The following is a 54,095-nucleotide window of genomic DNA, read 5'->3' as shown; positions in this document are numbered from 1 at the left end:
CGGGGCGATGCTGTTCCCCAACCTCGTCGGCAACGCCCCCGATTGGGATGCCCTGCGGGGCGTCGCCGATGCCCACGGCCTCCCCCTCGTCGAGGACTCCTGCGACACCCTCGGGCCCCTCCTGCGGGGTCGCCCCACGGGTGAGCGATCGGACATCACCGTCACCAGCTTCGCCAACTCCCACATCCTCACCGCCGGGGGCAACGGGGGCATGCTCCTCGTCGACGACGAGGGCTTGCGCGACCGGGCGTTGATGCTGCGCCGGTGGGGTCGGCGCAGCGAGGTGCAGTTCTACGGCTCGAAGCGGGGGGAGCGCGACTTCTGGGAGGACCTCGACGGGGTCCGCTACGACAACCAGTTCATCTTCGACGAGCTGGCCTGGAACTTCGAGCCGTCCGAGATGGGGGCCGCGTTCGGCCTGGTCCAGCTGGCGAAGCTCGAGGAGAACCTGGCCCGGCGCCGGCGGCTCTTCGCGGCCTACACGGCGTTCTTCGGCGACCACGCCGATCGGGTGGTGCTGCCCCGCCAGCTCCCCGAGCTCGAGACGGCCTGGCTGGGGTACCCGCTGGTCATACGCGAAAGCGCCGGCTTCGACCGCCCCGACCTGCAGGCCTTCCTCGACGGGAGGGGCATCGACACCCGCACCATCTGGACCGGCAACGTCGCCCGCCAGCCCATGCTGCGCGATCGCGCCCTGGTACTGCCCGACGACGGTCTTCCCCACGCCGACGAGATCATGGCCCGGGGGGTGCTGCTGCCGTTGAGCCACGCCATCGACGAGCCCACGCTCCAGTTCGTCGTCGACACCCTGGCGGAGTTCCTCGACGCGCACCCGGGCTGAATCTTGATATTTCCGATCAGCTTTGTAGGCTTTCGGTTCCGACCCGACCACGGAGGCCCCCATGCCCACCACGACCGATGAGCTGCTCGCCAACAACGACGGCTACGCCACTGGCTTCACCAAGGGCGATCTCCCCCTGCCCCCGGCCAAGAAGGTCGCCGTGCTGGCGTGCATGGACGCCCGCCTCGACCCCGCCCGGGCCCTCGGACTCGAAGAGGGCGATGCCCACGTGATCCGCAACGCCGGGGGTGTGGTGAGCGAGGACGCCATCCGCTCGCTCACGATCAGCCAGCGCCTGCTCGGCACCGAGGAGATCATCCTCGTCCACCACACCGACTGCGGCATGTTGACCTTCACCGACGCCGACGTGAAGGCCCAGATCCAGGCCGACACCGGTGTGCGGCCGAGCTTCGCCCTCGAGGCCTTCTCGGACCTCGACGACGACGTCCGCCAGTCCATCGCCCGCATCCAGGCCAGCCCGTTCGTCCCGAAGACCGATGCCGTGCGCGGCTTCGTCTACGAGGTCGAGACCGGGCGCCTCCGCGAGGTGGTCTGAGGCCGGCGGACGCTCACTCGTCGAGGGTCCAGGGGCCGTTGCCCCCGATGCGGCGCACGTCGACGGCCACGGTGACCGACCCCGGCGACCGGCCGAGGTTGAGCGGGTGGTCGGCGGTGCCCACGTAGACCCGGCACAGCTCGTCGCACAGCGCCCGGTCGGCGGGCTCGGCCACCACCCGGGCGTCGCCGTACACCAACAGGTGCTGCTGGGTGCCGGCCACGTTGCGGGCCTCGTCCTCGATGGACAGCACGACCGCCGGATGGCGCCGGATGTTGCGCACCTTGGCGGTGGACCCCTCGGCGCAGAAGAAGACCTGGTCGTCGCGCACGCCGCACCACACCACCGAGACCTGCGGTGATCCGTCGGGGTTCTGGGTGACCAGGTGGGCCAGGGCGTTGGAGCCGAGCAGGGTCTGGGCCGGAGCCGGGATGGAACGCAGGACGGTCATGTCCACCTCCTCGCAGTCCCTGCACTCTCCCCCGGATCGGGTGCGAAGGGAAGGGGTCGAGGCGCCGACGACGCCTCGACCCCCGACGGGCCGGGACCCGGCCCGCTACTCCAGGCCGTACTTGGGCATCACCCCGGAGAAGGCGTGCTCGTAGAGCCCGTGGCCGGTGTGGCCCTCGTAGGTGAAGCGGGCGGCGTGGTCGACCACGGCGTACGACCCGAGCATGGCGATGTCGTCGACCTGGTGCACGAGGCCGTGCACCACCAGCTCGGGACCCTGGTACATGCCGTGGCGCCAGTCCTCCTCGAAGCCGTAGCCGGTGCCGATGGCGAGGAAGTTGGGCAGCAACGAGGTGCACTCGATCTCGAAGCCGGCGTCGGGGAACGAGATGGTGGAGTCCGACAGCAGGCGCATGCCGGGCACGAAGCGGTGGTCGTGCTCGGTGCGGCCCAACTGCTCGATGCGACCGTCGAGCCACACCCGTTCGGCCTGCTCGAGGCTGCGGCTTCCGTCGGCCCCTTCCGAGCAGATGTAGTAGATGCAGTGGTCCTCGAAGCGCATGGGGAAGTAGCTCCACATGCCGCCCCGGCGCACGGTGTCGGCGTAGATGCCCTCGGGCTCCTTCTCACCCACGGGGCGCACGCCCCACGACCGGTCGCGTGAACCCCACGTCGTGGACGGGTCGACCGCCAAGGCATGGCCGTCGACCTCGATCGAGCCGCTCCACGAGCCCATCTGGGCCAGGCGCTGGGTGTCGAACGTGATCCGATTGCCGTTGCGGATGAACTGGTTGGGTTCGGGGATGGCCGGCCCGAACCCCTCCCACGTGATGTCCATGGCCACGGTGTGCTCGGTGGGCTCGACGACGAAGCGCAGCCGCTTCAGCGGTTCGAGCACCTCGACGCGGATGGGTCCGACAGAGAGGTCGGAGCGGTCCTCGAGCGGCTTGGAGGAGCGCACGATGTGCTGCTCGCCGCCGCGGCGCACGGTGACGAAGGCGTCGGTGGTCTGCAGGTTCGGGTACTGCCCGAAGCCCATCACGACCATGAAGTCGCCGCCGGTGTCGAAGGCGTTGAAGTAGTAGCGGTCGTAGAAGTTGCGGTCGCTGGTCGCCACGTGGGCGATCCAGTTCGACGACTGGTGGACGGGATAGTCGTCCCACGACGAAACGGTCATGTGTGAAGGTTCCTCCCCCTAGAGACGCGTGCCATCGTTCCAGGTTCTGCGGCGGCCCGCAGCCCCAGGGCCGCCTCCCAGGTCGCCCGGTTGCCGGGGCCGGTGGGTCGGGGTGGGTCGCCGAGCGGAGGGCGTCGGGGTCAGGCGATGGTGGCCGGGAGGTCGGACGACCGGATCTCCTCCGCCCACGGGTAGCGCAGGGGGTCGATGAGCAGGAACGGGGCGTCGAGCACCACCTCGGCCGTGTGGGGGACCGCCTCGCGGATGGCTCGCGCCCGCCCTCCGGGGTCGTCCTCCACGAAGATCACGTCGAGGGCGAGGCCGGGACGGTTGCGGGACTCGAGCGTCCACACGCCGCTCACCCCGTCGAGCTCGGCGATGGCGGCGGCGCGGTCGTCGGGTCCGTGGCGTTGCACCACGATGACGCCGGTGTGGCCCACGAAGGGGATCTCGCGTCGCTTCAGCTGCAGGGCGGCCGGGGCGGCGGTGGCCCCGCCGGCGAAGACGTCGCCCTCACGCACCACCTTCTTGTCGGCCGGGAAGGTCATGCGGCCGGTGTCGTAGAGCTTCGGGAGCTCGACGCTCATGGCGTCGAAGGCGACCTGCGGGTCGCCGCCGAGCACGTAGGTGGTGAGGAAGGTGGCGCGGCCGTCGGCGAAGGGCGACCCGGGCGCCGTGACGCGAGCGGCGTGCAGGTGGGGCGGCGCGACGTAGCGACGGCTCAGGAGCACGCCGTCGAGGCACAGGTTCATGGGCGTGTGCTCGAGGTCGTACCAACGGTTCCACCACTCGATGGCGTCGGCGTCGCAGTCGAGGGCGGCGAAGATCAAACCGGAGGGTTCCATGGCCGTGGGTCTACCAGCGCTCGTCGGCAGGCGTCTCCGAGTCGGCGGTAACGTCGACGGCCACGAGCCCGGGCACCACGAGCCCGGGTCCTGGGGGACAGGGGAGAGACATGGCGACCACGGTCGGGCAGTACTGCATCTACGTGAACGACATCGAGGCCTCGGAGCGCTTCTACACCGAGGTCGTCGGGCTGAAGGTGCAGAGCCGCACCGAGATCGACGATGTGCACGAGATCGTGTTGGCGGCCGACCAGGGCGGAGGGCGGCTGCAGCTCGCCGAGCGCTACAACGGACGCCAAGCCATCGATCACGGCTTCGCCCTCTGGAAGATCTACTTCAACGTCGACGACGCCATGGCGGTGCACGACAAGGCCGTCGAGTGGGGCTGCGAGTCCGACATGGTGCCCGAGAAGCTGGAGCGCTGGCCGGTCATCGTGGGCTTCGTGAAGGACCCCGACGGCTACCTCGTCGAGCTGGTGCAGTACGTCGGCGACGCCAAGCCGCCCGGGAGCTGACCGGCCGGGGCTCACGGGCGCAGCCCGCGCTGCGCCCGTCGATCGTCCTAGGGTTCCGAGCGCCGCTGCGCCATCCGGGCGCACCCCGCGACGAGGAGCTCGAGCCGTTGAGTGACACCGAGACCAACAAGGCGATCGTCCAGCGCTACTGGGACGCGCTCGCCGCCCGCGACTGGGACGGGATGAAGGCGCTGCTCACCGACGACGCCCACTACACCGACGTGGGCACCCCCGGCGAGGGTGGCAACGGGCCCGACGGCGTGGTCGACCGGGTCAAGATCGGTCTCGAGCCGCTGTCGGGCTACGAGCACCTCGACGGCACCAACATGATCGCCGAGGGCGACCTGGTGATGACCGAGCACACCGAGCGGTGGCACTTCCACACCGGAGAGGTCATCGACCACTCCTTCGTGTCGGTCACCGAGCTGCGCGACGGCAAGATCTTCCGCTGGCACGACTACTCGAACATCTCCAACATCACCGACAACGCCCCGCAGTGGTGGCTCGAGCACATCATCACCGTCTCCACCCAGGGCGCCGGCTCCTGAGCCGACCCGATCCGGTCCGGTCCGGCGAGGGGATCGCCGGGACCGGATCAGCCGGGCAGCGGCCTCAGCCGACCTGGTAGTCGGGATCGGCCCGCCGCAGGATGATGTCGGTGCGAGCCTGCACCGCCTCCTCGAAGCGGCCCTCCTCGACCATCCAGAAGCGGTTGGCGTAGAGGCCGTCGACCACGGTCTCGGCCACCTCCGACAAGGGGGTGAAGACCACCGGGGTGCCGGCTGCCTCCTGCATCTGGATCCACATCTGCATCTTGTTGGAGGTGTCGACGGGCTCGTCGGGGGCGAACTCCGGCGGGCGCTCGGCCGCAGCCCAGATGCCGGTGTCGAGGATCCCCTTGGTCTTGCCCGTCGGGAACAGCACCGAGACGCCGATGTCGGACCCCACCTCGTGGAGCTGGCCCCACAGGCACTCGGAGAGGGTCACGACGGCCGACTTCACCGTGGCGTAGGTGGCGGCGCTGGCGATGGGGGAGAACCCACCGTTGTTCGACGACGTGTTGACGATGTGGGCCTCGCCGCCCTGCTCGAGGAGGTGGGGCACGAAGGCGTTGATGCCGTTGATGACGCCGTAGACGTGCACGCTGAAGGCGAAGCGCCAGTCGTTGATCTCGTGCTCCCAGACCTTGCCGTGGGCACCGGACGCCACGCCGGCGTTGTTGCACAGCACGTGGACGGCACCGAAGCGGTCGAGGGTGGCGTCGCGCAGGGCCTCGACCGACTCGAGCTTGGAGACGTCGGTGCGCACCCCGGCGATCTCGGCTCCGTCGGCGGCCATCTCACCGACGGCCTGATCGAGGGCGTCCTGGTTGATGTCGGCGATGACGACCTTCATGCCCTCGGCGAGGAACCGCTCGGCCATGGCCCGGCCGATGCCCCCGGCCCCACCGGTGATGACCGCGACCTTGCCCCGTAGTTCCTTCATGCGTCCCCCTGATCGAACCGGCCCGGTGCCTCGTCGCCCCGGGTCGCCCGCTCATGCTGGCACGTCGCCGCGGCGGCCACGTCGACGACGGGAGGCGCCCAGCGGACGCCACGGCCGGTGGTCGCAGCAGCGTGATCGGGGATGAAGGGGTGGAGGTGGGTCAGTTCCCCAGGGCGGGCATGACCTTCTCGCCGACCACCTTCAGGTACTTCCAGGCCAGCTCCGGCGGAAGGCCACCGACGAGGGGGTGTAGGGCCAGAGGCCGACCACCCTGGATGGACGCCACCGCCTCGTCCACCGTGAGGATGCGGTGGCTGCGGTTCTCGGCCCGCAGCTCCTCGGCCGTGGTGGCCGCCGAGGTGGAGGTCACGTCGGTGTCGCCCCCGTTCCACTCGGCGTAGCTGAGCACGTCGTACATGAGGTAGGAGCCGAGCTCGTCCCAGCCCTCGTCGACGTCGTCGGCCACGAACACCGTGGTGGCCGAGTCGCGCGGCGGGAGGTAGCAGAAACCGGGCTCGTGCCCGTGGGCGCGGGCCTCGGCCTCGTAGGCTTCGGCCAGTGCCGGGTCCTCCTTCTGACCGAAGAACCCGATGCCGTGGCGGCCGGCCCGGCGAGCGGCGGGCAGGCTGCCCCCGCCCCACGAGATCGTGGGGCCGCCGGGGGTGACCGGCGCCGGGGTCACGTGGATGTGGCGGCCTTCGTGCTCGAAGGGCTCGCCGGTCTTGGCCGCCAGCAGCACGCCCAGCTTCTCCTCGGCGATCTTGCCGCGGCGGTGGAAGTCGACGCCGTACATCTCGTACTCGTCGGGGCGGTAGCCGATGGCCGTGGTGTACGACACCCGCCCACCGCTGATGATGTCGAGGACGCACATCTCCTCGGCCAGGCGCACCGGGTCGTAGAGGGGCAGCTGCAGCACCGAGATGTTGATGGGCAGCGCAGAGGTGCGAGCTGCCATGGCGGTGGCCAGGGTCATGGGGGCCGGCAGGTAGCCGTCGGCGAGGCCGTGGTGCTCGCACAGGACGGTGGTGAACGCGCCGTGGCTCTCGCCGTACTCGGCCATCTCGAGGGCGGTGCGGTACAGCTCGGTCGTGCTCGCCCCGCCCTCGGGTGTCCGCATGTCGAAGCGCATCAGGTACACGAGTGCCATCCCCCTGGATCGATGTCGTCGCCTCGGCATCGGGCGTCGGCGAGACGAGAGATGGTAGGTGCCGTCGATGGCGTCGTCGCTCGTCGACGGCTCGCGCGACCGGCACGGTGCCGGTCAGGACCGCCGACCGGCTCTCTAGTGTCAGGGGCATGTGGCGCGACGCGGAGGTCCGACCCGGGTGCCCTGGGGGGTGGGGCCGGCCCGAGGCCGGCGCGTGACCCTCGGGGGCCGGCCCGCAGTGCGCGCCGAGCGGGTGGTGCTCACGGGCGCCATCGACCTGGCCGGCACGCTGCGACCGTTGGCCATGTTGCGGGGTGATCCGAGCGTGCACCTCGGTGTCGGTCGGTTCGACCGCGCATCGCTCACCCCCGAGGGTCCGGGCGCGATCACCGTGACGTGGCGGCCGGGGGCCGGCGAGGCGCAGGTCACCGGCTTCGGCGACGGCGGGGCGTGGCTGGTGGACCGGGCACCCGGGCTGTTGGGTTGCGACGACGACCCCAGCGGGTTCGACCCCCTCGTTCCGGCCGTGCGTCAGCTCTGGCGCCGTCACCCTGGGCTGCGGCTCACGCGGACCGGCACGCTGTGGCACGACCTGGCGTTCTTCGTCGTGCAACAGCGGGTGCAGACCGTCGACGCCGCCGCGCAGTGGCGACGCACGGTGGAGGCCCTCGGGACGCCCGTCCCGGGGTCGGACCGGCTGGTTCCGCCCGCGCCCGACGTCGTGGCGACGATGGGCTACCACGAGCTCCACCGCTTCGGGATCGAACGACGGCGGGCCGATGCCCTGCGGCGGGCCGCCCAGGCCATGTCGCGGTGGGGGCACCGGTTCGATGCCGACGACCCGTCGGCGGCGCTCTCCGCCCTGGCCACGGTGCCCGGCATCGGTCCCTGGACCCGTACCTGCCTGGCCGCCACGACCTGGGCCGACGCCGACACGGTGATCCTCGGCGACGCCGGCATCCCCGGCGCCATGTCGTGGCTGTTGGCCGGAGAGCGCGACGGCGACGACGCCCGGATGCTCGAGCTCCTCGAGCCGTTCCGACCCCATCGCCAGCGGGTGATCCGCCTGGCGGTCACCGCCGGGGCGTGGCCGACGCGGCGGGCGCCGAGAGCCGCCCGCCGGGACATCCGCCGGAGCTGACGGCCCCGTTCGGTCAGGTCACCGCGTCGGCGGCGCCCCCGTCGATGCGCAGGTGGGCCCCGTTGAGGTGCCACGAGGGTTCGCTCACCACCATGGCGACGAAGCGGCCGATGTCTTCGGGGAAGGCCACCCGTCCCGTGTGGTTGGGCATCACCGACTCCAGGACGTGGCGTTCGACGCTGGCCCAGTCGGTGTCCAGCCCTCGGCGCCGGGCCTGGGCCGTGAAGCGCTCGATCACCTCGGGGGTGGCGATCAGCCCGGGGCTCACGCAGTTCACCGTGATCCCGGTGCCGGCGAGGTGGCGGGCCAGGCTCACGGTGACGGCCGGCAAGGCTCCCTTGGCGCCGTAGTACTCCGGGTTGCGTTCGCCGGGTCGGGTGGCGCCGACGGTGGCGACGAACACGATGCGACCCCAGCCCCGCTGGCGCATGCCGTCGACGAACGCGTCGACCACCCGGACGGCCGAGACCACGTTGGTGTCGTAGCTGGCGTGCCACGACGGGCCGGTGGCGTCCTCCCACGTGGTCCCGTCGGCGGCTCCGTAGTTGTTGACCACGATGTCGACCCGGTCGACGACCGCCTCGACCGAGGCGCGCAGCTCGGCGGCCCCGTCGTCGGTGCGGATGTCGCCGTGCACGGCGACGGCCCGGCCGCCGGCGCGCTCGATGGCGGCGACGGTGGCGTCGGCGGGGCCGGGCTCCAGGCCGTGCACCAGGACGGTGGCGCCTTCGGCGGCCAGCACCTCGGCGATGCCCGCCCCGGTCCCCCGCCACGACCCGGTGACGAGCGCGACCTTGTCGTCGAGTCCGAGCTGCACGTCTGCCTCCCCGCCCGGGCTCCAGAGCGCCCGGCGCCCGGCGATCCTGCCACGGGGTGTGGGCGGCGGGGTGAACGAGGTCGGGGCCGCGACCCTGGCACCCTTGGGTGATGGAGTCCCGGAGCGACGGCCAGGCCGGTCGTTCCCGTCCAGGGCGGCGGTGGCGGGTGGCGCTCGCCGTCGCGGCGGTGAGCGCGCTGGCGGCGGTCCTGGTCGCCACGACCGTGTCGACGGGATCGGTCGAGTCGGCGTCCTCGACGGCGGGCCGTGATGCCGGGGCGCACGCGGCCGTGATCTCGCCGACGTCTGCCCCGGTGCCGTCGACCACCACGACCACCCCTCCCCCGCCGGTGTGCGACCGGCGCCCGGCGCTCGACGCAGGGACCGAGTCCGTCCCGGCCGAGCTGCAGGCCCGGGTGGATGCCGCGCTCGCCCATCCGGCCTGGTCGGGCCTCGACCGGTCGATCTCGGTGTGGGTCGAGGGCTATGGGGAGGTCGTCGCCGTCGAACCCGATCGAGCGCTGTTGCCGGCCTCGAACCAGAAGCTGTTCACCGCGCTCGGCGCCCACCTCCTGCTCGACCCCCAGGGTCGGTTCCGCACCGAGGTGCGCCAGACCGACGACCGGTTGGTGCTGGTGGCCGGAGGTGACCCGACGTTGCGGAGCGCCGGGCCCCATTCCCTGAGCGCGCTGGCCGCTCAGGTGCGGGCCGCGGGGGTGGCGACGGCCGCCGCGATGGTCGTCGACGCGTCGCACTTCGAGGCGTCGACCACGGCGCGCGGTTGGCAGGACTGGCAGGTTCCGATCTACGTCGGTCCGATGTCGGCCCTCGTCGTCGACGACAACCGGACTCGGACCGACGCGGCCTACCTGGCCGATCCCGCCCTGGGCAACGCGACCGCCTTCGCCGCCCGCCTGGGCACGGCCGGTGTGGGGGTCGAGCCGGTCGTCGTCCACGGCGAGGCGCAGCCCACGGATCCGGTGGTGGCCGCCCTGGAGTCCCCCACCTTCGGTGAGCTCACGAGGACGATGCTGGTGCGCAGCGACAACGAGGTCGCCGAGTCGCTGCTCAGGGAGATCGGCGCCGGTTCCACCGACGAGGGCCTGGCGCGGATCGCCGCCGCCCTCGAGCCGTGGTGCCTCCACCTGGCCGGCGCCGGCGGCGACGGGTCCGGTCTGTCGCGGGCCAACCTGCGCTCGGCGAGGGAGTGGCGTCGGCTCCTGCAGGTGGCGGCCGTCCAGCCGTGGGGACCGACCTTCGTCGGGCAGCTGCCCGTGGCCGGGGTGTCGGGCACCCTGTCGGGGCGGTTGCGGGGCCCCGCCACCCACGGCAGCGTTCGGGCCAAGACGGGCAGCATCATCGGTGGGAGCGCGCTGTCCGGCTACGCCACCACCTCCGACGGACGCACGGCCGTCTTCTCGGTGGTGGTGAACGGCGAGCCGGGAGTGGCGCAGGGGTCGGTGACGGCGATCGACCGGCTGGTGGCGGCCGTCGTCGGCCTGTGAGGGCCCCACCGACACCGAAACGCGCGTCGTCGTCCGACTCGAGCGCGGCCGGTGAGCGCTCGAGTCCGACAGGTGGGTGAAGAGCAGGCGGCAGGTGGGCGCACGCGCAGACGGCATGACTCGCGCCCGAATGGGTAGCGCGCGGGTGACGACGACGAGCACACGCCCCGCGAGCGCGCCTCGCTCGCGAGAGATTGGAGTCACCATGCCGCAGCGATCACCCGGACCCTCGGTCAAGGACGACGAGCAGTACGAGGCCCTCCGCGACGAGGGGATGAGCAAGGAGAAGGCGGCTCGCATCGCCAACGCGTCAGCCAACGAGGGCCGCAGCACCGTCGGGCGGCGGGGGGGCGAGGGCGAGCGCTACGAGGACCGCACCAAGGACGAGCTCTACGACCGGGCCCGCGAGGTCGGCATCGAGGGGCGTTCGACGATGAACAAGGACGAGCTGATCGACGCCCTGCGCAACCACTGACCCGCCCCGGTCCAGTTCGGGCGCCGACGCCGCATCCGCTGGACTCCCGACCCGCGTGAATGTGGGGATCGAGCGCCGACCCGAAGCGCTCGGTCCGACACGTCGAGTTCGGGTCCCGACCGACTCGACTGCACCCCGACCGGCGCGGTCCAGGACAGGGGCAAGGTCGGTGGGTGGGCGGAGGGTGGGTCCGTGCACCATGATCGGGGGAGACGACGATCACCCCCGAGGGGTGAGGAGGCAGGGGTCAGATGGGGACGACGACGCGGGCAGCGGTGCTGTGGGGCTACGGCGAGGACTGGAAGATCGAGGACGTCGAGCTCGACGACCCGAAGGCCAACGACGTGCTGGTCTCGATCAAGGCCGCCGGGCTGTGCCACTCCGACGACCACGCTCACACCGGTGACCTGCCCCTTCCGGTGCCGCTGATCGGCGGCCACGAGGGCGCTGGCGTCGTGGAGGCGGTGGGCCCCGACGTGCGCGACCTGGCGCCCGGCGACCACGTCGCCGTCTCCTTCATCCCCGCCTGCGGAAAGTGCCGCTGGTGCTCCACGGGCCGCCAGTACCTCTGCGACTCGGGCGCCAAGCTCTTCGACATCGGCATGATGAGCGACGGTCGGGTGGCCCACCACGTCACCCGGGCCGACGGCAGCCGCGAGCCGGTCGGGCGCTACGCCCAGGCCGGCACGTTCTCGGAGAAGATCCTGGTCAACGAGGACTCGCTGGTGAAGGTCGATCCCGACCTGCCCTTCGACGTCGTGGCCCTCACGTCGTGTGGCGTGGCCACCGGGTTCGGGTCGGCCACCGAGCGGGCCGGCACCGTGCCCGGCGACAACGTCGTCGTGGTGGGCATCGGTGGCATCGGCATCAACGCCGTGCAGGGCGCCAAGATCGCCGGGGCCCAGCGGGTCATCGCCGTCGACCCGGTGGAGATGAAGCGCGAGCAGGCCATGGCCTTCGGCGCCACCCACACCTACGCCTCGATGGAGGAGGCCGCCGAGGCGGTCCGTGACATGACCGAGGGCATCATGGCCGAGCGGGTCATCCTGGCCCCCGGCGTCGTGCACGGCGACATGATCCAGCCCGCCATGGACCTCACCGCCAAGGGTGGCACCCTCGTCGTCACCGGTCTGGCGCCGGCCATGGAGTCCGACGTGCAGCTCAACTTGATGATGCTCTCCATGTCGAACAAGGAGATCAAGGGCACCATCTTCGGGTCCCAGAACCCCCGCGACCAGATCCCCCGCCTGCTCTCGATGTACCGCCAGGGGGTCCTGCGCCTCGACGAGCTGGTGACCCGCCGCTACACCCTCGACGAGGTCAACCAGGGCTACGAGGACATGCTCGCCGGACGCAACATCCGCGGGGTCATCGAGTTCTGAGACCGCACGGGCTCTGAGATCGCAGCACGAGGCGGCCCGGCCCGCGGGTCGCGGCCACGAGGAGAGGACGGGGATGGGGCAGCTCGACGGCAAGGTGGCGGTCATCACCGGTGGGGGGCGGGGCATCGGTCGGGCCATCGCCCTGCGCTACGCCGCCGAAGGGGCCACCGTCGTGGTCTCCTCCCGAACCGGCACCGACCTCGAGACCACGCTCGCGGCGGCCGGCGTGGGTGACGAACGGGGGCTGGCCGTCGTGGCCGATGCCATGGACCGCGACGAGGCCCGGCGTCCCGTCACCGAGGCGCTCGACCGCTTCGGTCGGGTCGACGTGCTGGTCAACAACGTCGGCGGCACCGTCGGTGGCAACCCCGACCCGTTCGCCGCCAACGACGGCGCCTTCGAGCAGACGGTGGTGCTCAACCTCACCTCGGCGTGGTGGACGACCACGGCCGCCCTCCCCGCCATGAGAGAGCAGGGTTCCGGGCGCATCATCAGCATCGGGTCGGGGGCCTCGAAGCGAACGGGCGCCTCCGTCGGCTACACCGCGGCCAAGCACGGGCTGGTCGGCTTCACCAAGGAGCTGGCCAAGTCGGCGGCGCCCTTCGGCATCAACGTGAACCTGCTGTGCCCGGGGTGGACCAGGACCTCGCTGGTCGACTTCGAGCGCATCGCTGCCGCCCGGGGCACCACCGCCGAGGTCGAGGAGGCGAAGGCGGCCGCCGAGAGCCTGCAGGGTCGGATCCTCGAGGCCGACGAGCTGGCCGGCATGGCCACCCTGCTGGCCGGCGACGACGGACGCGGCGTGACCGGCCAGGTCATCAGCGTCGACGGCGGCTACAAGGTCTGACGGACCGGTCCGACGGGCTCGTCCGCACCCTGCCTCCCCGATGCCCGGGGGCCGGGCCGCGCCGAGCGGGGCGTGCTCCCGGTGGAGCGGGTCGAGCGCTGGGGGCCGCGTCCGGGCGTTACCCTCGGCGGACCATGAGGCCCGAGCCGTGACCGTCGACCCCTCCAAGCCCTACCACCAGATCGGGGAGGTCGCCGAGGTCGTGGGGCTCTCGCTGCGGACCATCCGTCACTACGAAGAGGTCGGCCTGGTGATCCCGTCGGGTCGGTCGACCGGAGGCTTCCGGCTCTACACCGACGCCGACATCGAGCGGCTCCAGCTCGTCAAGGACATGAAGCCGTTGGACTTCCGCCTCGAGGAGATGCGCGAACTGCTCGTCGTGCTCGACGCGGTGGAGGACCCGACGTCCTCGTCGGCGCAGCGTGATGCGCTGGCCTCGAGGCTCGGGGAGTTCGCCCGAGCAGCCGAGCAGCGTTGTGCACGGCTGCGCCGGGATCTGGCCGCGGCCGAGTCGCTCACCGCCACGTTGACGCAGAGGTCGTCTGGGCGCGGCGCAGGAGACGAAGGGGCGCCGTGACCGACATCGCCTGTCCCTCCTGTGGCACCGACGAGCACCTCCTGGGCACCGCGAAGGGAGATCTCATCGAACTGCGGTGCGAGCAGTGCGGGGCCCGGTGGGACCGCGACCCGAGTCCCCGCTGCCCGACCTGCGGTCGGGCAGACGTCGAACCCGTACCGCAGGCCGCGTGGGAGAAGTCCCGTGGGTCGCAGCTGTCGATCTCCTACATCACCGTGGTGCACCTCTGCCCCGAGTGCGACGCCGACCTGTTGCGCCAGCAACGCCAGACCAACGTGCCGCTGCCGCCCCGCGACAACCCTGCCGGCTGAGCTGCCACCGGGCCGCCCCCGGGAGGCACCGTCCGCAGGTGTGACGGATGGCCATCCCTCGGCCCTCGACTCTCACCTCACGTAACGGTAGGTTTCCACGGTCCCGGTCGGTCGGTCGTCCCGCGAGCCCGGTGAGTTCCCCCGAGGCTGCGGCCCGAAACCGATCCAGGAGGCCCTGTGCTCACGTCCACGCCTGCGCCCGTGCGCGCCCGCATCCGCTCTGCGTGGTTCTCGAACCCCAAGGGCGACCTCCTGGCCGGGCTCCTCGTCTCCCTGGCCCTCATCCCCGAGGCCATCGCCTTCTCGATCATCGCGGGAGTCGACCCCAAGGTCGGCCTCTACGCCTCGTTCTCCATCGCCATCATCACCGCCTTCACCGGTGCCCGTACGGGCATGATCTCGGCCGCCACCGGCGCCATGGCCCTGGTGGTCGTGCCCCTGGTGAAGGAGCACGGCGTCGAGTACCTCTTCGCCGCCACCATCCTCGCCGGCCTGTTGCAGGTCGCCTTCGGCTTCGCCGGTGTCGGCAAGCTGATGCGCTTCATCCCCCGCACGGTGATGATCGGCTTCATCAACGCCCTGGCCATCCTCATCTTCAAGGCCCAGGTGGAGAGCGTCCTGGGCGAGACCTGGGTGGTCTACGCCCTGGTGGCCGCCGCCCTCGGCGTCATCTACGGCCTGCCGAAGCTCACCACCGCCATCCCCGCCCCCCTCGTGGCCATCGTGCTCGTCGCCGTGGTGGCCGTGATCGCGGGGTTGCAGGTGCCGACGGTGGGCGACATGGGCGAGCTGCCCGACACGCTGCCGTTCTTCGGCCTACCCGGGGTGCCCTTCACGTTCGACACCCTCATGATCATCCTCCCCTACGCCCTCACCCTCTCCGTGGTCGGCATCCTCGAGTCGCTGCTCACCGCGCAGCTCATCGACGACATCACCGACACCCCCTCCGACAAGGACAGGGAGTGCCGGGGCCAGGGCATCGCCAACACCGCCACCGGGTTCCTCGGGGGCATGGCCGGCTGCGCCATGGTCGGGCAGTCCATGATCAACATGAAGTCCGGGGGGCGGACCCGCCTGTCGACGCTCTCCGCCGGCGTGTTCCTCCTGGTGATGCTGCTGGTGTTCGGCGACCTCGTGGCCCAGATCCCCATGGCGGCCCTGGTGGCCGTGATGATCGTGGTCGCCATCGCCACCTTCGACTGGGCCAGCATCAAGCCCTCCACCGTCCGCCAGACCCCCAAGTCGGAGACCGCGGTGATGGTGGTCACCGTGGCGATCGTGGTGGTCACGCACAACCTCGCCCTGGGCGTGCTCGCCGGCGTGGTGCTCGCAGCCGTGTTCTTCGCCCGTCGGGTGGCGCACGTCGCCGAGGTCACCAGCGTGGTCGACCCCGACGGCAAGGTCCGGGTCTACGCCGTCGCCGGAGAGCTCTTCTTCGCCTCCACCAACGAGCTGGTGCACGCGTTCGACTACACCGATCCCACTCCCGAGGTGGTCATCGACCTCACCGACGCCCACGTGTGGGACTCTCCTCGGCCGTCGCCGCCCTCGACGCCGTCGTCGCCAAGTTCCATGCCCGGGGGATCACCGCCGAGGTCATCGGCCTCAACCCCCACAGCGAGAACCTGCACACCCGGCTCACGGGTCGTCTGGCCAGCAGCCACTGACCATCGCCCGTCCGCCGCACCTCCTCAGCGACCCACACCCACACCCACCACCGGAGCCCGACATCACCACCGAACCCGCCAACGCCCACAACCTCATCGTCGTCGCGGTCGACGACTCAGACGGGTCACGGGTGGCGGTGTCGTGGGCCATCGGCGAGGCCGGGCTGCGGCACGCCACGCTCGTGCTGTTGCACGTCGTCGATGCCGAGCTGCCGGGCAACCCGGCCAGCGCCATCAGCTACGCCGAGGCGGTGCACGAGGCCGCCGACCCCGCCCGCGCGCTCATCGACGAGGTCACGGCCCGGGCCCGCGAGGCCCTCGGTGAGGACGCCGACATCGTGGCCGAGGTGGCTCAAGGCGATCCTGGTCAGCGCCTCGTCGAGGCATCGACGCACGCCGATCTGCTGGTCGTCGGATCCCGTGGTCGGGGAGGGATCCGCAGCCTGGTGCTCGGTTCGGTGAGCCAGCACTGCGCCCAGCACGCCGAGTGCCCGGTGGTCGTCGTCCCCCCGGGCGCCCGCCACGAGAGCTGACCGAGAACGGCGCCGATCAGGCCACGACGCCGCGCTCGCGCAGCTCGGCGGTGCGCTCGGCCAGGCCCAGCTCGGCGAGGACCTCGTCGGTGTGCTGGCCCAGCGCGGCGGTGTCGCCACCGAGCGCCGCCGGGGTGCTGCTGAACTGCGCCGGGTGACGGGGCAGCCGGGCGCGACCCACGACGGGGTGGTCGAACTCGTGGAACATCTCGATGGCCACGGCGTGAGGGTCGTCCACCACCTCGGCGGCCGAGAGGACCATGGCGAAGGGCACCCGCTCCCGCTCGAAGCGGGCGATGGCCTCCTCCTGGGTGAGGTTGGCGGCCATGGCGTAGCACATGTCCATGATCGGCTCGAGCACCTCGCGGTTCTTGCGCCGTTCGCCCACGGTGGCGATGCGGGGGTCGTCGAAGCCCTCCACGTCGAGCGACTTGCACATGCCGGCGAAGTCGCCGTCGGTCGTCGGCACGACGATGCCCCACCCGTCGAGGAAGCGCATCGGCTGGAAGCCGGCGTTGAAGCTCGAGGGCAGCGAACCGTCGGAGTCGAGCAGGACCTCGTTGCCCGCCGAGTCGGCCCACAGGAACGACACGCAGGCGTCGGCCATGGCCAGCTCGACGTGCTGGCCGCCGTGGCCGTTGGCCCGGGCGAAGAGGGCGGCGGTGATCGCCTGGCAGGCGTAGAGGGCACTGACCTTGTCGGCGCCGTTCTGGCGCAGGAAGGTGGGCGGTCCGCCGTTGGGGTCGGCCTGGTTGGCGGCGAACCCGGCGTAGGCCTGCATCGACGTGTCGTAGGCGCTGCGGTCGCGGTAGGGGCCTTCGGGTCCGTAGCCGGAGATCGAGGCGTACACGACGTCGGGGTTCAGGGCCCGCACGGCCTCGTAGCCGACACCGAGGCGGTCGACGACACCGGGCCGGAAGTTCTGGACGACGACATCGGCTTCGGCGGCCAGCTGCAGCACGATGTCGCGGCCTTCGTCGGTGCCGAGGTCGACGGCGATGCAACGCTTGCCGCGGTTGCAGGCCAGGTAGAAGGCGCTCATGTTGTTGACCGCCACCCCGACCCACCGGGCGATGTCGCCGATGCCGGGGCGTTCGACCTTGACCACCTCGGCACCCTGATCGGCCAGGAGCACCGTGGCGTAGGGGCCGGTGAGAGCGATCGAGAGGTCGAGCACCTTCACCCCGGAGAGGGGTCCGGGGGTCGTGCGGTCGTCGGTGCGGTCGGAAGCGTCGGTGGTCGTGGTCATCGTGGTGGTTCCCCCTGTTCGCGGCGGCTCCAACTCTTCCATGGCGAGCGTGGGGTCCGCGCCGGACGGGCGCCTCGGTGCCCGGGTCGGGCGCGACGCTCCTACCGTGGCGTCCATGCGCTTGATCCTCGTCCGCCACGGTGAGGCGTTCGCCGGCTTCCACGGGGTCATCGCCGGCCCGACGGGTTGCTCGGGCCTCACGCCTCACGGTCGCCGGCAGGCTGAGGCGCTGCGCGAGCACCTGGCCGCCACCGGCCGCATCCAGGCCGATGCCCTGATCGCGAGCGTCCTGCCCCGTGCCGTCGAGACGGCGAGCATCATCGCCCCCGGTCTCGGGTTGGAGCTCGGGGGGAGCCACTGCGATCTCTGCGAGGTCCACACCGGCGAGGCCGATGGCCTCGACTGGGCCGAGTACGCCGACCGCTACGGCGGGTTCGACATGGAAGCCGAACCGGAGCGGGTGTTCGCCCCGGGGGGTGAGAGCTGGAACAGCTTCCACGAGCGGGTGGGGCAGATGATGGCGCGGATCGCCCGGGAGCACGCCGGGCAGACGGTCGTGGCCGTCTGCCACGCAGGGGTCATCCAGGCCTCGGTGCGGTTGATGCTGGGCGCCCCCCACTCGGGGACCGGCACGCGATTGCAGCCCACGAACACCGGGCTCACCGAGTGGGAGCACGATCCCGAGCGCGCCCGCTGGACGTTGCACGGCTTCAACGCCACCACCCACCTGGTGGGCCTCGACCGCCAGGACTGACCGCGAGGGCGCGGGGTCGGCGGTCCCGGGTAGAGGGACGGCCATGGCAGACGATCAGCAGTACTCGGTGACCTCGGCCCGGGAGGCAGCATCACGCGACGAGCTGCAGGAGTGGGTGGGGTGCTTCCTCGCCAGCCCGGGCAGCGACAACGCCGAGCTGGCCGGGATCCTCGCCGAGCGGTGGCGCTGGTGGCTCGGGCCGGTGCGCCTGCCGATCGATCGCCTCCACCGCCTGGCCGGCCCGTCGGGGGACCCCGTGCTGCGCACGGTCGACGACGACTACTGGCGCGACGACGTCGAGGAGATGGAGGACAAGATCGACGAGGACGGCTGGGAGCCGCCGCCCGTCGTCGTCACCTTCCAGGACGGGCAGTTGGTGCTCGAGGACGGGAACCACCGCGTCGAGAGCCTTCGCCGGGCCGGCGAGACCGAGGTCTGGTCGATCGTGGGCTTCGACGATCCCTCCGGGCCGGAGCGCTTCCGCGCCCCTCCGCCACAGTGATCGGACTCGAGCGCGCGCCCCTGAGGCTCGCCACGACACCTGCGCGAGGGGCCGGCCCACGCCGTGACCGCTGAGGGTCCCTGCATCACTACTCTCAGTCGTGGTTGGATAGGGGTCAGTTCCCGACCACGGACAGGTGGTGATCCCATGACTCGAGCTGACGAGGTGCGGGCCGAGGTCGCAGTCGCCGCGCTGCTCGACGTCGACTGCCTGGCGGTGGCTCTCGCCGACGACGAGCTCGTCACCGACGTGGCGTTGTGGGGTGCCGCCGGCAACGACGGGGCGACCGATGTGTTGGCGACGCACCCGAGGGTGCACACGCTGGTGGCCAGTGCCGTGGCCTCGACCCGGCCCCAGGTCCGAGCGACCGTCGCCGGTCGGCCCGATCTCGACACCGAGCTGTACGCCATCCTGGCCAGCGACGACCACCCCGCCGTCAGGGCTCGGGTGGCCACCAACCCCGCTGCTCCGGGCGCCGTGGTGCGCCACCTCGCCGCGGACGACCACGAAGCCGTGCGCCGACTGGCCCACATCGAGGTCCGCCGGCGCCGACAGGCGGCCTAGCTCCACCCGGCGGTCCCACGCCGAGACTGCCGGGGTGCCGAGCGGCCGCCGATCGCGTGCAATGCGTCATGCGTGCCGCTGCTGTGGCGCGGCGCTGGCCGAAGAGGCTCGCATCTACAGCTCCTTCGTCTCCACATGTACGCATATGCGAGGTTTGTCTAGGCTGAGCCGATGGCCGTCTACCGGACCCGCCAGGTCGCCGAGCTGCTGGGCGTCAGCGTGGACACCGTTCGTCGGTGGTGCGACGAGGGGAAGCTGAAGACCGTTCGCAGCGCGGGCGGGCACCGCGCCGTCGACGGCGCCGACCTCGCTCGATACCTCACGGAGCAGACCAAGGCCTACGAGCCCGAGTCACTGCTGGCGCAGTCGACCCGCAACCGCTTCACCGGCATCGTCACCCGGGTCGAGCGCGACACGATCACCGCGCTCGTCGAGATCCACGCGCCCCCGCACCGCCTCATCTCGCTCATGACCCGCGAGGCGGTCGACGAGCTGGACCTGGAGCCCGGTGATCTGGCCACCGCGGCGGTGAAGTCCACGAGCGTCATCGTCGAGATCCCGACCCCCTGACCGTGACCGCCTCATCCGGCCCCAGAAGGACGACCGAGGTGCCCCGCCGGCCTCTGACCCCGTCTCGCGCCGTGCTCGTCGTCGTGGTCGCCGGGCTCGTGGTCGCCGGCTGCGGATCGGGCGGCTCGGGTGCCTCGGACCCCTCCCTCTCCGACGCCGCGGGCACCGCGCCGGCCCTCACCGGCACCGTCACCGTGTCGGCGGCCGCGTCCCTGACCGACGCCTTCGAGGCCATCGGGGGCGACTTCGAGGCGGCCAACCTCGACGTGACGGTCGACCTCAACCTCGGGTCCTCGGGGACGCTGGCCACCCAGATCGAGGAGGGCGCACCAGTCGATGTCGCCGCGTTCGCCGACGAGGCCACCATGGCCAGGCTCGTCGACGGGGGCCTGGTGGCCGGAACGAGCGAGGTCTTCGCCACCAACCAGATGATCGTCGTGACCAAGCCGGGCAACCCCAGGAACGTCACCGCGCTGGCCGACCTGGCCGACGCTGGGACGATCTCGCTCTGTGTCGACACCGCCCCGTGTGGCGCGTTCGCCGATCAGATCCTCGAGACGGCTGGCGTGGTCATCCCCGAGTCCGACGTCACCCGGGGTCGCGACGTCAAGGCCACCCTGGGGGCGGTCACCGAAGGCGACGCCGACGCGGCAATCGTGTACGTGACCGACGCCGAGGTCTCCGGCGACGCCGTCGACGTGGTGGCCATCCCGCCGGAGCACGACGTGATCGCCCGGTACCCGGTCGCCGTCGTCGAGGGCGCGGCCGACGAAGCGTTGGCCCGCGCCTTCGTTGCGTACGTGCTCGGTCCCGAGGCTCGGGCCGTGCTCGAGGAGGCGGGATTCCGGGCACCGTGAGGCGGACGCGGCGCCCACCCCTGCTGGTGGTCGCCGTCGCCGGCCTCACGGTCGTCTTCTTCCTCATCCCTCTCGTCGGTCTCGTCGAGCGGGCGTCGTGGTCGACCCTGACCGACGACCTCACCAGCACGGAGGCCGCCACCGCCCTGCGGCTGAGCCTCATCTGCTCGATCGGGGCGACGGTCCTGTCGGTGCTGGTCGGCATGCCCCTGGCCTGGACCCTCGCCCGGGTCCGCTTCCCCGGCCGTTCGTTCGTGCGCGCCCTGGTGCTGCTGCCTCTCGTGCTCCCGCCGGTCGTGGGCGGCGTGGCGCTGCTCAGCGCGTTCAGCCGCCGGGGGCTCGTCGGCGAGCACCTCTACGACTGGTTCGGCATCCAGCTGACCTTCACCACGGCGGGGGCCATCCTGGCCGAGACGTTCGTCGCCCTGCCCTTCTTCGTGATCACCGTCGAAGCCGCCCTGCGTTCGATGGACCAGCGCTACGAAGCCGTCGCTTCGACGCTCGGGGCCGGCCGCCTCACGGTCTTCCGTCGGGTGACGCTGCCGATGGTGGCCCCGTCGGTGGCCGCCGGCGCCGTGCTGGCCTGGGCCCGGGCCCTCGGCGAGTTCGGTGCCACCATCACCTTCGCCGGCAACATCGTGGGCCGGACCCAGACGTTGCCCCTGGCGGTCTACGGCGCGCTCGACGCCAACCCCGAGGTCGCCATCGCCCTCAGCCTGGTCATGCTCGCGGTCTCGCTGCTCGTGATCGTGTCGTTGCGCGACCGGTGGCTGGAGCGGTCGTGACCGTCGCCGCTCGGATCGGGCTCACCCTCGGAACGATGGACCTCGATGTGGAGCTCGAGATCGAGCCCGGCGAGGTGGTCGCCCTGCTCGGGCCCAACGGAGCGGGCAAGAGCACCGTCTTGAACGCCCTGGCGGGGTTGGCGCCCATCGAGCAGGGCCGCATCGTGATCGAGGGCCAGGTGGTGGACGAGCCGGCGAGCGGGACCTTCGTCATCCCGGAGAAGCGGCCGGTCGGGGTGCTGTTCCAGGACTACCTGCTGTTCCCCCACCTGACGGTGCTCGAGAACGTGGCGTTCGGGCCCCGCGCGGCCGGCATGGGCAAGGCCGACGCCCGGCGGAGAGCGCAACAGCTGCTCGACCGCGTCGGCATCGGCGAGCAGGCCGGGCGGCGACCTGCCGCGATCTCGGGCGGCCAGGCCCAGCGGACCGCGCTGGCCCGCGCCCTCGCCACCGACCCGCGGCTGTTGTTGCTCGACGAACCGCTGGCTGCGCTCGATGCCGGCACCCGCACGTCGGTCCGGCGTGACCTGCGGCGCTTCCTCGGCGAGTTCGACGGGGCCACGGTGCTGGTGACCCACGACGCGCTCGACGCCCTGGCGCTGGCCAGCCGGGTCGTCATCCTCGAGAGCGGCACCGTGGCCCAGGCCGGCACGCTGGCCGAGGTCACGACGCGCCCCCGTTCGGCCTACGTCGCCGAACTGATCGGGGTGAACCTGCTTCGGGGGCGGGGCTCGGGAACCACCATCGCCCTCGATGGTCAGTCGGGGCAGGTGACGACGGCCTCGCTCGTCGACGGCGAGGTCCTGGTGCTCATCCAACCGAACGCGGTCACCTTGCACCGACATCGGCCGCAGGAGGGCAGCGCCCGGAACCAGTGGCGGGGAACGATCACCGGTTTTGACCTGCTCGGTGACCGGGTCCGCGTCCGGCTCTCGGGGGAGGTGCCCCTGGTTTCGGAGGTGACGCCCGCGACCGTCGCCGCCATGGGCCTCGAGGAGGGCCTGGAGGTCTGGGCCGCGGTGAAGGCGACCGAGGTCACGACCTACGGGTCGTGATGCATCAGTTCGAATCACGTCGTCGTGGGACCGACCGTCATGCCCGGACCTCGTCCTCGCGCTCCGGTGGTCCCGCCGGTTCAGATCGTGAGCTCGTTGGTCCCGTCTTCGTTGGCGGTCACGCGTCCGGGGGTCTCGATCCACCCGCCGCTCGCCACGGCGTCGATGACGTCGAGGTGTCGGCTCCTGGCGTAGCAGCGGCGGCCGTCGGGCAGACCGCAGATGGCCAGTGCTTCCGCGGCCTGGCCGTCGCGCTGGTGCACGACGGTTGCCGCCTGCACGACCACGGCGCCCGAGTGCTCGTTGACGACCTTCCGATCAGCGGTGTCTTCGGCGACCAGGTTCTGCTGCTCGCCGTGATCGGGGGCAGGGGCGGCGACTCCGGGTTCGGTGGCGTAGACGGCTGCGACGTGCTTCGTCATGTGCATGCCGACGCCGGTCACCATGGCGGCCGCGCCCTCACCGCGTCGCAGGCGGTCGACGGCCTGGCTGATCGAGTGGCTCATGTAGTTGCTCCCCGGACCGCCGTGATAGGGGAGCCCGCCGGTCAAGCTGAGGGGCCGAGGATCGTCGTCGGGCAGCCCGAGAGCGTCGGTGGCGAAGGTGATCGCCGCGCCGAAGCAGCTGTAGAGGTCGAACAGGTCGACGTCGGCCACGCCGAGGCCGGCCCGATCCAGGGCCTCGCCCTGCGCCGCTCGCATGGCCGGAGAGGAGGCGAGGTCCCGTCGCGCCGCGATGTGGGCGGCGTCGCGGGCGAACCCCCAGCCGCGGAGGTAGACGCGACGCTCGGCCGGGACCTTCCAACGGTCGGCGACCTCGTGGGTGACGAGGAGGTTCGCGGCAGCCATGTCGACATCGGGGAACGCCACCATCCGCTTGGCGTACGGGGTCACGATCGGCCGGTTGCCCTCGTTCGGGGACAGCAGCTCGTCGGCGGTCCAGGCCCTCGGGAACCAGGCGCCGGGGGTCGCGGCCGCCACTCGGCTGAGCGCCGAGAGCACCTGTGCGAGGCGTCGCCGGTCGTCCTGTCGGCCGCCCCGGGCGGCCCAGCGAGCCTGTTCGAGAAGGGCGAAGGTGTGGGTTGCGGGGATGATCCCGTGGGCGAGCTCGGTCGGCAGGTACCACGTCAGGAACTCTGCTTCGGGCAGCGGCGGCAGCCCGCTGGGATGGGACCAGGCCGGCTCTTCGCCGGCGGTGGCGAACCGCCGCCGGCTGGCCAGCGCCTCGGCGCCCACGACCAGTGCGGCGGAGAGCTCGCCGCGACGCATCCGGTCGGCGGCGGCATCGAGGAGCCGCTGCGGTGAGGTCCCGGCGACGATCGACGCCCTGCCGTCGATCCCGGGACGTCCGAGGCGGTCGGCCAACCGGTCGACGGGGTCGTCGTAGGCCCAGGCCTGGCAGTGCACGACGCCGAGGTGGTCGAGTTCGGACATGACGTCATGGGTGGTGCCGACGTCGTCAACGGCGGCGCGGGCGACGTGTTCCCACATCCCGAGCGGTTCCGGGACGTCGTCCGGGCCTCGCCAGGTGTGGCGCGCCGTGCCGACGATGCACACGGCTCCTTCCAGGGTGCCCGTGCTCACTGTCCCTGCCCCTTGCTGAACCCGATGGCGTCGCCCCTGGCGATGGTCACGGGTACGGGCTCGGTGGTCATCAGATCGTCTCCTTCGGGGGGCACCGCGTAATACCAGAACAAAACTACCGGAAATCTGAAACATAGAACGAAACGCTCGACGCGACACCGGGATCACCTCACGTCGAGGCCGGAGCCCATGGACGAACGTGAACGGTCGGTCCCCGGCGCTGCGGGCCGGCCGAGGGTCCCCCGGGCGCCCTGGAGGCCCTGGCCCCCCGCCAGGACGTCACGGCCCCCGCCGCGTTTCGGCGCGGGTCGGCGCGGGTCTCGCTCTCGCGACAACTGGGGTCATCCGGTGTTCGGATGCCCCTGGGGCTCTGTCGACCTCCGTGTCACGGCGCCGGCGGTCGATGACGGGCGCGTCACCCAACCACGCACGGTGTGACTATGGTCTCAGTGCGTCGTCGAAGGTCGGGCGCACTGGGGGGATCCACAGATGAAGCGCATCCTTGTCGTCGCTGCGGCAGTGGTGATGGTGGCCGCCGGCTGTGGCCGGGACGGTGGCGGCGAGGCCACGGGCCCGGTCGACCCGGGCCCGACGTCCAGCTCGCCCGACGACGCCGCCGCCGACGCCTGCGAAGGAGTGGAGCTCGAGGCGACCGAGATCGGCGTCACCGCGGAAGAGATCCGCATCCAGGTCACCGCCGACGTCGGCTCCCCGTTGGCGCCGGGCCTCTTCCAGGCGAGCATGGACGCCGTCGAGGGCTTCGCCGAGTGGGTCAACGACAACGGTGGCATCGCCTGCCGGGACCTGGTGGTGGAGACCTACGACAGCCGTCTCGACCCGGCCGAGGCCAAGAACGCCCAGATCACGGCGTGCGCCAACGCGCTGGCCATGGTGGGGGGCAACACGCTGTTCAACCCCGACACCGTCACCCTCGACAGCTGCGCCGACCAGTCCGGCCAGCCGACCGGCCTGCCCAACCTCGCGGCGATCGCCAACGACGCCGCCGAGCAGTGCGCGGCCACCACCTGGAACATCAGCGGCGTCAACGAGCCTTGTGGCTCTCCGACGAGCGGCGTGCGGACCTTCCAGGTGCAGACCGCGCCGTTCGAGTGGCTCAACGAGCAACACGGCGGCACCCTCGAGGGCTACTACCTCGTCCCCCAGGACCTGCCGTCGCTCATCCGCAGCGGCACCTACCTGCTCGAGGCCCAGCGGGCCGGGTCCATCGACATCCTGGGTGGGATCAAGGTCAGCGGTCGGGCCACCCAGCCGGACTTCACCTCGGTGGCGCAGCGCATCAAGGAGTCGGGCGCCAACTACGTCTACAACGGCTCGGAAGTGCCGGCCATGGTGATGATGCGCAAGGAGGCCGAGGCGCAGGGCGTCACCGGCGTCGACGTCTGGGCGTGCATCTCCATCTGCTACAGCGAGAAGTTCGCCAGCGAAGGAGATCTGGTCGACGGCACCTACACCATCCTCACGACGCTTCCCATCGAGGAGTCCGACGACAACGAGACGCTGGGGGCCTACGTCGACCACGTCGCCGAACCGGATGGCTTCGCCGCCAACTCCTGGATGGCCGGCGTGCTGTTCAAGCAGGCGATCGACCAGATCGTGGCCGAGGAAGGCCCCAACGCCATCACCCGGGCCACGTTGCTCGACGCGGCGATGAGCATCGACGACTTCACCGCCGACGGGATGATGGGGCCCAAGGGGCCCAAGGGTCCTCAGGAGTGCTTCGTCGTCCTCCAGCTCAACGGTGGCGTCTTCGAGCGGCAGTACCCGACAGAGGAGGGCACCCTCCAGTGCGAGCCGATCGGCGAGGTCAGCCTCGATCCGGCCGTCGCCGCCGAGGAGCTGTCCTGACGTCGAGCGCAACGAGCCAGAGAGACTCGCCACCCCGTCGCCTCGTGCGGTGTCGGACTGCGCCGGCCGTCCGCGGGGAAGGAGAAGGCTCTCGTCGTCGATCAGGAGGCCGGTCTCGTGGCGTTCATCCTCTGGCTCATCGCAGTGATCCTGGTGATCGCAGGCATCGTGTCGCTGGTCCGGCGGCAGTGGTTGGTGGGAGCCGCGTTGATCATCATCGGGTTCCTCGTCGGGCCCGGCGGTGTGTCGATCTTCACCTGACAGGTGAGCACCGTTTCCGGGTAGGGGGCGAGCATGGCCACCCCTGAGCAGTCACGCCCGCCCCGCACGGGTCCCGCGCCCGACAGCCTCGCCCGCTCGGTGCCCGAGCCGTCGCCCGACCACCTGGGCCCCGAGCCCGAGGAGAACCGGCCCGGCCACCACCCGGCCGAGGAGCAGGACCAGCCGCCGCTCGACGACTTCGCGGCCAAGTTCGGCATCCCGCCCGAGGTTCCGTCCGACGACGGAGGGGTCGGGTCGGACGCCGCAGAGGCCCGGTCGGACGACGGAGAGGCCCGGTCGGCGGATGCGCCGTCCCGGGGGAGGGGGCGTGCGTCCGAAGCGTCCGGTGCGTCCGCAGGCCACGAGGACGTCTCCGACGACGACCCCGATAGCGCCGGCGGGCACCTGCCCCGTCAGGTGCGGACGGTCTGGGTCGTGACCGCGCGCCGGGGGGTCCTGCCGGCCCTGGGCGGCGTTCGCGCCGTGACGGACGCGCTGGAACGGATCGTGCGCCGCACGCTCTGAGACGGGCCTACTGGCGGCCCATGGCGGAGCGGGTCTCGGCCTCGGCGACCGCAGTCGCCTTCCGTTCCGGTCTGGCAGTGACCTACGCCCTCAGAACTCGGTCGAGGCCAGCCGGACGTTCGGGCGGGCGGGCGGGTGACGGGTGCCAGGTCCCGATGGGGGTGCGCGGGCGAGTCGCGACCTCTCTCGTGCCTAGCGTGAGCGCATGGATCTGATCGACAAGGTCGTGGTGGTCACCGGTGGGGGCTCGGGCATCGGGGCGGCGATGGCCGTGACGGCGACCGAGGCCGGCGCCCGCCACGTCGTGGTGGCTGATCGCGACGGCGACGCCGCCGCGTCGGTGGCGGACGCCATCGGCGGGACGGCGACGACGATCGACGTCCGTGACGAGGAGGCCATCGTGGAGCTGGTGCGCTCGACCGAGTCGGCGCACGGGGGCATCGACCTGTTCTGCTCGAACGCCGGGTTCGTGACCCAGGCCGGGGTCGAGGAGTCCGACGAGGTCCTCCAGGCGATGTGGGACGTGCACGTGATGTCCCACATCCATGCCGCCCGGGCTGTGTTGCCGTCGATGATCGACCGAGGCGAGGGGTACCTGCTCAACACGGCGTCGGCCGCCGGCCTGCTGACCCAGATCGGCTCGCTCGGCTACACGATCACCAAGCACGCCGCGGTGGCGCTGGCCGAGTGGCTGTCCATCACCCACCACCACCAGGGGATCCGCGTGTCGGTCCTGTGCCCTCAGGCGGTGCGGACCAACATCACGGCCAACAGTCCGGACGTCCGGGTTTCCAACGCGGCGGCCGACGACCCGCTGGGGGTGCCGCTCGCCGACGGTGTCGTGGAGGCCGACGCCGTGGCTCGGCTCTGCGTCGAGGCCATCGCCGCCGAGCGCTTCTGGGTGCTCCCACACCCCGAGGTGGCCGACTACGTGAAGCAGAAGAGCGACGACATCGACCGGTGGTTGGCGGGCATGCGCCGCTACCAGGCCCGCCTCTACGGCGATCGCCCGTTGCCCGGCGATCGGCTGGTGTCCGGCTCCTGATCCCCGCTCGGGTCGGGTCGGGCTGGATCCTGGGCCGCACGACTACCGTCGGAACCGACGCGCGAGCCGTCGGTGCCGTCAGGAAGGGGTTCTCGGATGCAGCTGGACCACGTGGACTACGACGTAGAGGGCCAGGTCGGCGTCATCACGTTGAACCGTCCGGAGGCGGCCAACGCCCAGAGCGCCAAGGTGCTCGACGAGCTCGACTGGGCCTGGCGCCAGGCCGACGAGGACACCCGGGTCAAGGTGATCGTGCTCAAGAGCGTGGGCAAGCACTTCTCCGCCGGCCACGACATGTCAGCGACCAACGACGACGATCCCACTGCGCTCGACGAGCCCTTCCTCACCCCGGAGGGCCAGTACGACTGGGAGACGCGGAACTACTACCACTTCGCCAAGTCGTGGCGGCAGGTGCCCAAGCCGTCGATCGCCGCGGTGCAGGGCAAGTGCATCGCCGCCGGGCTGATGTTGTGCTGGCCGTGCGACCTGATCATCGCCGCCGACAACGCCCAGTTCTCCGACCCGGTGCTGATGATGGGCATCTGCGGGGTGGAGATGCACGCCCACACCTGGGAGTTCGGGCCCCGCAAGGCCAAGGAGCTGCTCTTCACCGGTGGGTCGATCACCGCCGAGGAGGCCCGCGAGCTGGGCATGGTGAACAAGGTCGTCCCACTCGACGACCTGGTGCCGGCCACCATGGAGATGGCGAACCGCATCGCCCGGCAGGATGCGTTCGCGTTGCGGATGGCCAAGAAGGCCGTGAACCACGCGGTCGACGTGCAGGGCTACACGACGGCCATGGACGCCATCTTCGACATGCACCACCTCGGCCACGTCCGGGCGCGGGTGCTCACCGGGGGCATGCCCTCCATCGCCGGCCTCGGGGCCATGAAGGACGGGCAACGCTGAGCCCCTGACGGCCGGGGTCAGCGGGTCGAGACCGTCGTGGTGTCTCGGCCGGAGCGCAGCACCCTGGCTGGTGTCGCGCCGGTCGCTCGGCCGGCTCGTTGGGTGGTCACACCCCCGACCATCACCCGCTCGATCCCGACCGGACGGGCGTGCAGGCGAGGGAACCCACCGGGCAGGTCGTCCACCAGGTGCACCGGCCCCGAATCGATGGTGGCCGGATCGAACAGCACCAGGTCGGCGTGAGCGCCTGCCACGAGGCGGCCCCGGCCTTCGAAGCCGAACAACCGGGCCGGCGCGTCGCTGAGCATCCGCACCGCCTCCTCGATCGCCACCAGTTGGCGGCCTCGCAGCGCATCGGCCAGGAAGCGGGCCGGGTAGGGCCCACCGCACATCCGGTCGAGGTGGGCGCCGGCATCGCTGCCCCCGACGAGCACGTCGGGGTCGCGCCAGAGCTGCTGGCGCATGGCCCAGGAGACGTCGTCGTCGTCCGTCGGCGACGGCCACAACACGGTCCGCAGCTCGTCGGCCAGCACGATGTCGACGAGGCAGTCGAAGACGCCGACGCCGCGCTCGGCGGCGATGGCATCGACGCGCCGGCCGCCGAGGCCGAGGTTGGCGTCGCTGAACGTGTCGCCGATCCGGTAGCCACCGAAGTCGACGAGCCGGGTGAACATCCCCAGGTCGCCGGTGGCCGCGGCCTGCATCCGCTGGCGGACCGACGGGTCGGCGAGCGCGGCCGTGCGCTCGGGCACCGGCAGGTTCAAGACGTCGCCCCACCCGGGCAGCAGGTTCAGCGCGCAGTAGGTCCCGAAGCTCATGTTCATCGGCACGATGGTCGGCATCGTCAGCGCCACGACCCGGCCGCCCCGTTCCCGGGCGAGCCGCGACGGCAGCAGGTGGGCGTCGATCCGTTCCGGGGCGGCGGCGTCGACGACGAGGAGGTTCCAGTTGAGCGGTCGACCCGCGGCTGCCGAGAGCGACGCGACCAGCTCGGCCTCGGCCTGGTCGAAGCCGGTGCTGGCCCCGGCGAAGATGCCCTCGAGCGTGGTGCCGGGGTGCTCGCCCACGGTCTGGCACAACGCCAGCAGCTCGGCGACGTCGGCGCCACGGGCAGGGACCGGTCGGTCGTCTCCGTCGCTGTGGAAGTCGGACACGTCGAGCGAGAGCCCCAGTGCGCCCTCCGCCAGCGCAGCGGCCAGTCGGGAGCGGAGGCGGTCGAGCTCCGCAGGGGTGGCGGCCCGGTCGTTCGCCTCGGAGCCGAGCTCGAGCCGGCGAAGGGTGGAGTGGCCGACCAGGAACGCGGCGTTGACCGACAGGGCCCCCTCGAAGCGGCTCAGGTAGGCGTCGAAGCTGTCCCATGACCAGTCGGCGCCGGCGGCCAGCGCCTGGTCGGGCATGCCTTCGACCTTGGCCAGCAGGCGGCGGGTGTAGGTCGCATCGGAGGGATCGAGCGGCGCCAACCCGAAGCTGCAGTTGCCGCCCACGACCGTGGTCACCCCGTGCTCGCCCGAGGGTGAGGCGCTGCCGTCCCACAACAGCTGGGCGTCGTAGTGGGTGTGAGGGTCCACGAAGCCCGGGCACACCATCAGGCCGTCGGCCTCGATGCGCGAGGCGGCTGGTTCGTCGATGGCGCCGGGCTCGTCGATCCCGACGATCCGCCCGTCGCGCAGGCCCACGTCTCCACGGAACGGCGGCGTGCCGGTGCCGTCCACCACGGTGGCACCCACGATCAGCGTGTCGAGCACTCCGTCCCCCTTCCTCTTCGAACTCCTCACTTCTCGTGAAGACTAAGTGCACAGGTCGCGCCCTCGCCCCCTCTCGCAACGCCTGACGGGAGGTCGGCGGTGCGTTGGAGGTGGGCCCGGAGGTGCAGGAGATGCGGTCTCGAGCAGTTCGGGCTGAGCGGGAGTCGAACCGTCGATGGGATCACGATCCGCTCGACGGGTCTGCCGGTCCGCACGTCACGGTCTGCACCGCGGCTCGGGAGTCGAAGTCGTCGCGCAGCAGCGTGAGGTCGAATCCCTCGACAGGGGTCGACACCCGCCAGTTGGCGCCGGTCACCGTCGACCAGCTCGTGGCCTCGGGCACTGCTCCGCACAGGCGCTCTCGGAGGGCGCCGTCGAGTCGAGCGGCAGCCCGGGCCTGAGCGTCGTCGTACACCAGCACGTGCAGCGGCAGGTACCCGTAGCCGCAGGTGCCGGCGTCGACGACGGTGTCCTCGACGTCTTCGGGTAGCTCGTACTGGGTCGGCTCCAGGTCGGCGCACTCGTGGCCCGACTCGGCCAACGCCGCCACCAGCGCGGTGGCGCTCTCGTAGCTCTGGGCGTCCGGTGCGACGAGCTCGATCTCGTCATCGGCCCCGTCGTCGCTGCCGGTGAGCGACATGATCACCAAGGCCCCGAGGGCGGACACGACGATCGTGGTGAGGGCGATGAAGCCCACCAGCTCCACCGCGAGCAGAGCTCTGGAGCGCCCCCAGTTGGCAGTCATGGTCCTCCCGTCGCGTCCGGCACCGACCGACACCTACCCCAGAACCTCGGTCCGGTGTCGGGCCCTCGTCTCGACCGGTCCGTGACGGGCGCGAGCGGTCGCCCAGATCCGCGAGGCTGGGGCCGCATCCGTGGCATCGCCGCCGCGACGCCCCCTGACATCACCCCTCGACCAGGAGAGCACCTCGATGAGCGACACCCACGGCCTCACAGCTGGCCGGCCGCCTCTCCTGTTCCAGCAGGACTGGCCGGAGGGCGAGTACCGGTTCTTCCAGCTGGGGTTCATCGTCGACGACGTGGTCGCGGCCGCCCGGCGTTGGTCCGAGTCCTTCGGTGTCGGACCGTTCTACGTCCAACGGATCCACGACGCACCGTGCACCTACCGGGGTGCGCCCTCGGCGGTCTCCATGGAGCTCGCCGTGGCCCAGGCGGGCCCCGTGCAGATCGAGCTCATCGCGCAGCTCTGCGATCGCGGGTCGGTGTACCGGGAGCTCGAGCTCGCCGGGAGGGCGACGTTCCACCAGGTGTGCACCCTGGTCGACGACTACGACGAGACGCTCGACGGCTACCGCTCGAAGGGCCTCGAGATCGCCTGCGAGTTCCTCGTCGACGGCGCGCCACCCGTGGCCTACGTCGACACGGTCGCCGAGTTCGGCTTCTTCACCGAGGTGGCCGGACGCACGGACAGCTTCGTGGCCCACCTCACCCAGGTCGCCGAGGCCGGTCGCACCTGGGACGGCAGCGATCCCGTCCGCGAAGCCACCAGCGACGGCTACCGGGCCATCTCGTAGCGCGCCGGGGGTCCAGTTCGGCGCCGTTCGCGTCGATACCTGAGGGGTGAAGGTTCGAACGGCGGATGCACCCAACTCAGCAGCACCGGAGCACGCCGAGGGTCGCGCCGGAAGCGCCGGCCTCGGTCGGGGCGTCGGCATCTTCGTCTCGGTCGTCGTGCTGTGCGCCGCCGGATTGCTCTGGCTGGTGGTGTCGGTGGGAGACCCCCGGCCCGTCGGTGTGCCCGAGGAAGGCGTCGTGCTCGACGCCTGGAACGTGCTCTACGACACGGCCGCCCCGTCGTTCCCGCTCATCGCCACGTCGTTCGGCCTGGCGGTGCTCGCCGCGATCGGCATCGCCATCGCCGAGCGCGTCGTCACCGATCGTTCACGACGTTCCACCGACGGCTCCCGCCGCCCGCTCGCCCCTCGGACCATCATGGCCGGCAACCGAGGCGTGTACGCCGGGCCGGTCACCATCACGGTGCTGGTTCCGGCTCACAACGAGGAGGCCTCGATCGGTGCGACCCTCGTGTCGCTGTTCGAACAGAGCCGGCCTCCGGAGCGGGTCATCGTGGTCGCCGACAACTGCAGCGACGACACGGTGTCGGTCGCCCGTCGCCACGGCGTCGAAGTCTTCGAGACCGTCGGCAACACCGAGAAGAAGGCCGGGGCGCTCAACCAGGCGCTCGCCGAGCTGCTGGACGACCTCGGCGACAACGACTGCGTCATGGTCGTCGACGCCGACACGATCCTCGACCCCGGCTTCCTGGAGGTCGCCGTGCAGCGCCTCACCGACGACCGAGCCATCATGAGCATCGGGGGCCTGTTCTACGGCGATGACACCGGCGGGCTTCTCGCCCAGTTCCAGCGCAACGAGTACGTCCGCTACAGCCGCGAGCTCGAACGACGCCGGGGTCGGGTGTACGTGCTCACCGGCACCGCCTCGATCTTCCGGTCCGCCGGCTTGCGCGAGGTGGCTCGTTCCCGCGGCACGCTGATCCCGGGGACGCCCGGCGACGTCTACGACACGGCCGCCCTCACCGAGGACAACGAGCTGACCCTCGCTCTCAAGAGCCTCGGTGCGCTCATGACCAGCCCCCACGGTTGCCGGGTGGTCACCGAGCTGATGCCCAAGTGGCGCCACCTGTGGAACCAACGGCTGCGCTGGCAGCGCGGTGCCCTGGAGAACCTCGGGGCCTATGGGTTCAAGCCCTCCCTCGTGCGGTACTGGGCCCAACAGCTGGGCATCGGCTACAGCGTCATCGCCCTGACGGCGTTCTGGGTGCTCCTCGGCATCGCCGCCCTGGCCACTCCCAACTGGGTCTGGTACCCGTTCTGGCTCGGCATCGGTGGGATCTTCGTGATCGACCGGGTGATCAGCGTGTGGTCCGGGGGTTGGCGGGCGCGCCTGCTCGCCGCTCTGTTGCTCCCGGAGCTGCTCTACGACCTCTTCCTCGATGTGGTCTACGTCAAGGGTGTGCTCGACATCACCTTCGCCCGCCGGGCCGAGTGGGGTCACGTGCCCCACGAGGCGGCCGGGTCGCCCGAGGCGCTCGAGGTCGACGAGGCGGTGGCGGCATGAGCCTCGCGACGCTGGTCAGCGCCACGGTCCTCCCCGAGTCCCTGATCGAGACGCACTGGTTCGCGGTGCTGTCGACCTTCGTGGCGATCAACACGATCCTCTACGTCTCGCTCTCGATCTTCAAGATCCTTCCGAAGCTCTACCTGAGCGATGTCGTGAAGCAGCACGGCCGGCGTTCCGAGACGCGCTCCATCTACCCGAACGGCCACGGCCCGCCCGAGGTCGCGACGCCGTCGGGTGCGGCGCCGTCCGACGCGCGACCCCGCTCCGCGGGCTCCCCTCGCCCCGGGTAGGTCGCGTCGCGCCCGTCGGCAGTGCCCATCACCGATCGACAGGTGAGATTGCGGGCCGCCTGGGCCTACCGTGGGGCACCCATGAGCGACGTGCTGGATCGGCTGCCCCGACCCAACGAGCGGCGGCTGGCGGTCCGGGTGAACGACGACGCCCGCCGCCACGTCCGGCGCGGCCACCCCTGGGTCTTCGAGGCGTCGATCACCTCGACCGGCGGGGAGGGCCAGATGGGCGATCTGGCCGTGGTGTTCGACCGTCAGCGCCGGTTCCAGGCCATCGGGCTCTACGACCCGGACTCGCCGATCCGCGTGCGGGTGCTCCACCACGGCGAACCCGAGACGATCACCCCGCAGTGGTGGCACCGACGGCTGGCGGACGCCATCGAGCGCCGTGCACCGCTCTTGGCCTCACCCGACACGTCCGGGCTCCGCCTCGTGCACGGCGAGAACGACGGCTTCCCGGGCCTGGTGGTCGACCGCTACGACTCGGTGCTGGTGATCAAGCTGTACTCCGCCGCGTGGCTGCCGCACCTGCGCACCGTCGTCGACGCGCTGGTGGACCTGATGGGTCCCGAGGCGGTGGTCCTGCGGCTGAGCCGTGCGTTGCAGCGCCGGGACCTGGCCGGGCTCACCGACGGCACGACGCTGGTTGGGGCGCCGCCGGCGGCACCGGTGCCCTTCCGCGAGCACGGCTTGGTGCTCGAAGCCGACGTCGTCGCCGGTCAGAAGACCGGCTACTTCCTCGACCAGCGCGACAACCGCCAGCTGGTGCGCTCCATGGCGGGCGGTGCGAGGGTGCTCGACGTCTTCTCCTGCACGGGTGGCTTCTCCCTGGCCGCCGCCGCCGGAGGGGCCACCTCGGTGACCAGTGTCGACGTGAGCCATGCCGCCATCCAGGCCGCCCGCCGAAACCTGGAACGCAACCGGGACCAGCCGGCCGTGGCCCGCTGCCGTCACGAGACGATCACCGGCGACGCCTTCGAGGTCATGGCCCGGCTCGTCGACCAGGGCGCCCGGTTCGATCTGGTGGTGGTCGACCCGCCTTCGTTCGCCCAGCGGCAGTCCAGCGTGCCCGGGGCCCTGCGCGCCTACGGGCGGCTCACTGATCTGGCCGTCCGGCTCGTGGCCGAGGGCGGCGTGCTCGTGCAGGCATCGTGCTCCGCTCGGGTGTCGGCCGAGGCCTTCTTCGGGGCCGTGCGGGGTGCCGCCGCCGCGGCGGGGGTCGGCCTCGACGAGTTGGCCCGCACCGGCCACCCGCTCGACCACCCCATCGGCTTCGACGAAGGCGCGTACCTGAAGGCGATCGTCGCCGGGGTCCAGCAGCGGTCTTGATGCCACGGGTGGCGGGAGGAACCGAGCGCTGAGCGGGGGCCCTCGATGAATGACGATGGGCAGCCAGCCTCGGGGGCCGCGATCATGCGGTGGTCGGTGGCCGACGCCGCCGAGACAGGTCCAGGGGGATGACTGATGGGTGATCTACGAGGGCGCCGGGCGCTCGTGACGGGTGGGGGCACCGGCATCGGCTTCGGCTGTGCTGAGCGGCTCGTGGCGGCGGGAGCGGCGGTGACCATCGCCGGGCGCCGCCAGGACGTCCTCGACGACGCCGCCGGGCGACTCGGTGGTGACATCACCACCGTCGCGTGCGACGTCACCGACGAGGAGCAGGTCGAGCACGCGGTGACGGTGGCCGCGGCCGGGAAGAACCTCGATGTGTTGGTGGCCAACGCCGGCAGCGGTTTCCCTGGGGCAGTCTCCGAGCTGGGTCCCGAGGCCTGGGAGTTCTGCTTCCGCCTCAACGTGGTCGGCACCGCCCTGTGCACGAAGCACGCGTCCGCGGTGATGAGGGAGCACGGAGGGGGGAGCATCGTCGCCATATCGTCGACCTCGGGCACCAAAGTCCAGCCGTGGCTGGCGCCCTACGTCGTGTCCAAGGCCGCCCTCGACATGTTCGTGCGCTGTGCCGCCATCGAGCTCTCCCCGCATGCCATCCGGGTGAACAGCGTGCAGCCCGGCTATGTCGCCACCGAGACCATGGAGGCGGCGGCCAGCGACGAGCTGCACGGAACCCTCGTGCGGGCGACGCCGCTCCCGAGGGAGGGCACCCCGGCCGACATAGGCAACGCCGTGGTCTTCCTGGCGACCGACGAGGGATCGTGGATCACCGGCCAGGACTTCGGTGTCGACGGCGGCCTCAACATCCCGGTCATGCCGAGCATGGCGGCGATCGCCGAGAGGCTCTATGGGGCCGACACGGTCCGCGAGGTGGGGCTGCCCGACTTCACGGCATTGAACGTCGAAGGAGATCGACCGTGAGCTGGGACGAGCAGCTGGACGCGACGACCGCGGCGTGGCGCCCGCTTCAGGCTCTGGCGCGGAACTCCCCGAGGGGGTCGGGGCCGAGGGGTCGTGCGCGGAGGAACCGTTCGACCGAGTCGCACTCCCGCCTCAGAGGGCTAGTCGAGGGTGACGCGGTCGTGGCGGGTGTGTGCCGTCTCGGCGGCGAAGGTCACGATGCCGTGCTTCCCGTTGGCTTTGGCCTGGTACATCGCGACGTCGGCGTCGTGCAGCAGCTTGTCAGCCGAGTGCCCGGTCGCGCGGGCGATGCCGATGCTGCCGGGCGCGTTCCCGGCCGGGAGGAGGGGCCACCGGGTGACGCGCCGGGATCTGCTCCGTGGTCGCGGCCTGACTGCTAGCGCTGGAAGCCCTGCGTCTCCTGCTGGGACCGGATGAAACCGATGACGGCGTCGACACCAGCCGGGTCGAGCCCCTCCACGGGGGGCATCGCGCCGAACTGCCAGTGGTGCTGGGGGGCGCCGTTGGCGATCGCGCTTCGGAAGGCCTCGTCGGGGTGATGACCCGGCTCGTAGACGATCGACAGCAGTGACGGACCCTGATCCGTGCCCTCGAGCTCAGAGCCATGACACGAGGCGCAGCTGTCGGTGTAGACCTCGGCTCCTCGTTCGGCTGAGGTGCTCTGGGCCGCGTTGTCGGTGCCGTCATCGCCACACCCCACGAGGACCAGCACCGCCACCGCCATCGCGCCGACGACCAGGGGCAGCTGGTGTCGCCAGGACTCGCGCTTCTGGAGAGGTTCAGGCATCGGCCACCTCTCGGTCGGGAGTCCGCATGGCTTCTCTGACCCTATTGGCTGCAACAGGCTCCCGGTAACCGATGCCGCCCCTACGCCGCCCTCGGCCTTCTGTGCGCGTGCTGTCGAGCACCTAGGGGTGCCAGATGTCGGCGAGACACTCGTCCTGGTCCGCGCCGAAAGGCGCCGGTCAGCCGGCGGCGTGTCCCGGGTCGGACCAGGATCGCTGGGAGAAGACGTCGTCCACCTCGGTGTGGCACAGGTGGTTGGTGTAGTTGCTGATCGTCTTCACGGCGATGGCGAGGACGATCTGCAGCACCTCCTCCTCTCGGTAGCCGGCGTTCGTGAAGGCCGTCAGGTCGGCGTCGGTGGGCAGGCGCCGAGAACCCGGTGGGCGGCGGAGGCATTCCGATCGGGCGCGGCCGGTCGGCCGGTCGCCCGGCGCGGACGCGGACACGGGCGGGAATGCCGTTGCGACGAAGCGGGTTGGCGAGGCATGCAACGAATGTGGATTCGCGCTCTGGCCGTCGTGTTCGGGTTCGGGCTGGTGGCTGCGGCCTGCGGGGGCAGCTCCTCCGATGGTGGGGCGCAGGGGCCCTCCGGTGCCGGCGATGCCGCCGCCCCGGGGTTCACCGCGGCCACGGTGAGCGGTGGCGAGTTCGACTCGGCCTCCCTCGAGGGGGCACCTTCGGTGCTGTGGTTCTGGGCGCCGTGGTGCACGAGCTGTCGAGCCGAGGCGCCGGACGTCGTGGCTGCAGCCGAGGCCTTCGACGGGCGGGTCCAGGTGGTCGGGGTCGCGGGTCGAGGCGAGATTCCAGCGATGGAGGGCTTCGTCGCGGACACCGGTACGGGGGCGCTGGAGCACGTGGTCGACGCCGACGGGTCGATCTGGTCGGACTACGGCGTGTTCGCGCAACCGGCGTTCGCCTTCGTCGGTGCCAGCGGTGAGGTGGAGGTCTTCGTCGGGACCATGGGTGAGGACGCCCTCGTCGAGCGCATGACGAGTCTCGCCGACGCCACCTGACGCCGATGCTGGAAGGTCCCTTCGCTCTCGCGCTGGCGGCCGGGATGGCCGCCACCGTGAACCCGTGCGGGTTCGCGCTGCTCCCCGCCTACCTCGCCGCCTTCGTGGGCGAGGGACACCAGCCCGGTGTGGGAGCGGTGCCCCGGGCCTTCGCGGTGAGCGGGGCGCTGACTCTCGGGTTCGTTCTCGTGTTCGGGCTCTTCGGGCTCGTCATCAGCCCGCTGGCGGTCTCGGTCGAGCGCTACCTGCCGTGGGTCACCATCGTCATCGGGGTGGCCCTCGTCGGCCTCGGCGTGGCCATGCTCGCCGGTCGCGAGATCACCCTCAAGATCCCCAAGCTGGGCAAGGGCGGACGCGACGGAAGCCTCCCCTCCATGTTCCTGTTCGGCGTCTCCTACGCGGTGGCGTCGCTGTCGTGCACCATCGGGCCCTTCCTGGCGGTGACCTCGTCCACCTTCAGCTCGACCAACGTGGCCTCGGGGGTCACCGTGTTCGTGGTCTACGCCCTCGGCATGGGCGTGGTGGTCACCGCCCTCACCGTCGCCGCCGCGCTGGCCCGGGCCGGGTTGGCCACTCGGCTGCGTCGGGCGCTGCCCTACGTCTCACGGTTCTCCGGGGTCTTGTTGTTGCTGGCCGGTGCCTACGTCGCCTGGTACGGGTGGTTCGAGGTGCGGGTCCTCTCCGGCGGCGACGGCCGGGACCCCATCGTCGACCGGGCCACCGAGTTGCAGACCTGGCTCCAGCAGACCCTCGTGCCCGACGATCCCGTCACCGGGGTGGTTGTGGTGGGCGCCGCCCTGGCAGTCGTCGGAGGCGCCGTCTGGACATGGCGGCGGGTGCAGGGCAACCGCCGGCCGGAACCGGCCCCGGTGACCGAGGACGCCTGAGCTGTCGGCGGAGGCGCCCCCGACTGGCGGAGGCGCTCCCGACCGGTCAGGCGTCGAGGTCGCGCAGGGCGTCCTCGACCCCGCGGTGGAAGGTCGGGTAGGCGTAGATCATCGTGCGCAGCACGTCGAGGGGGATCTCGGCGTGCACCGCGAGGGTGAGCAGCCCGAGGACCTCCCCTCCGGCGGGACCCATCGAGGTGGCGCCCACCAGCACGCCACGATCCCGATCGGCGACCAGCTTGATGAGCCCGTCGTTGCCGGGACCGTGCAGCCAACCCCGGGCGGTGGACCCCACCTGCGTGCTCCCCACGGCCACGGTTATCCCTTCCGCCACGGCGTCGGCCTCCGAGAGGCCGACGGACCCGACCTCGGGGTCGGTGAAGGTGACCCGGGGAAGGGCCCCGTAGCGGGCAGGCTCGTGGGGCTGTTCGAGGATGTCGGCGATGGCGATGTCGGCCTGGTACATCGCCACGTGGGTGAAGGCCCCCTTGCCCGTGAGGTCGCCGACGGCCCAGACCCCCGGGGCGACCCGGAGGTCGGCGTCGACGTCGACCCAACGGGCGTCGGCCGCGATGCCCGCGTGCTCGGCGCCGATGCCGGCCGGATCGGCCCGTCGGCCCGTGGCCACGAGGAGGCGTTCGGCGTCGACCACCGTGCTGTCGGCCAGCTCGATGGCGAACCGGCCGTCCTGGTGGTGGACCCGTGCGGCGGCCACGTCGGTGCGCACGTCGATCCCCTCGGCGCCGAAGACCTCGGCGAGCAGGTGGCCGGCTTCGGGCTCCTCGAGGGGGAGGAGGCGCTCGGCGGCCTCGACCACGGTGACCGCCGAGCCGAATCGGGCGAAGACCTGGGCCAGCTCGGCCCCGATGGCGCCCCCGCCGAGGACGACGATGCTCTCCGGTGCGGTGGTGGCGGCGATGGCTTCGCGGTTGGTCCAGTACGGCGTGTCGGCCAGGCCGTCGATCGGTGGGATGAAGGCGCTGGTGCCGGTGGCGAGCACGACGCCGCGTGTGGCTCGGTAGACGCGGCCGTCGACCTCGACGGCGTCGGGACCGACGAGGCGGCCCCGGCCCCGTACGAAAGTCCCGCCCTTCTTCTCGAAGCGTTCGACGGCGACGGTGTCGTCCCAGTCGTCGGTGGCCTCGTCGCGGATCCGGCGGGTCACGGGCCCGAAATCGGCGTGCACCTCGGCGTGGCCGGCGACACCGTCGATCCGGTGGGCTTCGGCCAGCAGGTCGGCCGCCCGCACCATCATCTTCGACGGGATGCATCCCCAGTAGGGGCACTCGCCCCCGACGAGCTCGGCGTCGATCCCCACGACGTCGAGCCCTTCCTCCGCGAGCCGACCGGCGACGTGCTCCCCGCCGGGCCCCATCCCCAGCACCACCACATCGGCGGTCTCGAGGGTGTCGGTGGGGTCGGATCCTGGTGTCGTGGTGGGGGCCATGGTCGCTCCTGTGTTGGGGGGTTGTCGGTCGTGGTCGGGCCGCGAGGGCCGGACCGTCGATCGACGCGGGAACCCGGGTCGGGTCGTCACGATTCCTCGGTGGATCCCTGGTCGCCCCCTCGAGCCGGGGAATGCCCCTCGACCCGACCGGGTTCGCAGGGCATGGGCAGCTGCCAGGACCGTGATGGGTGAGTTCTTCCTTCCCCGAACCGACGGTGGTGTGTACGTCCAGGCCGTGGCCGCGCTGATCCTGTTCGCCGGCGCCCTGTGGTTGGCCCGCCGCAACCGCGACGCGTTGACCTTCGTGGCGGGAGCGGCGGTGCTCACCGTCGGCTTGATGGGCCTGCGCCTTCTCCACTGACTCGGTGGGCGAGAGGTCGACCGAGGGGTCGACCCTGGGCCGGGGCGCGGGTCGGGCCGGGCGAGGCGGCGGCCACCTCACCCGACCCGATGCGAGCTCAGACCGAGACGGCGGTGCGTTCGCTCGGGGTGGTGGCGGGCCGGAGGTCGTCGGCCTCGATGCCCATGGCCATGTCGACCGACAGCGGGCCCGGGCCGAGGGCGACGAGGGCGAGCAGCCCACCTAGGTAGGCGAGGTCCACCTCGGCGCCGGCCGCGTCCATGGGGATGAGTCCGACGTCGCCCTTGACGTAGACGAGGGCGCCGATCATCACCACGGAGAGCACCATCGCCGAGGCTCGGGTCATGAGGCCGAGGATGAGGGCGATGCCGCCCACGATCTCGACGACGGCGACGAGGGGTGCAGCCAGGCCCGGGAGGGGTACTCCCCACATGTCGAACATGGACTCCACCATGTCGATCCCGGACTGGAACTTGTCGACCCCGTGCCACACGAACAGCCCACCGAGGATGACTCGGAGGATGATCGGTGCGGCCGGTCGAAGTCGCGAGAGGGTTGCGCAAAGCGGTTTCACAGTTGGGGCTCCATGGGTTGGTTCGTTGACGAACGGAGAACCCTCTGGCGGCGCGCCGCCTTCCAGTCCCGAGCGGATTTCTCTCAGCGGTACTCGGGGTTGGGGGCGTCGAGGCGTTGGCCCTCGTCCCATGCCGTGCGCTGATTGCCCTGAGCCGGGAAACCACCGGCGTCGCGCAACAGGCGGGCGGTGTGCATGAGGTTCCAGGTCATGAACGAGGTGTTGCGGTTGGTGAAGTCGTTCTCCGGTCCGCCCGACCCCTCATCGAGGTACGACGGTCCGGGCCCGACCTCGCCGAGCCACGCCGCGTCGGCCTGTGGCGGGATGGTGAAGCCGAGGTGCTGCAACGAGTAGAGGACGTTCATGGCGCAGTGCTTGGCGCCGTCCTCGTTGCCGGTGACGAGGCAGCCCCCGACCCGCCCGTAGTAGGCGTACTGCCCGACCTCGTTGAGCAGGCTCGAGGACCCGTAGAGGCGTTCGACGAGCCTCGTGCAGACGGAGGACTTCTCGCCCAACCAGATGGGGGTCATGATGACGAGGATGTCGGCGGCCATGACCTTGCGGTAGAGGTCGGGCCAGCCGTCTGATGCGGCGCCGTGCTCGGTCATGTCGGGCTGCACCCCCGGCGGGAGGTCGAGGTCGACGGCGCGCACCATCTCCACCTCGACTCCGTTGGCCTCGAGGATGTCGGTGGCGATGCGCGCCAGCCCCTCGGTGTGCGATGGCTGCGGCGACGGCTTGAGGGTGCAGTTCACGAAGAGGGCCGAGAGGTCGGAGAAGTCCCATGGCGGGTTGCCCTGAGAGGGGGAAGCGACTGGATCGGTGGGCAAGGGGTGCTCCTGGTCGTGGAGGTCGGGGCAAGACGGAACGAGGCTCAGGGAAGCACACGGGTCTCGGGGGCGAAGGCCGCCCACGCGAACCAGAAGGTGTCGACGTGTTCGAAGGCCCGCAGCTGGCTGCCCTCGAGGGGCCCGCTGGTCGCCTGGCCGAGCACGTTCCACGCCGAGCCGGTCTCGTCGTCGCGGAAGCCGTCGTCGGTGCGGCTGAATGTCAGGTCCTGCCCGTCGACCGTGCGGGAGAACACGCCGGTGGCACCGACATCGCGGCCGTCGGGCACATCGCCGGCGTCGAGCGCCGAGGCCGTGCCGGGCAGAGCCCACGCCACCGCCGGCTCACCGTCGAGCTCGAGCTCGAGGACTCCTTCGTCGAGGAGCGGCTCGAGGCGGATGGCGGTGGGCTCGGCGTCGAGGCCCACGCCGACGACTCGGGTCTTGGCGGCCAGCCGGCCGTCGGTCTCACCTTCGAAGAGGAACGGCTCGCTGTTCACGTCGTCGTAGCCGGGGTAGGGGTTGCGGCCGTAGGACCGGTCGTGGCCCGTCTCGCGGGAGAGGACCAGGCCGTCGGGGTTGGCCTCGCGCCAGTCCTTCCAGGCCACGGTCGCCACTGGGTGGCGGTCGAGTTGCTCGCCGGTGAGGACCCCAGCGATCGCCTCGCCGGTGAAGTGGCTCCAGAGCGACTCGGTCTGGCGGTCGTACATCACCAAGGCGCTCTGGTACAGGCTGCCCGAGGTGCTGAAGCTGAGGGTGCGGTCGTCCACGCGCCGGTCGACGGCCACGGCCGTGTTGCACAGGGGGCAGTAGGTGACGGTCACGGGGACCCCGCCTACGGTGTCGTTGACGATCTCGTGCCAGATCAGCACCTGGATCGGGTACGCCCGGGCGTCCCCCTCCAGTTCGAAGGCGAGGACGGGCTCCTCGTCGGCGATGAAGTCCACCTCGTCGGTCTCGAGGAACGTGGGCTCGTCGATCGGGGGGATGCCATCCGGGGGAGGGCCGCCGGAGATGATCGCCTCCGGATCGACGAGCGGGGTCGGCAGCCCCTCCGCCGCGGGGTTCCCCAGGGCCGACGGCACGTCCTCTCGGGGGCCGGGTTCGATCTGGGTCACGGTGACCGGCGTGGGCGCCGGCCCGGAGGGCTGCGAGGCGGTGTCATCGGTGGCCGTCCCGGCACAACCGGCCAGGAACAGGGCTCCGGCGAGGAGGGCGGCGGGGGTGCGCATGGGTCGGGAACCCCGTGGTGGCCGGCCGGATTCCCGCGCGCCGCTCGGCGGGGACGGACCACGAGCGTCGTGCGCCGGTGGCCTCGCCGGGCCGGGCGGCGCGACGGCGCCCCTACATGGTGTCGTCGAGGCCGCCGGCTCGGTCACGACCCGAGGGAATGGACTCGCGGTGGCGGCGGGTTCACTGGTGGTGACATCACGGCGTGAACAGGGCGGTCGGGCGGATCTGCGCTCGGCGAAGGACCACGAACGGTCGACGGGAACCCGTCCGAGGGACCTCGAGGTGGTGGCGCTCGCCGCGCTCGCCGCGCTGGTGCTGCTGGCGGTCTCGACCGACCCCGCACGGGGCGGATGGGTCGCGTCGCCCGACGTGGCCGGCGGACTGGTCGTGGGGTCGGCGGTCGCCTGCCTGTTGGCGTCGTTGTTCTTGCTGTGGAAGGGGTGGCGCGGGGCGCTCGCCGAGATCGCCCTGACCGGCCTGGCGTTCGGGGTGCTCTCGGTGCTGACGGGGGTCTACGGCGCGGCCCTGATCGCCCGGGCGGAGCCTCTGGCCGGGTTCACGATGGCCGTGGCCGTGCCGATCGGTGCGGTCGGGCTCCTACCGGTGATGGGGCCGCGGTCCCGACGGCCGTGGCTCCGCCATCTCGGTCATCGCTGGCGGGCCTGGGTCGTCCTCGGGCTGGTCCTGATCCCGGTGGTCGTCGGCGCCCTGGTCGGCGCGCAGGACCTCGGGCTGCTCCCGGACGCGAGCGGTTGGACGCAGAGGGCGCTCGTCGCCGTCAACGTCCTCGCCGTCGCCGCGCTCGTGGCCCGTCAGGCCCGCCTTCACCTCGTCGGTCGAGGGGCCGTCACCGGGGTGGCGCTGGTCGCGCTGGCCTGGCTCGGCGTGGCCATGGTCGTCGGGCTCACGGCGCCGACGTGGTCGCCGGCGTGGTGGGCCGCCCACGGGGTCCAGGCGGCTTCGGTGCTGGTGGCCGTCGGGGCCGGACTCGTGCTGGCGCTCCGCAACCGCACCCTGGCCGCGACGATCGCCCCTCTCATCGCCGGCGACCCGATCGGTGCGCTCGAGCTCGGTCTGCGCCCCGAGATCCATGCCTTCGTTGCCGCGCTCGATCGCAAGGACCAGATCACCAGGGACCACGTCGTGCGGGTCTCGGCCCTGGCCCTGCGGGTGGGCGAGCGGGCCGGGCTCGCGCCCCGCCGTCTGCGCGCGCTCGGGTTGGGGGCGCTGCTCCACGACGTCGGCAAGCTGGTCATCCCGTCGGACATCTTGACCAAGCCGGGGAAGCTCACGGCCGAGGAGTACTCGGTGATCAAGGGGCACCCGGCGAGGGGTGCGGCGCTGCTCGCGTGCGATCCGGAGCTGGCCGCGGTCGCCCCGCTCGTGCGCGGGCACCACGAGCGCCACGACGGCCATGGCTACCCCGACGGGCTGGCCGGCGACGAGATCCCCCTCGAGGTCGCCATCATCAGCGTGGTGGATGCGTGGGACGCCATGACGAACGACCGGCAGTACCGCGCCGGTCGGAGCGGTGACCGGGCCCGGGCCGTGCTCGAGGAAGGGGCCGGCACCCAGTGGGATCCGGGCGCCGTGGAGCTCGTGCTGGCCGAGCTCGACCGTCCCTCCCTCCGCCGGGGCCTGGAGGAGGTGGGGCGCCGAGCCTCGGCGCCGGGGCTCATCTGTCCCGAGGCCCTGCCCGCTGGTTGGGGCGAGCTCGAGGTCGGCGCCGGGAGCCTCGAGGGCTGAGCACGTCCGGCCCGGCGACGCTGGCGTCGGACTCCGTCGGTCGGTCCGACCGGAGGGTCAACGACCGAGTTGCTCCGGGTCCACCTCGCCGTGAGCGAGGCGCTCGCCGAACTCCCTCAGGCGTCGGACCGGTTCGTCGGTGAGGCCGTCGGGGCCGCGTCGCAGCGCGGCCTTCAACTCCTCGTACGTCGCCGCCTCCATCCCGCACCGGCGGCACTCCTCGAGGTGCTCGTGCACCTTCTCGGCGGTCTGGGCGTCGAGCTCGTCATCGAGGTAGCTCTGCAGGACCGCCGCGACCTCCGCGCAGGAGAGCTCGCTTCGTCGTCCCATCAGCCGTCGCAGCAGCTTCATCGCCGGTTTCCTCTCTTGAACCCCGCCGCGGCGAGTGACTCGCGGATCCGCTTCCGACCTCGGTGCAGCCGGCTCATGACGGTGCCCTGGGGGACCTCCAGCACGACGGCGGCCTCCTGGTAGGAGAGCCCGGCGAGGTCGACGAGGTCGATGACCTCCCGGAACATCTCGGGAAGATCGAGGTAGGCCGATTCGACGACGGCGTCGAACCCGCGGTCGAGGACCTGCTCTTCGGGTCCGGGCCCCCCATCGGCCATGGCGATGCGTCGGTCGGACGCGTCGTCGGGATCGTCGAGCAGACCGGGCCGCCGCCGTCGCACCCGGTTGATCTGCGCGTTGCGCATGATGGTGAGCAACCACGCCCGGGGGTGGCGGCCGTCGAAGCGCTCGATGCTGCGAAAGGCGCGCAGCATGGTGTCCTGCACCAGGTCCTCGGCGTCGGCGTCATGGCGGGTGATGGAGCGGGCGACGCGGTAGAGCACCTCGACCTCGGGCAGCACGTACGTCTCGAACGCGGCTTCGGCGTCGATCGGTGCGGGCACGCAGGTCTCCTCCACGGTGCCGGAACCCGGTGGTCGTCCGACAGATTCCCGCACGCTAGGGAATCGTCGGCGTCGCTGTCGGGTTCCGGGGACGATGCGATGGTTCCGTCACCCCCGACGAGCGCTCGACGCCTACTTCGACACCGAGTTGGAGCGGCGAGCGACCCGTCGCGTCGAGGTACACCTGGCGGAGTGTGCCCGGTGTCGGAACCACCTGGAGACGATGCGACGCGTCCGGCGTTCGCTCCGGTCGATGGCCGCGAGGGCCGGGTCGTGAGCAGCACACGATGGTCGACAGCGGCGAACGACCAGGCTTCACTGCCCCCGGGTGCGGTCGGCCGCCGAGCGCCCACCAACCCCGTTCGCCGCCGCCGAGGTGCACCATGACCAGTCCCCGTTCCTCCGCCATCTGGTCCCGTCTCCGTGCCCTGGAGCGCCGCACGCGTCCGGTGACGCCCGAGGTGGCCGAGGCCCTCGCCCGCCGCTGGGCCGAGCTCCCCGAGCACGTGCGCAACCCCGCCCAGCTGATGGGACGCAAGCTCACCGGGTGCGAGGGCACCCACGGGGTGTTCCCGGCGTGCGACTTCGCCTGCAAGCCCTGCTACCACTCCGCCGACGCCAACAAGGTCCGGGTCGACGGTCGTCACACCGTCGAGCAGATCGACCAGCAGATGGCGTTCCTGCGCCGGACCCGAGGCCCGGGGGTGCACGCCCAGCTCATCGGGGGCGAGGCCACCCTCCTCGACCCCGAGGACCACGCCGAGGCGCTCGAGGTCATGCGCCGCCACGAGCGCTTCCCGATGAGCTTCAGCCATGGCGACTTCGACTACGAGTACCTCCGGCGGTTGGCCGTCCGTCCCGACGGGCGCCGGCGGTTCGACGCGCTGGCCTTCGCCATCCACATCGACTCCACCATGCACGGCCGCACCGGCGCACCCCACCCCGAGAGCGAGGCCGAGCTCAACGTCTTTCGCCGACGGACGGTGGAGATGTTCGATCGGCTCCGTCGTGAGCACGGGGTCCGCCACCACCTCGCCCACAACATGACCGTGACCCCCGCCAACCTCGGCCAGATCGCCGGAGTGGTGCGCGACTGCCGCGCCATGGGCTACCGGGTGTTCTCGTTCCAGCCGGCCGCGCACGTGGGCAACGACCGACGATGGGACGCCGACTACCGGGCCGTCACCGACGATGCCGTGTGGGCCGAGGTCGAACGCGGCGTCGGGCGCGACCTGCCGTACCGGGCGATGCAGATGGGGGACCTGCGCTGCAACCGGGCCACCTGGGGCCTGTGGGTCGATGGCCGCTACACGCCGGTCTTCGAGGACGACCACGCCGCCGATGCCGAAGCCAGAGATGCGCTCTACCGGGCGTTGCCGGGGAACTTCCTGTTCGCGTCCCGGGCCGTGATGGTCACCCGTCTGGCCCGGATCGTGGCCGCCAACCGCCGCGACATCCCCACTGCCGCGTCCTGGGTGGCGCGCACGGTGCGTCGCGGCGGCGGCCCGCGAGCCTTCACCCGAGGGGTGCACCCGACCACCTATGTGATGCACAGCTTCATCGACGCCGCCGAGGTGGGGCCGGCGTGGGCCGCGCTCCAGCGCGGCCAGCGGCTCGACGACCCGCGTCTGCGGGCGGCCCAGGAGCGCCTCGAGGCCTGTGCCTACGCCATGGGGCATCCCGAGACCGGCGAGATCGTCCCGGCGTGCGTGCAGCACAGCGTCCTCGACCCCGACGAGAACGCCGAGCTCGCCGTGATGCTGCCTCGTCGCCGGCGCGGGGTGAGCGCCCGGGAGAAGCAGCCGGCCCCTGCGGCCCGCTGACCGAGCCGGCGCTCGCGAGTCCGACGTCGGCGACACTGGGCTGATGTTCGACCAGCGGCTCCGCCGCACCAACGAGGCGCTGGTCGGGCCGCTGGCCTCTCGGGTCGGGCGCATCATCGGGCCGGGTGCGGTCACCGCCGCCGCGTTCGTCCTCACCGTGGCCGCCGCCAGTGCCGCCTGGGCCGGGCTGGCCTGGCTCGCGGTGGCGGCCTGGCTGGCCAGCCGGTTGCTCGACGGGCTCGACGGCGCCGTGGCCCGGGCCCGGGGTGGGGCGACCGACCTGGGCGGGTACCTCGACATGGTCCTCGACACCGTCGGCTACGCGCTCGTGCCGATCGGGGTGGCGTTGTGGCTCGACACCCGGGCGGGCTGGATCTCGCTCGCGGTCATGCTGGCCGCCTTCTACGTCAACACCATCTCGTGGACCTACCTGTCGGCGCTGGCGGAGAAGCGGGCGGCCGGTGCGGCGAGCACCGGCGAGCTGACGTCGATCACCATGCCACCGGCACTCGTCGAGGGGGCCGAGACCATCGTGGTGTTCACGGTCTTCCTGGCGTTCCCGTCGGCCGCGCCCCTGATCTTCTCGGTCATGGCCGGGGCCGTGCTGGTCGGCGTGGTCCAGCGCGGGGTCTGGGCCCGGCGGCACCTGTGAGTCCCCCCCCGCCGGGCGGGAATGAGGTGGGCACCGGCGGGGGTTCCTCACCCGTGACCACGCCGCCGCCCCCGACACCGTCCGAGCGCGGGCCCCGGGCCGTCCCCGAGCTGGTCGTGTACTGGCGACCGGGGTGCCCGTTCTGCGCGTCGTTGCGTCGATCGCTGCGGCGAGCGGGGCTGGAGACGACGGAGATCGACATCTGGCACGACCCGTCGGGAGCCGAGGTGGTGCGGGCCGCGACCGGTGGCGACGAGACCGTCCCCACCGTCCGGCTGGGTGACACCGTCCTCGTGAACCCCGCGGCCCGGACCGTGCTCGCCCTCGCCGACTCGGCGGGCATCGAGCGCCGGGAGCGCCCGGCGCCGTGGTGGCGTCGCCGCCGGTCCGGCGTGCGACCCGCCTGACCCGCACCCGACCGCCTCCGGCCACGCCCCGCGGCGGCCGAGCTCACCGGTCAGCGCTGTCCCGGCGTCGCCGAGGGCACCTTCGTCGGCGGGTCACGCCGTCGGTGTGCCTGCCGGTGCCGGTGGCGTCTGCGATCGTCGACGGGTGGCGTCGACCGTGGGGAGGGGACCGGTGGGGGAGGCGCTGGCGGGGCGGGCCCCGGCTCCGTGGGTCGTGAAGAAGAACTGGGTGGCGGCCTGTTGGAGGGCCATCGACCAGGTGGGGTAGGCGTGCATCGTCTGGGCCAGCCGGCCGGTGAACATGTGGGTCTTCATGGCCAGTCCCACCTCGCCGATCAGCTCCCCGGCACGGGGGGCGACGATCGTGGCGCCGAGGATCCGGCCGCCTCCGAGCGTTCCCAGCACGGGCCGAGGGCCGGCGATCAGCTTCACGAAGCCGCCGGTCCGGCCTTCGGTGAGGGCCCGGTCCACGTCGTCGAGACGGACTTCCGCGACCCGTCCGCCCACGTCGGCGGCCTCGCTCTCGGTCATCCCGACCTGGGCCACCTCGGGGGACGTGAACACGACCCGGGGGACGACCCGGCGTTCGACCTTCCGCGACGGCTGCCACCGATGGCGCTTGGTGATGTTCACGGCCGCGACGAACCCCATGTTGCCGGCGACGTGGGTGAAGCCGCCCCACTGGGTCACGTCCCCGACAGCCCACAGGCCCGGGACGTCGGTGGCGCAGGTGCGGTCCACGACGATGTGGCGGCCCTCGTCGACCTCGACGCCGAGGGCCTCGAGACCGAGTCCCTCCGAGAGAGGTCGCCGACCGGTCGCCACGAGCACCTCGTCGGCGGGGACGTCCTCGCCGTTCCCCAGGTGCAGACAGGCGACGCCGTCCTGACGCGACGCCGACTCGACCCGCGTGCCCGTCAGGACTCGCACGCCGTCGGCTTCGAGGGCGGCGGTCACCATGCTCGATGCGGCCGGGTCCTCTCCCGGGAGCAGCCGGTCGGCCCCTTCCAGCACGGTCACCGACGTGCCCAGGCGGGCGAAGGCCTGCGCCAGTTCGCAGCCGATGGCGCCACCGCCGACCACCGCCAAGCGGTCGGGACGGGGGCGACGCTCGAACACGGTGGTGTTGGTGAGCGCACCGATGGCCTCCAGCCCGGGGATCGGGGGGAGGGCCGCGGTGGCGCCGGTGGCCAACACGATGTGGCGCGAGCGCAGGACGTGGCCGTCGACGTCGATCGCGCCGTCACCGAGGAGGTGCGCTCGCCCCCGGACCACGCCGATGCCGGCGCGGGCGAGGGTGCGCTCGTCCTCGGTCGCGGCGATGCGGGCGACGGTCCGGTGCACCCGGGACAGTGCCTCGTCGAACGAGGCACCCTCGGCGGCGGCGGCGAGCAACGTCTTCGACGGCACGCACCCGGTGTGGGTGCAGTCCCCTCCGAGGGGCCCCGCGCTGACCAGCAGCACCTTGGCTCCCCGTCGCGCCGCGTGGGTGGCCGTGGTCAGTCCGCCGGCTCCACCACCGACGACGAGCACGTCGGTGCCGTCGCGTTCGTGGTCGCTGACCAGGCTCATCGGGCCGCGCCCGGTGGCGGTACGGCGATGGACGGTGCGAGGTGCCAGTTCTCTCGAGCCATGTGCGGGTCCTGTCCGACGAGGTGCCCCCGGGAACCCCGGTGGCCGGGCATCGCATTCCACTCGGCTGCGGGCCCGCGTCGCTTCTCTTGAGCGAGCCCGAGCTCGATGTCACACGCCGTCTCTGCGCGTGACGGCGTTGGCGACGAGGCCATGATCGCGACGAGCTCATGCGGCGCGGCCCGGAGGCGTTGCGGCGAAGAGTGTCGAGATGACGACGAGGGTTCCGGGTGGCATGGTCCGGAGAGTGAGCGGCGGCGGTACCGTCGGAGTCGGCACGGTTGTCGGACCCTTCGTCGTGCTGGACCCGCTCGGTTCATCGGGCGGCGTTCGGGAGCGTTGCTCCGGACCTCGGTGGCGCAGGTAGGCAGATCCTCGAGACGCCTGGCTGGCGCTGGATGTCCTCCTGTCGGCGGACATCGGGTCCAGGGCGGCCGTCTCTCAGCAACGGGAGGGCCCCCATGGCCACCATCCTCAGCGACCGGCCCGGGACGAATCCGACCGTCCGGTCGACCGACATCTTCGAGCTGGTGACCCGGCAGTACGCAGACGTGGTGCAGGACGATCTGCTCGAGCCGTACTTCACCTTCGGGCCCGACCATCTCGACTGGCAGGCACACATCGGCTCTGTCGCGGACTACTGGCAACACGTGATCCTCCTCGCCCCCGACTACGACATCGATGTGCTCGAGGGCCATCGCCACCTGCACGACCACCGCGCCTTCACTCCGGAGCTGTTCGACCGATGGCTGCAGATCTTCATCGACACGGTCGACGGCGGGTGGAGCGGCCCGAAGGCGACCTTGGCCATGAAGCGTGCCACTGGGATGTCGCGGGCGATGGCGAACAGATACCTCGGCCACGGCATGTGGAAGCCGACCGGGGCCGAACGATGACCGGTCGGGCCCACGCGGCGCCGATGCCCTTGGTTCCGCCCACGCCTCGCACCTGAGGCCACCGACCACCGAAACCGACCACCGACTGTCGGGACCCCTCTCCGAGGGGTCCCGACATCTCCGACCACGACAGAAGAGGCATCCATCATGCGAACGATCCGACCCACCGAACTGGCCGAGTACGACCCCGAACGGGCTGTCGCAGTCGGCGTCATGGAGAGCGACCACTCGAACGTGCGGATGATCCGCCTCGGTCCGGGCGTGTCCCTTCCGCCGCACACCCACGGTGAGTCCGACCTGTTCCTCTACGTCGTCGAGGGAGCCGGAGAGCTCGACACCACCGACGGCCCGGTGCCGTTCTCGGCCGGCGACCTGGCCCACTACCGGGGTGACGAGGAACTGCGCGTCACGAACAACTCGACCGACGGCCTCACGCTGCTCGCGTTCCTGGCTCCTGTGTTCCCTCCCGCAACGGGCGACGAGACCACGTGATGCCCCCGAGACCGGCGTGACCTCAGGTCCCGGGCGGGTGCTGCGAACGAGTCGGGTCGACGGACCCGGCTCAGGTGCGGCTCACGGGCCGCTCGGAGGGACGCGGAGGCCGTGAACTCGGGGATGTCGTGGTGGATCCGAAGCACGGCACTCGGGCACTGTCACAGCCCCTCGCCATCATTCGCTCATGTGCATCATGTGTGAAGGCGCGAGCCACGACGACGTCCTGTTCAACCTCCACGGCCATGTGCTGCGGCACGGGTGGGTGCTGCAAGCCGTGTGGGGAGAGCCGCCAGACAGACCCGGGTTCGTCTATTCCATCGGGCTGTCTGCGGGCTTCGATCATCCCGAGCTGGTGGTCGTGGGTTACGACACTCGTGTAGGCGGCGCGGTCATCAACGAGCTGGGCGAGAGCGTCCGCCTCGGCCGCCGCTTCCAAGCGGGCGACCACGCCGACCTCGAGGGCGGGAGGGTGACGTTCGGGACGGTCCACCCGGTGCACCTCGAGCGGGGCCTGGTGGCGAGCTGGGTGAACTACTACGGCAGCCTCGGTGAGCTCCCACCGGTCGAGTTCCTCCAGGTCATTCTTCCGCCACTGCCGTGCAGCTGCGGGGAGAGCCACACGACGCCGCTGCTGGCCGAACCGTCGGACAGCGTAGGCCTGGCCTGATCCGTGGATCGGACCCTGGCTGGACACGCCGAGTCGTGTGGGGCTGAGTGACGCGCAGCTCGCATCGCTGCCCGGAGCGCTCCCGATCTGGGGGATCAGGGCGTTTCGGCGTCCTCCTGGTGTGCCGCTGGCTCGAAGACGAACCCCGCGTAGTCCGTGGCTGCATCGGCGAGGCGTTGGTAGTAGAGGGTGCCACCCAGGTACGCCGAGAACTGGCGGGGCTTCCCGGGGATGTTCGCGCCGGTCCACCAGGAGTCGGTACGAGGGAACAGCGTTGCGTCTGCGATCGCGGACACTTCGGCTCCCCAGGCCGTTTCCATCTCGGGCTTGGGCTCGGCAGCTCCCAGCCCCTGTTCGCGCATGAACCGCACCAGCTCGGCGATCCAGTTGATCTGCCGCTCCGCACCGAGCGGCATGTTGTAGAAGACACCGGGAGAACCGGGCCCGTGGATCATGAACAGGTTCGGGAACTCGGCGAGCGAGAGACCGAGGTAGTTGTGGAACCCTTCGTTCCACCGGTGCTTCAGGCTCAGCCCGCTGCGTCCCTTGGGGTTCAGGCGCAGCATCGAGCCGCTGATGGCGTCGAAGCCGGTCGCCAGCACGAGCAGGTCGACGGGGTGCTCGCCGGAGCGCGTGACGACGCTCGTCGGCGTGAAGCGCTCGATGGGGTCCTCGCGAAGGTCGACCAATGTGACGTTGTCGCGGTTGAAGGTCTCGTAGTAGCCGTTCTCCAGGATCGGCCGTTTGGTCATCACGAAGTACTCGGGCATCAGCTTCTGGGCTGTCGCCGGATCGTGCACGATCTCGCGGATCTTGTCTCGGACGAAGTCGGCCAGCGTGGCGTTCGCCTCCTCGTTCACCGCGATGTCGCTGTAGAGCTCGAGGAAGAACTTGAAGCCCCCGCGCTGCCACAGCTCCTCGTAGCGCGCCCGTCGCTGTTCAGGCGTGTCGTCGAGGGCGCTTCGCGGTGCTCGTGGCTCGAACGGGAAGCCTCCGCCGTTCGCGTGCATCAGCTCGCGCAGGGCGTCGAAGTTCTCTCTGGCGTCGGCCATCTCCTCGGGCGTGATCGGGCGGTTTCCAGCCGGGAAGGCGTACTGCGCCGTGCGCTGCAGCACCGTGACGTGGTCCGCCTCGCGCGCGATCTCGGGGATCGACTGGATCCCTGAAGAGCCGGTTCCGATGACGGCGACGCGCTTGTTCCTGAACGACACCGGCTCGTGGGGCCAGCGCCCCGTGTGGTGCACCTCGCCCGCGAAGTCGTTGATCCCGGGGATGTCGGGCATGTTCGGCGTCGAGAGCGCTCCCACGGCGCAGAGCAGGAACTGGGCGGTGGCGGACACGCCGGTGCTGGTCTCCACCGTCCAACGCTGCGCCGCTTCGTCGTACCGGGCGTCCTCCACCCACGTCTCGAACTGGATGTCGCGCCGCAGGTCGAACCGATCGGCCACATGCTCGAGATACTCGAGCACAGCAGATTGCTCAGACTGGGTCTCGGCCCAATCCCACTCCATGA

At 71.4% G+C, this 54,095-nt stretch carries 60 protein-coding genes and 1 pseudogene (2 of these 61 cut by a window edge); 41 read left to right on the top strand and 20 right to left on the bottom strand.

Going from position 1 to position 54,095, the window contains the following annotated elements; translation table 11 throughout:
* Together LUW87_RS10600 and LUW87_RS10595 are read left to right on the top strand one after the other, a co-directional pair.
* A protein-coding gene (locus LUW87_RS10600) for a DegT/DnrJ/EryC1/StrS family aminotransferase (RefSeq protein ID WP_232671143.1) crosses the window boundary here: on the top strand, positions 1-841 show its 3' portion. It extends 368 nt beyond the left edge of the window; only the last 841 of its 1,209 coding nucleotides appear in the window; the start codon falls outside the window, past its left edge; the stop codon is at positions 839-841.
* Between the two features lie 61 nt (positions 842-902).
* Positions 903-1,397: a beta-class carbonic anhydrase gene (locus tag LUW87_RS10595; RefSeq protein ID WP_232671142.1), complete on the top strand. Its 495-nt coding sequence runs from the start codon at positions 903-905 to the stop codon at positions 1,395-1,397.
* Between the two features lie 13 nt (positions 1,398-1,410).
* Here LUW87_RS10595 and LUW87_RS10590 read toward each other — a convergent pair whose 3' ends face one another.
* The 3 genes from LUW87_RS10590 to LUW87_RS10580 all read right to left on the bottom strand — a co-directional run bounded on the left by LUW87_RS10590 (position 1,411) and on the right by LUW87_RS10580 (position 3,869).
* Positions 1,411-1,848, bottom strand: coding sequence for a TIGR03618 family F420-dependent PPOX class oxidoreductase (locus LUW87_RS10590; protein ID WP_232671141.1), 438 nt, complete (start codon positions 1,846-1,848; stop codon positions 1,411-1,413).
* A gap of 105 nt (positions 1,849-1,953) precedes the next feature.
* Positions 1,954-3,024 (bottom strand): Rv3169 family protein, encoded by a 1,071-nt coding sequence (locus LUW87_RS10585; RefSeq protein WP_232671140.1) that lies wholly within the window; start codon positions 3,022-3,024, stop codon positions 1,954-1,956.
* A gap of 140 nt (positions 3,025-3,164) precedes the next feature.
* The gene (locus tag LUW87_RS10580; RefSeq protein WP_232671139.1) at positions 3,165-3,869 is read right to left on the bottom strand and encodes a hypothetical protein; all 705 of its coding nucleotides are present in this window, start codon (positions 3,867-3,869) and stop codon (positions 3,165-3,167) included.
* Between the two features lie 110 nt (positions 3,870-3,979).
* On the opposite strand from LUW87_RS10580, the gene LUW87_RS10575 reads away from it, so the two are divergent.
* Both LUW87_RS10575 and LUW87_RS10570 read left to right on the top strand, forming a co-directional pair.
* Complete coding sequence (locus LUW87_RS10575) at positions 3,980-4,384, top strand: VOC family protein (protein WP_232671138.1); 405 nt, start codon at positions 3,980-3,982, stop codon at positions 4,382-4,384.
* A gap of 107 nt (positions 4,385-4,491) precedes the next feature.
* Positions 4,492-4,932: a nuclear transport factor 2 family protein gene (locus tag LUW87_RS10570; RefSeq protein ID WP_232671137.1), complete on the top strand. Its 441-nt coding sequence runs from the start codon at positions 4,492-4,494 to the stop codon at positions 4,930-4,932.
* Positions 4,933-4,996: 64 nt separating this feature from the next.
* Here LUW87_RS10570 and LUW87_RS10565 read toward each other — a convergent pair whose 3' ends face one another.
* Positions 4,997-5,869, bottom strand: a complete 873-nt coding sequence (locus LUW87_RS10565) for an SDR family NAD(P)-dependent oxidoreductase (RefSeq protein ID WP_232671136.1) — start codon at positions 5,867-5,869, stop codon at positions 4,997-4,999.
* A gap of 160 nt (positions 5,870-6,029) precedes the next feature.
* The gene (locus LUW87_RS10560; RefSeq protein WP_346742552.1) at positions 6,030-7,007 is read right to left on the bottom strand and encodes an LLM class flavin-dependent oxidoreductase; all 978 of its coding nucleotides are present in this window, start codon (positions 7,005-7,007) and stop codon (positions 6,030-6,032) included.
* A gap of 223 nt (positions 7,008-7,230) precedes the next feature.
* On the opposite strand from LUW87_RS10560, the gene LUW87_RS10555 reads away from it, so the two are divergent.
* Positions 7,231-8,157: a DNA-3-methyladenine glycosylase family protein gene (locus LUW87_RS10555; protein ID WP_232671134.1), complete on the top strand. Its 927-nt coding sequence runs from the start codon at positions 7,231-7,233 to the stop codon at positions 8,155-8,157.
* 13 nt (positions 8,158-8,170) lie between these two features.
* Here the strand turns inward: LUW87_RS10555 and LUW87_RS10550 are convergent, their stop codons facing one another.
* Positions 8,171-8,974 carry an SDR family NAD(P)-dependent oxidoreductase gene (locus LUW87_RS10550; RefSeq protein ID WP_232671133.1) on the bottom strand — a complete coding sequence of 268 codons (804 nt, stop codon included), beginning with the start codon at positions 8,972-8,974 and terminating at the stop codon, positions 8,171-8,173.
* A gap of 110 nt (positions 8,975-9,084) precedes the next feature.
* On the opposite strand from LUW87_RS10550, the gene dacB reads away from it, so the two are divergent.
* The 8 genes and pseudogenes from dacB to LUW87_RS10510 all read left to right on the top strand — a co-directional run bounded on the left by dacB (position 9,085) and on the right by LUW87_RS10510 (position 16,271).
* Positions 9,085-10,479 (top strand): D-alanyl-D-alanine carboxypeptidase/D-alanyl-D-alanine endopeptidase, encoded by a 1,395-nt coding sequence (dacB, locus tag LUW87_RS10545; protein WP_232671132.1) that lies wholly within the window; start codon positions 9,085-9,087, stop codon positions 10,477-10,479.
* A 205-nt stretch (positions 10,480-10,684) separates the two neighbouring features.
* Positions 10,685-10,954 carry a Rho termination factor N-terminal domain-containing protein gene (locus LUW87_RS10540; protein ID WP_232671131.1) on the top strand — a complete coding sequence of 90 codons (270 nt, stop codon included), beginning with the start codon at positions 10,685-10,687 and terminating at the stop codon, positions 10,952-10,954.
* A 251-nt stretch (positions 10,955-11,205) separates the two neighbouring features.
* Positions 11,206-12,336: an NDMA-dependent alcohol dehydrogenase gene (locus LUW87_RS10535; RefSeq protein ID WP_232671130.1), complete on the top strand. Its 1,131-nt coding sequence runs from the start codon at positions 11,206-11,208 to the stop codon at positions 12,334-12,336.
* A gap of 73 nt (positions 12,337-12,409) precedes the next feature.
* A complete protein-coding gene (locus tag LUW87_RS10530; RefSeq protein WP_232671129.1) occupies positions 12,410-13,183 on the top strand; it encodes an SDR family NAD(P)-dependent oxidoreductase in 774 nt (257 codons plus the stop codon).
* A 148-nt stretch (positions 13,184-13,331) separates the two neighbouring features.
* Positions 13,332-13,760, top strand: coding sequence for a MerR family transcriptional regulator (locus LUW87_RS10525; protein WP_232671128.1), 429 nt, complete (start codon positions 13,332-13,334; stop codon positions 13,758-13,760).
* On the top strand, positions 13,757-14,071 hold the full coding sequence (locus tag LUW87_RS10520) for a hypothetical protein (RefSeq protein ID WP_232671127.1): 315 nt from the start codon (positions 13,757-13,759) through the stop codon (positions 14,069-14,071). Before LUW87_RS10525 ends, LUW87_RS10520 begins: the two co-directional genes overlap by 4 nt.
* A 177-nt stretch (positions 14,072-14,248) precedes the next feature.
* Positions 14,249-15,738 (top strand): annotated as a pseudogene (locus LUW87_RS19250) (SulP family inorganic anion transporter).
* 131 nt (positions 15,739-15,869) lie between these two features.
* Positions 15,870-16,271, top strand: a complete 402-nt coding sequence (locus LUW87_RS10510) for a universal stress protein (RefSeq protein ID WP_346742472.1) — start codon at positions 15,870-15,872, stop codon at positions 16,269-16,271.
* Between the two features lie 16 nt (positions 16,272-16,287).
* Here LUW87_RS10510 and LUW87_RS10505 read toward each other — a convergent pair whose 3' ends face one another.
* On the bottom strand, positions 16,288-17,520 hold the full coding sequence (locus LUW87_RS10505; protein ID WP_232671126.1) for a CaiB/BaiF CoA transferase family protein: 1,233 nt from the start codon (positions 17,518-17,520) through the stop codon (positions 16,288-16,290).
* A gap of 115 nt (positions 17,521-17,635) precedes the next feature.
* Here LUW87_RS10505 and LUW87_RS10500 point away from each other — a divergent pair, with 115 nt between their 5' ends.
* The 7 genes from LUW87_RS10500 to LUW87_RS10470 all read left to right on the top strand — a co-directional run bounded on the left by LUW87_RS10500 (position 17,636) and on the right by LUW87_RS10470 (position 22,607).
* Positions 17,636-18,274: a histidine phosphatase family protein gene (locus tag LUW87_RS10500; protein ID WP_232671125.1), complete on the top strand. Its 639-nt coding sequence runs from the start codon at positions 17,636-17,638 to the stop codon at positions 18,272-18,274.
* 43 nt (positions 18,275-18,317) lie between these two features.
* Positions 18,318-18,776, top strand: a complete 459-nt coding sequence (locus tag LUW87_RS10495) for a ParB/Srx family N-terminal domain-containing protein (RefSeq protein WP_232671124.1) — start codon at positions 18,318-18,320, stop codon at positions 18,774-18,776.
* Between the two features lie 147 nt (positions 18,777-18,923).
* On the top strand, positions 18,924-19,340 hold the full coding sequence (locus LUW87_RS10490) for a hypothetical protein (protein ID WP_232671123.1): 417 nt from the start codon (positions 18,924-18,926) through the stop codon (positions 19,338-19,340).
* A gap of 171 nt (positions 19,341-19,511) precedes the next feature.
* On the top strand, positions 19,512-19,910 hold the full coding sequence (locus LUW87_RS10485; protein ID WP_232671122.1) for a TOBE domain-containing protein: 399 nt from the start codon (positions 19,512-19,514) through the stop codon (positions 19,908-19,910).
* A 38-nt stretch (positions 19,911-19,948) separates the two neighbouring features.
* Positions 19,949-20,767, top strand: a complete 819-nt coding sequence (gene modA, locus LUW87_RS10480) for a molybdate ABC transporter substrate-binding protein (RefSeq protein ID WP_232671121.1) — start codon at positions 19,949-19,951, stop codon at positions 20,765-20,767.
* Complete coding sequence (locus LUW87_RS10475; protein WP_232671120.1) at positions 20,764-21,552, top strand: ABC transporter permease; 789 nt, start codon at positions 20,764-20,766, stop codon at positions 21,550-21,552. Before modA ends, LUW87_RS10475 begins: the two co-directional genes overlap by 4 nt.
* Before the next feature lie 35 nt (positions 21,553-21,587).
* Positions 21,588-22,607, top strand: a complete 1,020-nt coding sequence (locus LUW87_RS10470; RefSeq protein WP_232671119.1) for an ABC transporter ATP-binding protein — start codon at positions 21,588-21,590, stop codon at positions 22,605-22,607.
* A gap of 80 nt (positions 22,608-22,687) precedes the next feature.
* On the opposite strand, the gene LUW87_RS10465 is transcribed toward LUW87_RS10470, so the two are convergent.
* Positions 22,688-24,190, bottom strand: a complete 1,503-nt coding sequence (locus tag LUW87_RS10465; RefSeq protein ID WP_232671118.1) for a hypothetical protein — start codon at positions 24,188-24,190, stop codon at positions 22,688-22,690.
* Between the two features lie 489 nt (positions 24,191-24,679).
* Here LUW87_RS10465 and LUW87_RS10460 point away from each other — a divergent pair, with 489 nt between their 5' ends.
* The 5 genes from LUW87_RS10460 to LUW87_RS10440 all read left to right on the top strand — a co-directional run bounded on the left by LUW87_RS10460 (position 24,680) and on the right by LUW87_RS10440 (position 28,796).
* Positions 24,680-26,056, top strand: coding sequence for an ABC transporter substrate-binding protein (locus LUW87_RS10460; protein WP_232671117.1), 1,377 nt, complete (start codon positions 24,680-24,682; stop codon positions 26,054-26,056).
* A 117-nt stretch (positions 26,057-26,173) separates the two neighbouring features.
* Entirely contained in the window at positions 26,174-26,317 is a 144-nt protein-coding gene (locus LUW87_RS18825) for a GPGG-motif small membrane protein (protein ID WP_232671116.1), read from the top strand.
* Between the two features lie 33 nt (positions 26,318-26,350).
* Positions 26,351-26,842: a hypothetical protein gene (locus tag LUW87_RS10450; protein ID WP_232671115.1), complete on the top strand. Its 492-nt coding sequence runs from the start codon at positions 26,351-26,353 to the stop codon at positions 26,840-26,842.
* A gap of 205 nt (positions 26,843-27,047) precedes the next feature.
* On the top strand, positions 27,048-27,887 hold the full coding sequence (locus LUW87_RS10445) for an SDR family oxidoreductase (RefSeq protein ID WP_232671114.1): 840 nt from the start codon (positions 27,048-27,050) through the stop codon (positions 27,885-27,887).
* 96 nt (positions 27,888-27,983) lie between these two features.
* Positions 27,984-28,796: an enoyl-CoA hydratase gene (locus LUW87_RS10440; RefSeq protein WP_232671113.1), complete on the top strand. Its 813-nt coding sequence runs from the start codon at positions 27,984-27,986 to the stop codon at positions 28,794-28,796.
* A 17-nt stretch (positions 28,797-28,813) separates the two neighbouring features.
* Here the strand turns inward: LUW87_RS10440 and LUW87_RS10435 are convergent, their stop codons facing one another.
* Entirely contained in the window at positions 28,814-30,541 is a 1,728-nt protein-coding gene (locus LUW87_RS10435) for an N-acyl-D-amino-acid deacylase family protein (protein WP_232671112.1), read from the bottom strand.
* 181 nt (positions 30,542-30,722) lie between these two features.
* Positions 30,723-31,286 carry a hypothetical protein gene (locus LUW87_RS10430; protein ID WP_232671111.1) on the bottom strand — a complete coding sequence of 188 codons (564 nt, stop codon included), beginning with the start codon at positions 31,284-31,286 and terminating at the stop codon, positions 30,723-30,725.
* Positions 31,287-31,473: 187 nt separating this feature from the next.
* On the opposite strand from LUW87_RS10430, the gene LUW87_RS10425 reads away from it, so the two are divergent.
* The 5 genes from LUW87_RS10425 to LUW87_RS10405 all read left to right on the top strand — a co-directional run bounded on the left by LUW87_RS10425 (position 31,474) and on the right by LUW87_RS10405 (position 36,243).
* Positions 31,474-32,076, top strand: a complete 603-nt coding sequence (locus tag LUW87_RS10425; protein ID WP_232671110.1) for a VOC family protein — start codon at positions 31,474-31,476, stop codon at positions 32,074-32,076.
* 46 nt (positions 32,077-32,122) lie between these two features.
* Entirely contained in the window at positions 32,123-33,640 is a 1,518-nt protein-coding gene (locus LUW87_RS10420; protein ID WP_232671109.1) for a glycosyltransferase family 2 protein, read from the top strand.
* The gene (locus tag LUW87_RS10415) at positions 33,637-33,933 is read left to right on the top strand and encodes a hypothetical protein (protein ID WP_232671108.1); all 297 of its coding nucleotides are present in this window, start codon (positions 33,637-33,639) and stop codon (positions 33,931-33,933) included. Before LUW87_RS10420 ends, LUW87_RS10415 begins: the two co-directional genes overlap by 4 nt.
* 81 nt (positions 33,934-34,014) lie before the next feature.
* A complete protein-coding gene (locus tag LUW87_RS10410; RefSeq protein ID WP_232671107.1) occupies positions 34,015-35,262 on the top strand; it encodes a class I SAM-dependent rRNA methyltransferase in 1,248 nt (415 codons plus the stop codon).
* A gap of 135 nt (positions 35,263-35,397) precedes the next feature.
* Complete coding sequence (locus tag LUW87_RS10405; protein WP_232671106.1) at positions 35,398-36,243, top strand: SDR family NAD(P)-dependent oxidoreductase; 846 nt, start codon at positions 35,398-35,400, stop codon at positions 36,241-36,243.
* Positions 36,244-36,619: 376 nt separating this feature from the next.
* Here the strand turns inward: LUW87_RS10405 and LUW87_RS10400 are convergent, their stop codons facing one another.
* Complete coding sequence (locus LUW87_RS10400) at positions 36,620-37,030, bottom strand: c-type cytochrome (protein WP_232671105.1); 411 nt, start codon at positions 37,028-37,030, stop codon at positions 36,620-36,622.
* A gap of 178 nt (positions 37,031-37,208) precedes the next feature.
* Positions 37,209-37,475, bottom strand: a complete 267-nt coding sequence (locus LUW87_RS10395) for a carboxymuconolactone decarboxylase family protein (protein WP_232671104.1) — start codon at positions 37,473-37,475, stop codon at positions 37,209-37,211.
* A gap of 48 nt (positions 37,476-37,523) precedes the next feature.
* On the opposite strand from LUW87_RS10395, the gene LUW87_RS10390 reads away from it, so the two are divergent.
* Positions 37,524-38,042, top strand: coding sequence for a redoxin domain-containing protein (locus tag LUW87_RS10390; RefSeq protein ID WP_232671103.1), 519 nt, complete (start codon positions 37,524-37,526; stop codon positions 38,040-38,042).
* A 5-nt stretch (positions 38,043-38,047) separates the two neighbouring features.
* Positions 38,048-38,929, top strand: coding sequence for a cytochrome c biogenesis CcdA family protein (locus LUW87_RS10385; protein WP_232671102.1), 882 nt, complete (start codon positions 38,048-38,050; stop codon positions 38,927-38,929).
* A gap of 46 nt (positions 38,930-38,975) precedes the next feature.
* On the opposite strand, the gene LUW87_RS10380 is transcribed toward LUW87_RS10385, so the two are convergent.
* A complete protein-coding gene (locus LUW87_RS10380; RefSeq protein ID WP_232671101.1) occupies positions 38,976-40,376 on the bottom strand; it encodes a dihydrolipoyl dehydrogenase family protein in 1,401 nt (466 codons plus the stop codon).
* 184 nt (positions 40,377-40,560) lie between these two features.
* Here LUW87_RS10380 and LUW87_RS10375 point away from each other — a divergent pair, with 184 nt between their 5' ends.
* Positions 40,561-40,737 (top strand): hypothetical protein, encoded by a 177-nt coding sequence (locus tag LUW87_RS10375; RefSeq protein WP_232671100.1) that lies wholly within the window; start codon positions 40,561-40,563, stop codon positions 40,735-40,737.
* A 97-nt stretch (positions 40,738-40,834) separates the two neighbouring features.
* Here the strand turns inward: LUW87_RS10375 and LUW87_RS10370 are convergent, their stop codons facing one another.
* From LUW87_RS10370 to LUW87_RS10360, 3 genes are all read right to left on the bottom strand, one after another.
* The gene (locus tag LUW87_RS10370) at positions 40,835-41,311 is read right to left on the bottom strand and encodes a DoxX family protein (protein WP_232671099.1); all 477 of its coding nucleotides are present in this window, start codon (positions 41,309-41,311) and stop codon (positions 40,835-40,837) included.
* A gap of 83 nt (positions 41,312-41,394) precedes the next feature.
* The gene (locus LUW87_RS10365) at positions 41,395-42,141 is read right to left on the bottom strand and encodes a flavodoxin family protein (RefSeq protein WP_232671098.1); all 747 of its coding nucleotides are present in this window, start codon (positions 42,139-42,141) and stop codon (positions 41,395-41,397) included.
* A 44-nt stretch (positions 42,142-42,185) separates the two neighbouring features.
* On the bottom strand, positions 42,186-43,370 hold the full coding sequence (locus LUW87_RS10360) for a DUF3179 domain-containing protein (protein WP_232671097.1): 1,185 nt from the start codon (positions 43,368-43,370) through the stop codon (positions 42,186-42,188).
* 283 nt (positions 43,371-43,653) lie between these two features.
* Here LUW87_RS10360 and LUW87_RS19245 point away from each other — a divergent pair, with 283 nt between their 5' ends.
* Positions 43,654-45,117: an HD-GYP domain-containing protein gene (locus tag LUW87_RS19245; protein WP_232671096.1), complete on the top strand. Its 1,464-nt coding sequence runs from the start codon at positions 43,654-43,656 to the stop codon at positions 45,115-45,117.
* Between the two features lie 57 nt (positions 45,118-45,174).
* Here LUW87_RS19245 and LUW87_RS10350 read toward each other — a convergent pair whose 3' ends face one another.
* Positions 45,175-45,468 (bottom strand): anti-sigma factor family protein, encoded by a 294-nt coding sequence (locus tag LUW87_RS10350; RefSeq protein WP_232671095.1) that lies wholly within the window; start codon positions 45,466-45,468, stop codon positions 45,175-45,177.
* Entirely contained in the window at positions 45,465-46,010 is a 546-nt protein-coding gene (locus LUW87_RS10345) for an RNA polymerase sigma factor (protein WP_232671094.1), read from the bottom strand. The genes LUW87_RS10350 and LUW87_RS10345 overlap by 4 nt, the downstream gene beginning before the upstream one ends.
* Positions 46,011-46,104: 94 nt before the next feature.
* Here LUW87_RS10345 and LUW87_RS19440 point away from each other — a divergent pair, with 94 nt between their 5' ends.
* From LUW87_RS19440 to LUW87_RS10330, 4 genes are all read left to right on the top strand, one after another.
* The gene (locus LUW87_RS19440) at positions 46,105-46,287 is read left to right on the top strand and encodes a zf-HC2 domain-containing protein (RefSeq protein ID WP_430300536.1); all 183 of its coding nucleotides are present in this window, start codon (positions 46,105-46,107) and stop codon (positions 46,285-46,287) included.
* Between the two features lie 106 nt (positions 46,288-46,393).
* Positions 46,394-47,833 (top strand): radical SAM family protein, encoded by a 1,440-nt coding sequence (locus LUW87_RS10340; RefSeq protein ID WP_232671093.1) that lies wholly within the window; start codon positions 46,394-46,396, stop codon positions 47,831-47,833.
* A 43-nt stretch (positions 47,834-47,876) separates the two neighbouring features.
* A complete protein-coding gene (locus LUW87_RS10335) occupies positions 47,877-48,485 on the top strand; it encodes a CDP-alcohol phosphatidyltransferase family protein (protein ID WP_232671092.1) in 609 nt (202 codons plus the stop codon).
* A gap of 53 nt (positions 48,486-48,538) precedes the next feature.
* Positions 48,539-48,892 (top strand): glutaredoxin domain-containing protein, encoded by a 354-nt coding sequence (locus LUW87_RS10330; RefSeq protein ID WP_232671091.1) that lies wholly within the window; start codon positions 48,539-48,541, stop codon positions 48,890-48,892.
* 93 nt (positions 48,893-48,985) lie between these two features.
* On the opposite strand, the gene LUW87_RS10325 is transcribed toward LUW87_RS10330, so the two are convergent.
* Positions 48,986-50,464: a dihydrolipoyl dehydrogenase family protein gene (locus LUW87_RS10325; protein ID WP_232671090.1), complete on the bottom strand. Its 1,479-nt coding sequence runs from the start codon at positions 50,462-50,464 to the stop codon at positions 48,986-48,988.
* Between the two features lie 521 nt (positions 50,465-50,985).
* Here LUW87_RS10325 and LUW87_RS10320 point away from each other — a divergent pair.
* From LUW87_RS10320 to LUW87_RS10310, 3 genes are all read left to right on the top strand, one after another.
* Positions 50,986-51,420, top strand: a complete 435-nt coding sequence (locus LUW87_RS10320) for a group III truncated hemoglobin (RefSeq protein ID WP_232671089.1) — start codon at positions 50,986-50,988, stop codon at positions 51,418-51,420.
* A 147-nt stretch (positions 51,421-51,567) separates the two neighbouring features.
* On the top strand, positions 51,568-51,912 hold the full coding sequence (locus LUW87_RS10315; RefSeq protein ID WP_232671088.1) for a cupin domain-containing protein: 345 nt from the start codon (positions 51,568-51,570) through the stop codon (positions 51,910-51,912).
* Between the two features lie 187 nt (positions 51,913-52,099).
* The gene (locus LUW87_RS10310; protein ID WP_232671087.1) at positions 52,100-52,582 is read left to right on the top strand and encodes a DUF4262 domain-containing protein; all 483 of its coding nucleotides are present in this window, start codon (positions 52,100-52,102) and stop codon (positions 52,580-52,582) included.
* A 95-nt stretch (positions 52,583-52,677) separates the two neighbouring features.
* Here the strand turns inward: LUW87_RS10310 and LUW87_RS10305 are convergent, their stop codons facing one another.
* On the bottom strand, positions 52,678-54,095 hold the 3' portion of the coding sequence (locus LUW87_RS10305; protein ID WP_232671086.1) for a flavin-containing monooxygenase. It continues 241 nt past the right edge of the window; the window shows 1,418 of its 1,659 coding nt (coding positions 242-1,659); its start codon lies beyond the right edge, outside the window; its stop codon occupies positions 52,678-52,680.

This window comes from Rhabdothermincola salaria (assembly GCF_021246445.1).
In the GTDB taxonomy this organism is placed as follows: domain Bacteria; phylum Actinomycetota; class Acidimicrobiia; order Acidimicrobiales; family Acidimicrobilacustridaceae; genus Rhabdothermincola_A; species Rhabdothermincola_A salaria.
This window is presented reverse-complemented; position numbering and strand designations above follow the sequence as displayed.

What these genes read in the sequence shown, in the direction of transcription:
- LUW87_RS10595 (WP_232671142.1), top strand. Translation starts at nt 903, where the DNA reads ATGCCCACCACGACCGATGAGCTGCTCGCCAACAACGACGGCTACGCC.
- LUW87_RS10590 (WP_232671141.1), bottom strand. Translation starts at nt 1,848, where the DNA reads ATGACCGTCCTGCGTTCCATCCCGGCTCCGGCCCAGACCCTGCTCGGC.
- LUW87_RS10585 (WP_232671140.1), bottom strand. Translation starts at nt 3,024, where the DNA reads ATGACCGTTTCGTCGTGGGACGACTATCCCGTCCACCAGTCGTCGAAC.
- LUW87_RS10580 (WP_232671139.1), bottom strand. Translation starts at nt 3,869, where the DNA reads ATGGAACCCTCCGGTTTGATCTTCGCCGCCCTCGACTGCGACGCCGAC.
- LUW87_RS10575 (WP_232671138.1), top strand. Translation starts at nt 3,980, where the DNA reads ATGGCGACCACGGTCGGGCAGTACTGCATCTACGTGAACGACATCGAG.
- LUW87_RS10565 (WP_232671136.1), bottom strand. Translation starts at nt 5,869, where the DNA reads ATGAAGGAACTACGGGGCAAGGTCGCGGTCATCACCGGTGGGGCCGGG.
- dacB (WP_232671132.1), top strand. Translation starts at nt 9,085, where the DNA reads ATGGAGTCCCGGAGCGACGGCCAGGCCGGTCGTTCCCGTCCAGGGCGG.
- LUW87_RS10540 (WP_232671131.1), top strand. Translation starts at nt 10,685, where the DNA reads ATGCCGCAGCGATCACCCGGACCCTCGGTCAAGGACGACGAGCAGTAC.
- LUW87_RS10535 (WP_232671130.1), top strand. Translation starts at nt 11,206, where the DNA reads ATGGGGACGACGACGCGGGCAGCGGTGCTGTGGGGCTACGGCGAGGAC.
- LUW87_RS10530 (WP_232671129.1), top strand. Translation starts at nt 12,410, where the DNA reads ATGGGGCAGCTCGACGGCAAGGTGGCGGTCATCACCGGTGGGGGGCGG.
- LUW87_RS10505 (WP_232671126.1), bottom strand. Translation starts at nt 17,520, where the DNA reads ATGACCACGACCACCGACGCTTCCGACCGCACCGACGACCGCACGACC.
- LUW87_RS10500 (WP_232671125.1), top strand. Translation starts at nt 17,636, where the DNA reads ATGCGCTTGATCCTCGTCCGCCACGGTGAGGCGTTCGCCGGCTTCCAC.
- LUW87_RS10495 (WP_232671124.1), top strand. Translation starts at nt 18,318, where the DNA reads ATGGCAGACGATCAGCAGTACTCGGTGACCTCGGCCCGGGAGGCAGCA.
- LUW87_RS10490 (WP_232671123.1), top strand. Translation starts at nt 18,924, where the DNA reads ATGACTCGAGCTGACGAGGTGCGGGCCGAGGTCGCAGTCGCCGCGCTG.
- LUW87_RS10485 (WP_232671122.1), top strand. Translation starts at nt 19,512, where the DNA reads ATGGCCGTCTACCGGACCCGCCAGGTCGCCGAGCTGCTGGGCGTCAGC.
- LUW87_RS10470 (WP_232671119.1), top strand. Translation starts at nt 21,588, where the DNA reads ATGGACCTCGATGTGGAGCTCGAGATCGAGCCCGGCGAGGTGGTCGCC.
- LUW87_RS10460 (WP_232671117.1), top strand. Translation starts at nt 24,680, where the DNA reads ATGAAGCGCATCCTTGTCGTCGCTGCGGCAGTGGTGATGGTGGCCGCC.
- LUW87_RS10450 (WP_232671115.1), top strand. Translation starts at nt 26,351, where the DNA reads ATGGCCACCCCTGAGCAGTCACGCCCGCCCCGCACGGGTCCCGCGCCC.
- LUW87_RS10445 (WP_232671114.1), top strand. Translation starts at nt 27,048, where the DNA reads ATGGATCTGATCGACAAGGTCGTGGTGGTCACCGGTGGGGGCTCGGGC.
- LUW87_RS10440 (WP_232671113.1), top strand. Translation starts at nt 27,984, where the DNA reads ATGCAGCTGGACCACGTGGACTACGACGTAGAGGGCCAGGTCGGCGTC.
- LUW87_RS10430 (WP_232671111.1), bottom strand. Translation starts at nt 31,286, where the DNA reads ATGACTGCCAACTGGGGGCGCTCCAGAGCTCTGCTCGCGGTGGAGCTG.
- LUW87_RS10425 (WP_232671110.1), top strand. Translation starts at nt 31,474, where the DNA reads ATGAGCGACACCCACGGCCTCACAGCTGGCCGGCCGCCTCTCCTGTTC.
- LUW87_RS10415 (WP_232671108.1), top strand. Translation starts at nt 33,637, where the DNA reads ATGAGCCTCGCGACGCTGGTCAGCGCCACGGTCCTCCCCGAGTCCCTG.
- LUW87_RS10410 (WP_232671107.1), top strand. Translation starts at nt 34,015, where the DNA reads ATGAGCGACGTGCTGGATCGGCTGCCCCGACCCAACGAGCGGCGGCTG.
- LUW87_RS10405 (WP_232671106.1), top strand. Translation starts at nt 35,398, where the DNA reads ATGGGTGATCTACGAGGGCGCCGGGCGCTCGTGACGGGTGGGGGCACC.
- LUW87_RS10400 (WP_232671105.1), bottom strand. Translation starts at nt 37,030, where the DNA reads ATGCCTGAACCTCTCCAGAAGCGCGAGTCCTGGCGACACCAGCTGCCC.
- LUW87_RS10390 (WP_232671103.1), top strand. Translation starts at nt 37,524, where the DNA reads ATGTGGATTCGCGCTCTGGCCGTCGTGTTCGGGTTCGGGCTGGTGGCT.
- LUW87_RS10385 (WP_232671102.1), top strand. Translation starts at nt 38,048, where the DNA reads ATGCTGGAAGGTCCCTTCGCTCTCGCGCTGGCGGCCGGGATGGCCGCC.
- LUW87_RS10380 (WP_232671101.1), bottom strand. Translation starts at nt 40,376, where the DNA reads ATGGCCCCCACCACGACACCAGGATCCGACCCCACCGACACCCTCGAG.
- LUW87_RS10375 (WP_232671100.1), top strand. Translation starts at nt 40,561, where the DNA reads ATGGGTGAGTTCTTCCTTCCCCGAACCGACGGTGGTGTGTACGTCCAG.
- LUW87_RS10360 (WP_232671097.1), bottom strand. Translation starts at nt 43,370, where the DNA reads ATGCGCACCCCCGCCGCCCTCCTCGCCGGAGCCCTGTTCCTGGCCGGT.
- LUW87_RS10350 (WP_232671095.1), bottom strand. Translation starts at nt 45,468, where the DNA reads ATGAAGCTGCTGCGACGGCTGATGGGACGACGAAGCGAGCTCTCCTGC.
- LUW87_RS19440 (WP_430300536.1), top strand. Translation starts at nt 46,105, where the DNA reads ATGCGATGGTTCCGTCACCCCCGACGAGCGCTCGACGCCTACTTCGAC.
- LUW87_RS10340 (WP_232671093.1), top strand. Translation starts at nt 46,394, where the DNA reads ATGACCAGTCCCCGTTCCTCCGCCATCTGGTCCCGTCTCCGTGCCCTG.
- LUW87_RS10335 (WP_232671092.1), top strand. Translation starts at nt 47,877, where the DNA reads ATGTTCGACCAGCGGCTCCGCCGCACCAACGAGGCGCTGGTCGGGCCG.
- LUW87_RS10325 (WP_232671090.1), bottom strand. Translation starts at nt 50,464, where the DNA reads ATGAGCCTGGTCAGCGACCACGAACGCGACGGCACCGACGTGCTCGTC.
- LUW87_RS10320 (WP_232671089.1), top strand. Translation starts at nt 50,986, where the DNA reads ATGGCCACCATCCTCAGCGACCGGCCCGGGACGAATCCGACCGTCCGG.
- LUW87_RS10315 (WP_232671088.1), top strand. Translation starts at nt 51,568, where the DNA reads ATGCGAACGATCCGACCCACCGAACTGGCCGAGTACGACCCCGAACGG.
- LUW87_RS10310 (WP_232671087.1), top strand. Translation starts at nt 52,100, where the DNA reads ATGTGCATCATGTGTGAAGGCGCGAGCCACGACGACGTCCTGTTCAAC.